This is a genomic window from Pedosphaera parvula Ellin514 (assembly GCF_000172555.1).
Taxonomy (GTDB): domain Bacteria; phylum Verrucomicrobiota; class Verrucomicrobiia; order Limisphaerales; family Pedosphaeraceae; genus Pedosphaera.
On sequence record NZ_ABOX02000011.1, the window covers coordinates 57672 to 114782 of the forward strand.

The 57111-nt window shown below is 51.8% G+C and carries 53 protein-coding genes (2 of these 53 running past the window's edge); 21 read left to right on the top strand and 32 right to left on the bottom strand.

The window, feature by feature from the left end:
- The 3 genes in view from rnr to ilvA are tightly spaced (at most 15 nt apart) and all read right to left on the bottom strand, a layout consistent with a single transcriptional unit that may run on beyond the window.
- Positions 1-911, bottom strand: partial view of a ribonuclease R gene (gene rnr, locus CFLAV_RS10800; RefSeq protein ID WP_007414748.1) — the 5' end (the start) only. It extends 1312 nt beyond the left edge of the window; the window shows 911 of its 2223 coding nt (coding positions 1-911); the start codon lies at positions 909-911; its stop codon lies beyond the left edge, outside the window.
- On the bottom strand, positions 901-1497 hold the full coding sequence (locus tag CFLAV_RS10805; RefSeq protein WP_007414749.1) for an HD domain-containing protein: 597 nt from the start codon (positions 1495-1497) through the stop codon (positions 901-903). Before CFLAV_RS10805 ends, rnr begins: the two co-directional genes overlap by 11 nt.
- A gap of 15 nt (positions 1498-1512) precedes the next feature.
- Complete coding sequence (gene ilvA, locus CFLAV_RS10810; protein ID WP_007414750.1) at positions 1513-2808, bottom strand: threonine ammonia-lyase; 1296 nt, start codon at positions 2806-2808, stop codon at positions 1513-1515.
- 621 nt (positions 2809-3429) lie between these two features.
- Here ilvA and CFLAV_RS10820 point away from each other — a divergent pair.
- Positions 3430-4188, top strand: a complete 759-nt coding sequence (locus CFLAV_RS10820) for a HEAT repeat domain-containing protein (protein WP_007414752.1) — start codon at positions 3430-3432, stop codon at positions 4186-4188.
- Positions 4189-4485: 297 nt separating this feature from the next.
- Here the strand turns inward: CFLAV_RS10820 and CFLAV_RS10825 are convergent, their stop codons facing one another.
- The 3 genes from CFLAV_RS10825 to CFLAV_RS10835 form a co-directional block, all read right to left on the bottom strand.
- The gene (locus CFLAV_RS10825) at positions 4486-6003 is read right to left on the bottom strand and encodes an alpha/beta fold hydrolase (RefSeq protein WP_007414753.1); all 1518 of its coding nucleotides are present in this window, start codon (positions 6001-6003) and stop codon (positions 4486-4488) included.
- A 236-nt stretch (positions 6004-6239) separates the two neighbouring features.
- A complete protein-coding gene (locus CFLAV_RS10830) occupies positions 6240-7160 on the bottom strand; it encodes a HEAT repeat domain-containing protein (RefSeq protein ID WP_007414754.1) in 921 nt (306 codons plus the stop codon).
- Between the two features lie 163 nt (positions 7161-7323).
- The gene (locus CFLAV_RS10835) at positions 7324-8694 is read right to left on the bottom strand and encodes a sigma-70 family RNA polymerase sigma factor (protein WP_007414755.1); all 1371 of its coding nucleotides are present in this window, start codon (positions 8692-8694) and stop codon (positions 7324-7326) included.
- 199 nt (positions 8695-8893) lie between these two features.
- On the opposite strand from CFLAV_RS10835, the gene CFLAV_RS10840 reads away from it, so the two are divergent.
- Together CFLAV_RS10840 and CFLAV_RS10845 are read left to right on the top strand one after the other, a co-directional pair.
- Positions 8894-9460 carry a phospholipase D family nuclease gene (locus tag CFLAV_RS10840; protein WP_007414756.1) on the top strand — a complete coding sequence of 189 codons (567 nt, stop codon included), beginning with the start codon at positions 8894-8896 and terminating at the stop codon, positions 9458-9460.
- Between the two features lie 16 nt (positions 9461-9476).
- Positions 9477-9704: a hypothetical protein gene (locus tag CFLAV_RS10845; RefSeq protein ID WP_007414757.1), complete on the top strand. Its 228-nt coding sequence runs from the start codon at positions 9477-9479 to the stop codon at positions 9702-9704.
- A 42-nt stretch (positions 9705-9746) separates the two neighbouring features.
- Here the strand turns inward: CFLAV_RS10845 and CFLAV_RS10850 are convergent, their stop codons facing one another.
- A complete protein-coding gene (locus CFLAV_RS10850) occupies positions 9747-9938 on the bottom strand; it encodes a hypothetical protein (protein ID WP_007414758.1) in 192 nt (63 codons plus the stop codon).
- Between the two features lie 449 nt (positions 9939-10387).
- On the opposite strand from CFLAV_RS10850, the gene CFLAV_RS10855 reads away from it, so the two are divergent.
- The 7 genes from CFLAV_RS10855 to CFLAV_RS37835 all read left to right on the top strand — a co-directional run bounded on the left by CFLAV_RS10855 (position 10388) and on the right by CFLAV_RS37835 (position 18291).
- On the top strand, positions 10388-11416 hold the full coding sequence (locus CFLAV_RS10855; protein WP_007414759.1) for a rod shape-determining protein: 1029 nt from the start codon (positions 10388-10390) through the stop codon (positions 11414-11416).
- Between the two features lie 39 nt (positions 11417-11455).
- A complete protein-coding gene (gene mreC / locus CFLAV_RS10860; protein ID WP_007414760.1) occupies positions 11456-12265 on the top strand; it encodes a rod shape-determining protein MreC in 810 nt (269 codons plus the stop codon).
- Positions 12262-12813: a rod shape-determining protein MreD gene (gene mreD / locus CFLAV_RS10865; protein WP_007414761.1), complete on the top strand. Its 552-nt coding sequence runs from the start codon at positions 12262-12264 to the stop codon at positions 12811-12813. The genes mreC and mreD overlap by 4 nt, the downstream gene beginning before the upstream one ends.
- A gap of 3 nt (positions 12814-12816) precedes the next feature.
- Complete coding sequence (locus CFLAV_RS10870) at positions 12817-14847, top strand: peptidoglycan D,D-transpeptidase FtsI family protein (protein ID WP_007414762.1); 2031 nt, start codon at positions 12817-12819, stop codon at positions 14845-14847.
- Positions 14844-16064: an FtsW/RodA/SpoVE family cell cycle protein gene (locus tag CFLAV_RS10875; RefSeq protein WP_007414763.1), complete on the top strand. Its 1221-nt coding sequence runs from the start codon at positions 14844-14846 to the stop codon at positions 16062-16064. Before CFLAV_RS10870 ends, CFLAV_RS10875 begins: the two co-directional genes overlap by 4 nt.
- A 3-nt stretch (positions 16065-16067) precedes the next feature.
- Entirely contained in the window at positions 16068-18029 is a 1962-nt protein-coding gene (locus CFLAV_RS10880; protein ID WP_237712391.1) for an Rne/Rng family ribonuclease, read from the top strand.
- Positions 18030-18153: 124 nt separating this feature from the next.
- Positions 18154-18291: a hypothetical protein gene (locus tag CFLAV_RS37835; protein ID WP_425500526.1), complete on the top strand. Its 138-nt coding sequence runs from the start codon at positions 18154-18156 to the stop codon at positions 18289-18291.
- Positions 18292-18676: 385 nt separating this feature from the next.
- Here CFLAV_RS37835 and CFLAV_RS10890 read toward each other — a convergent pair whose 3' ends face one another.
- The 7 genes from CFLAV_RS10890 to CFLAV_RS36895 all read right to left on the bottom strand — a co-directional run bounded on the left by CFLAV_RS10890 (position 18677) and on the right by CFLAV_RS36895 (position 23555).
- Positions 18677-19192 carry an anti-sigma factor family protein gene (locus CFLAV_RS10890; RefSeq protein WP_007414766.1) on the bottom strand — a complete coding sequence of 172 codons (516 nt, stop codon included), beginning with the start codon at positions 19190-19192 and terminating at the stop codon, positions 18677-18679.
- Positions 19189-19791, bottom strand: a complete 603-nt coding sequence (locus CFLAV_RS10895; RefSeq protein ID WP_007414767.1) for an RNA polymerase sigma factor — start codon at positions 19789-19791, stop codon at positions 19189-19191. The genes CFLAV_RS10890 and CFLAV_RS10895 overlap by 4 nt, the downstream gene beginning before the upstream one ends.
- Positions 19792-19831: 40 nt before the next feature.
- Positions 19832-20494, bottom strand: coding sequence for an imidazoleglycerol-phosphate dehydratase HisB (hisB, locus tag CFLAV_RS10900; protein ID WP_007414768.1), 663 nt, complete (start codon positions 20492-20494; stop codon positions 19832-19834).
- Between the two features lie 122 nt (positions 20495-20616).
- Complete coding sequence (locus CFLAV_RS10905) at positions 20617-21363, bottom strand: tetratricopeptide repeat protein (RefSeq protein WP_150107360.1); 747 nt, start codon at positions 21361-21363, stop codon at positions 20617-20619.
- Between the two features lie 117 nt (positions 21364-21480).
- Positions 21481-22257, bottom strand: a complete 777-nt coding sequence (locus CFLAV_RS10910; protein WP_007414770.1) for an ABC transporter permease — start codon at positions 22255-22257, stop codon at positions 21481-21483.
- Positions 22254-23009 (bottom strand): ABC transporter ATP-binding protein, encoded by a 756-nt coding sequence (locus tag CFLAV_RS10915; protein ID WP_007414771.1) that lies wholly within the window; start codon positions 23007-23009, stop codon positions 22254-22256. Before CFLAV_RS10915 ends, CFLAV_RS10910 begins: the two co-directional genes overlap by 4 nt.
- A gap of 162 nt (positions 23010-23171) precedes the next feature.
- The gene (locus tag CFLAV_RS36895) at positions 23172-23555 is read right to left on the bottom strand and encodes a type IV pilin protein (RefSeq protein ID WP_007414772.1); all 384 of its coding nucleotides are present in this window, start codon (positions 23553-23555) and stop codon (positions 23172-23174) included.
- Positions 23556-23915: 360 nt separating this feature from the next.
- Here CFLAV_RS36895 and CFLAV_RS10925 point away from each other — a divergent pair, with 360 nt between their 5' ends.
- Positions 23916-24860 (top strand): GDP-L-fucose synthase family protein, encoded by a 945-nt coding sequence (locus CFLAV_RS10925; protein ID WP_040548086.1) that lies wholly within the window; start codon positions 23916-23918, stop codon positions 24858-24860.
- Here CFLAV_RS10925 and gmd read toward each other — a convergent pair.
- Positions 24805-25890: a GDP-mannose 4,6-dehydratase gene (gene gmd, locus CFLAV_RS10930; protein ID WP_007414774.1), complete on the bottom strand. Its 1086-nt coding sequence runs from the start codon at positions 25888-25890 to the stop codon at positions 24805-24807. The two genes, CFLAV_RS10925 and gmd, sit on opposite strands and share 56 nt — an antisense overlap.
- Before the next feature lie 128 nt (positions 25891-26018).
- Positions 26019-27014, bottom strand: a complete 996-nt coding sequence (locus tag CFLAV_RS10935) for a glycoside hydrolase family 43 protein (protein WP_007414775.1) — start codon at positions 27012-27014, stop codon at positions 26019-26021.
- A 125-nt stretch (positions 27015-27139) separates the two neighbouring features.
- Between CFLAV_RS10935 and CFLAV_RS10940 the strand changes: the two genes are divergently transcribed.
- Positions 27140-27388: an ElaB/YgaM/YqjD family protein gene (locus CFLAV_RS10940; RefSeq protein WP_040548015.1), complete on the top strand. Its 249-nt coding sequence runs from the start codon at positions 27140-27142 to the stop codon at positions 27386-27388.
- A gap of 280 nt (positions 27389-27668) precedes the next feature.
- On the opposite strand, the gene CFLAV_RS10945 is transcribed toward CFLAV_RS10940, so the two are convergent.
- The 8 genes from CFLAV_RS10945 to CFLAV_RS10980 form a co-directional block, all read right to left on the bottom strand.
- Positions 27669-29039: a Gfo/Idh/MocA family oxidoreductase gene (locus CFLAV_RS10945; RefSeq protein ID WP_007414778.1), complete on the bottom strand. Its 1371-nt coding sequence runs from the start codon at positions 29037-29039 to the stop codon at positions 27669-27671.
- 232 nt (positions 29040-29271) lie between these two features.
- Positions 29272-32019 (bottom strand): MMPL family transporter, encoded by a 2748-nt coding sequence (locus CFLAV_RS10950; protein ID WP_007414779.1) that lies wholly within the window; start codon positions 32017-32019, stop codon positions 29272-29274.
- A 250-nt stretch (positions 32020-32269) separates the two neighbouring features.
- Positions 32270-32791, bottom strand: a complete 522-nt coding sequence (locus tag CFLAV_RS10955; RefSeq protein ID WP_007414780.1) for a hypothetical protein — start codon at positions 32789-32791, stop codon at positions 32270-32272.
- A 15-nt stretch (positions 32792-32806) separates the two neighbouring features.
- Positions 32807-33157, bottom strand: a complete 351-nt coding sequence (locus tag CFLAV_RS10960) for a hypothetical protein (protein ID WP_007414781.1) — start codon at positions 33155-33157, stop codon at positions 32807-32809.
- A 243-nt stretch (positions 33158-33400) separates the two neighbouring features.
- Complete coding sequence (locus tag CFLAV_RS10965; RefSeq protein ID WP_040548098.1) at positions 33401-33943, bottom strand: lipid-binding SYLF domain-containing protein; 543 nt, start codon at positions 33941-33943, stop codon at positions 33401-33403.
- A 143-nt stretch (positions 33944-34086) separates the two neighbouring features.
- Positions 34087-34479, bottom strand: coding sequence for a DUF1622 domain-containing protein (locus tag CFLAV_RS10970; protein WP_007414783.1), 393 nt, complete (start codon positions 34477-34479; stop codon positions 34087-34089).
- A 468-nt stretch (positions 34480-34947) separates the two neighbouring features.
- Positions 34948-37722 carry an MGH1-like glycoside hydrolase domain-containing protein gene (locus tag CFLAV_RS10975; protein WP_007414784.1) on the bottom strand — a complete coding sequence of 925 codons (2775 nt, stop codon included), beginning with the start codon at positions 37720-37722 and terminating at the stop codon, positions 34948-34950.
- A 296-nt stretch (positions 37723-38018) separates the two neighbouring features.
- The gene (locus CFLAV_RS10980) at positions 38019-39260 is read right to left on the bottom strand and encodes a DUF2252 domain-containing protein (RefSeq protein WP_007414786.1); all 1242 of its coding nucleotides are present in this window, start codon (positions 39258-39260) and stop codon (positions 38019-38021) included.
- A gap of 793 nt (positions 39261-40053) precedes the next feature.
- On the opposite strand from CFLAV_RS10980, the gene CFLAV_RS10990 reads away from it, so the two are divergent.
- Entirely contained in the window at positions 40054-40467 is a 414-nt protein-coding gene (locus CFLAV_RS10990; protein ID WP_007414788.1) for a TFIIB-type zinc ribbon-containing protein, read from the top strand.
- Positions 40468-40503: 36 nt separating this feature from the next.
- Positions 40504-41280, top strand: a complete 777-nt coding sequence (locus tag CFLAV_RS10995; RefSeq protein ID WP_007414789.1) for a bestrophin-like domain — start codon at positions 40504-40506, stop codon at positions 41278-41280.
- A 51-nt stretch (positions 41281-41331) separates the two neighbouring features.
- Here CFLAV_RS10995 and CFLAV_RS11000 read toward each other — a convergent pair whose 3' ends face one another.
- The 3 genes from CFLAV_RS11000 to CFLAV_RS11010 form a co-directional block, all read right to left on the bottom strand.
- Positions 41332-41730, bottom strand: coding sequence for a hypothetical protein (locus CFLAV_RS11000; RefSeq protein WP_007414790.1), 399 nt, complete (start codon positions 41728-41730; stop codon positions 41332-41334).
- Between the two features lie 108 nt (positions 41731-41838).
- Positions 41839-43074 (bottom strand): cation:proton antiporter, encoded by a 1236-nt coding sequence (locus CFLAV_RS11005; protein WP_007414791.1) that lies wholly within the window; start codon positions 43072-43074, stop codon positions 41839-41841.
- 56 nt (positions 43075-43130) lie between these two features.
- Positions 43131-43325, bottom strand: a complete 195-nt coding sequence (locus CFLAV_RS11010) for a hypothetical protein (RefSeq protein WP_007414792.1) — start codon at positions 43323-43325, stop codon at positions 43131-43133.
- Between the two features lie 602 nt (positions 43326-43927).
- Here CFLAV_RS11010 and CFLAV_RS11015 point away from each other — a divergent pair.
- Together CFLAV_RS11015 and CFLAV_RS11020 are read left to right on the top strand one after the other, a co-directional pair.
- Positions 43928-45472, top strand: coding sequence for an alpha-amylase family glycosyl hydrolase (locus CFLAV_RS11015; protein WP_202796881.1), 1545 nt, complete (start codon positions 43928-43930; stop codon positions 45470-45472).
- A 161-nt stretch (positions 45473-45633) separates the two neighbouring features.
- Positions 45634-47061 (top strand): aspartate aminotransferase family protein, encoded by a 1428-nt coding sequence (locus CFLAV_RS11020; protein WP_007414795.1) that lies wholly within the window; start codon positions 45634-45636, stop codon positions 47059-47061.
- Between the two features lie 45 nt (positions 47062-47106).
- Here the strand turns inward: CFLAV_RS11020 and CFLAV_RS11025 are convergent, their stop codons facing one another.
- Positions 47107-47973 carry a bile acid:sodium symporter family protein gene (locus CFLAV_RS11025; protein WP_007414796.1) on the bottom strand — a complete coding sequence of 289 codons (867 nt, stop codon included), beginning with the start codon at positions 47971-47973 and terminating at the stop codon, positions 47107-47109.
- 128 nt (positions 47974-48101) lie between these two features.
- On the opposite strand from CFLAV_RS11025, the gene CFLAV_RS11030 reads away from it, so the two are divergent.
- Positions 48102-49250 carry a sulfotransferase family protein gene (locus CFLAV_RS11030; RefSeq protein WP_202796882.1) on the top strand — a complete coding sequence of 383 codons (1149 nt, stop codon included), beginning with the start codon at positions 48102-48104 and terminating at the stop codon, positions 49248-49250.
- Between the two features lie 53 nt (positions 49251-49303).
- Here CFLAV_RS11030 and CFLAV_RS11035 read toward each other — a convergent pair whose 3' ends face one another.
- The 3 genes from CFLAV_RS11035 to CFLAV_RS11045 form a co-directional block, all read right to left on the bottom strand.
- Positions 49304-49702: a hypothetical protein gene (locus tag CFLAV_RS11035; protein ID WP_007414798.1), complete on the bottom strand. Its 399-nt coding sequence runs from the start codon at positions 49700-49702 to the stop codon at positions 49304-49306.
- A gap of 105 nt (positions 49703-49807) precedes the next feature.
- Complete coding sequence (locus tag CFLAV_RS11040) at positions 49808-50857, bottom strand: HAD family hydrolase (RefSeq protein WP_283950765.1); 1050 nt, start codon at positions 50855-50857, stop codon at positions 49808-49810.
- 459 nt (positions 50858-51316) lie between these two features.
- On the bottom strand, positions 51317-53566 hold the full coding sequence (locus CFLAV_RS11045) for a hypothetical protein (RefSeq protein WP_007414800.1): 2250 nt from the start codon (positions 53564-53566) through the stop codon (positions 51317-51319).
- 577 nt (positions 53567-54143) lie between these two features.
- On the opposite strand from CFLAV_RS11045, the gene CFLAV_RS34865 reads away from it, so the two are divergent.
- The 3 genes from CFLAV_RS34865 to aroC all read left to right on the top strand — a co-directional run bounded on the left by CFLAV_RS34865 (position 54144) and on the right by aroC (position 56350).
- Positions 54144-54563 (top strand): hypothetical protein, encoded by a 420-nt coding sequence (locus tag CFLAV_RS34865; protein ID WP_150107361.1) that lies wholly within the window; start codon positions 54144-54146, stop codon positions 54561-54563.
- Complete coding sequence (locus CFLAV_RS11055; protein WP_007414802.1) at positions 54490-55209, top strand: TIGR03067 domain-containing protein; 720 nt, start codon at positions 54490-54492, stop codon at positions 55207-55209. The genes CFLAV_RS34865 and CFLAV_RS11055 overlap by 74 nt, the downstream gene beginning before the upstream one ends.
- 61 nt (positions 55210-55270) lie before the next feature.
- Complete coding sequence (aroC, locus tag CFLAV_RS11060) at positions 55271-56350, top strand: chorismate synthase (protein WP_007414803.1); 1080 nt, start codon at positions 55271-55273, stop codon at positions 56348-56350.
- Positions 56351-56353: 3 nt separating this feature from the next.
- On the opposite strand, the gene CFLAV_RS32175 is transcribed toward aroC, so the two are convergent.
- A complete protein-coding gene (locus CFLAV_RS32175) occupies positions 56354-56626 on the bottom strand; it encodes a hypothetical protein (protein ID WP_150107362.1) in 273 nt (90 codons plus the stop codon).
- Between the two features lie 232 nt (positions 56627-56858).
- Between CFLAV_RS32175 and CFLAV_RS11065 the strand changes: the two genes are divergently transcribed.
- Positions 56859-57111: the beginning of a YcxB family protein gene (locus CFLAV_RS11065; protein WP_007414805.1), read on the top strand. 296 nt of this gene lie beyond the right edge of the window; 253 of the gene's 549 nt are visible here — the first part of the coding sequence; its start codon is at positions 56859-56861; its stop codon lies off the right edge, out of view.

Here is a 57111-nt window from a genome sequence, read left to right on the forward strand (position 1 = left end):
TCGTCCAAGGCACTCCCAACCTTCACATAATGGGAGACATCGGCAATGTGTACCCACAGCTTCCAATGCCCATTTGGCGCGGCCTCCAAACAAATTGCATCATCGAAATCTTTTGCATCGACCGGGTCGATGGTGACTACCGTATGCGCCCTGCAGTCTTCGCGTCCCGCAATATCGCGTTCGTCGATTTGATTTCCAATGGCATGCGCTTCTTGCAACACGGTCTTCGGAAAATGCAACGGCAGGTTGTACTGCCGCAATACCGAGAGCATGTCCACGCCTTCTTCATCCGGGGCTCCCAGCACCTCGATGATCTCCCCCTCGGGATTGAGCTCGCGCGACTCCCACAGCTTCAGTTCCACAACCACTTTGTCACCCAGATTTGGCCGACGTCCGACATCGCGAGGTTCGGTCACATAAATATCATGCGGAATCCGGGGATCGTCCGGGATGACATAAAGAAACCGATTGCTGCTTTGAAAGGTGCCGACGAGTTGCGTCCGCTCACGTTCCAGAATCCGAATCACTTTCCCTGTTTCTTCTTCTTGAAATATCCTGCTCCGCCCGCGGTATCGCACATCGCGACGCACTAAAACCCGATCGTTATTAAATGCCGTGCCGGTCGCATGTTCAGGTACAACAATCGTCGGCAATTTCGGATCATCCGCCTCTAAAAATCCTTTGCCCTGGCGATTGATTCGGATGCGTCCCGGAATTAAATCCGCCTCTTGAGGTAAAATAAATCGGTTCCCTTTGATACGTGCAATGCGCCCTTCGCGTTCCAATCGCGCAAGTCGCTTCTCCACCTCAGGCTTGTCGTTGGGGGCCAGCTTCAACCGCCGCATTAGCTGAGAAATATTGATCGGAGTGTAATCCGGCTGTCCGAACAATTTTAAAATCTTATCTTCCATGGTCTGATTCCAGCTTATCAGGTGACTTGCCGATGGCTACCTTATTTCTAATCATTCCAGCCATGTGTGGGTCCTGCTCTTGCAGCATGCAGAAGTTCATTTCCCATCCTGCCTGTGCACAATCTCGTAAAAACTTCCGGCCCTCGCCACTTCCTTGCCAAACGCCGTGCTCATATAATCCTCCTGTGGAATGATCCCCACCCTCCCCCAAATCCAACCGGTCCGCATCCCAACACGTTCCAATGGTCACATCATTTGTGAATTGTTGATTGGTGTGCCAGATGCATGCGTATTCCAACAACGCGAACGCTGCATCATCCAACTCATACTTCTCGCCTCGCAATGCTTTCGCAAAGGCAGACCCTCTCGCCCCGTGCCCAGGATCGTCATCGTCATTTACCCGTTTCGAATCATGAAACACGGCAAACAATTTCACGACCTCCACATTCGCCCCGGTTTTCTCGGCGAGAACCAGCCCATTCTTCTCCACCCGTTTCCAATGGCCCAAACCGTGCACCATCGAACTCGCCGCCACGGTCTGTTCAACAACGTGTTCCCACAATTCAATTAAATCATTTGATCCCATATCAAGTCCGCCCTGCTAATGTTTCGGAAAGGCAACTTCGAAACCTTCCTTCCTCAATCGTTCATGCAGCGTCTGAATATGCTTTGCATCGCGCGTTTCCACCACACACCGCACCACCACCGTGCTAATATCACCTGATGCGAACGCCCGGTCATGCTCAATATCCACAACGTTCGCGCCCTCTCCGGCAACCAACGCCGCAAACTGCGCCAACCCGCCCGGCCGATCGCTGATCGTCGCAGTGAACTGACACAACCTCCCGTCGGACGCCAATCCTCGCTCCAATACTCGTCCCAAAATCGTCGTGTCGATATTCCCGCCGCATAAAGGCAACACCACTTTCTTCCCTTTCAGTTCGGGCACCAAACCGGCCAGACACGCCGCCAGCGGAGCTGCCCCTGCCCCTTCCACGACCGCCTTTTCCAGCTCCACCAAACGCAGTACCGCGCGTGCGATATCCGCTTCCTTCACCACCACCACGTCATCCACGAACTTGCGCGCAATCTGGAACGAATTCTCTCCCACTTTCGATACTGCCAATCCATCCGCCAGAGTCGGTCGGACTTTGGTCAACACCGGCTTCCCCTCCTTTAACGCCGACATGTAAGCTAATGCATGATCGGCCTCGACCCCAATCACCCGCACCTCCGGCTTCCTCGATTTGATCGCCATCGCCACACCCGCAATCAAACCCGCCCCGCCAATCGGCACGATGATCGCATCCAAATCCGGCACCTGCTCCAGCACCTCCAGGCCCAGCGTCCCCTGCCCGGCAATCACCGCCCGGTCGTTAAAACCATGAATCAACGTCAACCCCTCTTGTTTCCCCAACTCCGTCGCCTCCTGACGCGCCTCCTCATAATTATTCCCATGCAAAATGACATGGGCCCCCATCTGCTGACAATTCACCACCTTCGTCAATGGCGCCGTCTGCGGCATCACCACCGTCACTGGTATCCCTTGCAGCATCGCATGATATGTCACCCCCAGCGCATGATTCCCCGCCGACGCCGCAATCACTCCCCGCTGCTTCTGCTCCGGGCTCAGCAACAAAAGCGCATTGCACGCCCCCCGCTCCTTGAAACTCCCCGTCCTCTGCAAATATTCCAGTTTGCAATAAACCGACATGCCAGCGGCTTGCGAAAGCGCTCCCGATGGTGGACACGGGGTAAAAACCACCCTCCCCTTGATCCGTTCCGCCGCCGCCGTGATATCCGCAAACTCAACACCCATTCCATACTTTCCATCCGCTGCGCGCCCTCTGTCAACCGCCGCGCTTTCATCTCCGCTTCCCAAAAATTCCGTTTTCATAAAATATCTATATCCCGTTAACTGCTGTTAGCTTGGGTTTACTAAGGTTAACTCAGGCTGGAGACTGCTCCACTTCGTAACTTCCATAACCACCCTGCACCGTGGAATCTCTTCCGCACCCCCAGAAGGGACCATTTTTCAGATGAAATCTCTTTTCCATTTTGTCTCCTAACTCATGGCTCATGAATTTCGGACTTCTCCCAGATTTTTTTAACCTTCCGATACCTTCCGATACCTTCCGATACCTTCCGATACCTTCCGATACCGACCGAACTGCACGACCCACAGCTCGCATAAAAACATCAGCTCGACAGCCTGTGAGCCAATCCACATTGTCTTGCTCGATAGTTTTTTTATGACTTTGATTCATTATGCCTCATTTCGAAAGAGCTTATAAAAACCCCAAACTCTGTCAATAAACAAATGCCATACACGAGTATAAATAACACATCAACGAATGCGGATGCAACGTTGCCTGACCTGACTGCCAAGCCGAACGCAATTTGGAATCCCACTCGTTGGTTTTGTCTAGCCTCCCATTAAGAACCCGCTATAAATCTCGCGTGCTGAAAAAGCTGATAATCATTGCCTGTGTCCTGCTTTCATTGGTTACCGGGAGTCGTGTTGTGGCCAACACTCCGCCCCCGCCCAAAAGAACCCGAATATCAGGGCAAAAAACTGCGAGCCTGGCTCGTTGATTACCAAAAGCAGTTTGATGAACACGGACTCTATCCTGAACACCCCGCCACGTCGACGCCGTCTCAGGACGCGATCCGAAAAATCGGGATAAACGCCATTCCTTACCTTCTTATGATGGCCGAAAGTCATGAAAACCGCATGAAGGCCATTCTCAAGCAAAAGATCTGTGAAACAATGCATGCTTCCAGCATGCCGTCGCCTGCCGAATTGGAGACTCAAATGCAGGCCGCTGACGGCTTTGAAGCTCTTGGCACCGCAGCAAAACCTGCGGTGCCTGCCTTGATTCAACTACTGGGAAATGGCAACGCGGATGTCCGATTCTCCGCTGCCTTGTCACTCAGCATGATTGGCCCTGCCGCGAAGGAAGCCGTCCCCGCTCTGCTCAAAAACATCAATGATCCATACCTGGACGTTCAGACACACTCGGCAGTGGCGTTGGGAGAGATTCATGCCGCCGCCTCCACTGCCGTGCCGGCGTTGACCAACTTGTTGGCGGTAAATAGCAGGCTCTGTGAATGCCACATCATCCGTGCTCTCGGCAATTTCGGAGCAGAGGCAAAAGCAGCCGTGCCAATCCTCACCCCCTACTTGAACGGGCCAAATTCCCTCAACCGGGAATACGCAACCAACGCCCTGAAACAAATCGACCCCGCAGCCGCCGCCAAGGCCGGAGTGAAATGAATAGCAGATGCCGCAACATCGTTCTTTATTGAAATACCCAGTCTCATTAAATCGTGAATAAAGGTAGGAATCTAATACCTACTAATTTTCAGGGCTGACGCATCAGAGGTTCTTATAATTTGAGGTTCTATCATTAACTCCGTGGCTTCAGCCCGGTGTTGCAAGGAACAGCGGGACTTGGAGCTGTTTCAACGTACCCGCCTCATGGACAATGGCTGGTGTTCGGGGCTGGATTATGAGATATGGCGCGTGAACAACTGAGTCCTGACGCTCTCGCCAGCAGCCAAACCAATCCCATCAATGTTTGACCTTCTTCCCCTCCATGTCCGGATACTCTTTCATCCGGGAGATTACCTCCGTGGCTTCTCCTTTGTCATTCTTAATGAAGGTCAATTGCGCACCATTGATCACGAAGAAATTCGTTTCCGATTCGGGATAAATCTCAAACACACCTTGAAAGATGCGCTTGCCAAGAGTTTGCCCCATTAACTGCTCTCCCTGTCGCCAAACCTTGAACTTGATTGGTTCCCAGTGGAGATTATTAGGCGCAAATTCGTACTCGCCGACGCATGCATCATACAATTTTGCATTGAGTTTGATGGCGGCACGCGCCGGGGATGGTTCGGGGGCCTTGATTCTTGGCGGCCGCCCCCATTGAAAGAGGGCGCAGCCCACGATGACGGCCAGGGCGACGTCGCCATCGAATCGTGATCCGTGACGCGCAGTAATCCGGCCCAGGAGTGTTCCTATGAGCAAAGCCGGTATGAAGACCACGCTTATAACCAGCGTGAAAACCGGCATGTGGGACATAAGAATGGAACGAATAGCTGGGATCGCAATCACGCAAAACCAGAGCGCAACGGCCAGCATGGTAACACCCCACCATGGAACTCGCAGCCTGCCGAGACCCAGTAACACCAGAAAGGTGATAACAATCGCCGCGCCTTGCGCGGGGAAATATCGCAGATGCGGCATCACATCACGCCACATTCCGGTGGTGAGGACAAAAGCGATGATGAAAATAGTCGCAACAAACAATCCACGCCCCCATGCCCAGGGTGGCGGGAACCTGGGCAAACAAAACGCCAGGCCGAGCACGCCCAGCATGGCGAGCACCACGCCAATGAGTCGCCAGCGCCAGCAAGTTGCAGCTGCGGGCGGCGGCTTGCCAACAGCAGTACATGCGACTTGGACGGCTGCATTAACGAGCAGACGATCCCAGGCCTCCAGCGCGTGTTCGGACCAGGGAGAGATCACGCAGCGCGCATCCGTCCGCGCCTTGAGCATCGACGGCTTGAAGATTTCCTCCTTCGCGCCCGCCAGAAGCAGCAGTGGCGGGCCGTGTTCCCCCAGGATGGGGAGGGAACCCAAGGCAATGAAAAGCTTTGGTTTCAGGCCGCCTTCGCGCACGGCCTCGCCTCCCGTGAAGCCACCCATCGAATGGCCGATGAAAACATCCACCGGCCCGACCGCATGTGCGACCGCCTCCAACGTCTGCACGGCCCCCATAAAGGAATACGATTGCGGCGACGCTCCGTGTCCGGGCTGTTCCACGGAATAGCACTCAAATCCGGCAGCGGCCAGCGCCTCACCATAGCAAACGAGGTTTTCTTTCGAGCCGCCGTAGCCGTGGGCGAGCAACGCAACGGGGTGTGGTCCCGGACCCGCTGGCAGGAATTGAAGTGCCGGAGTGTCCCCGGCGAGGGTCACGGTCTGGACACGGACACCGGACTCGACCAGACGTGAGCACGCCAGACCTGCGACCAGGCAGGCGCAGGTCACCATGAAAATGCACCAGTTAGCGCGTGAGCTCATGACGTTCGGCAGACGGTACCATTCGATCCCGTTCAGGCGAAGCGAAATATGCTTGAGCGACTACTTGCTCCCTCGCTCCAGCTTTGGCCCAAGCTCGCGGCGTGAACTGTGGGCTGCTGTGACCATGTCTGGCCAACGGGTAGAAGCCGTGGTGTTAACGAGAAAAGCGCCTATTTTAGATGTGTCAGCCCTATGGTAATTATTAGAAGTCAGCTTCTCAAATGCCTGGTTACAGCTTAGAACGGGCCGTTCGGCACCGTAAAGAAGTCCAAGCTATTGGATTGAGTCTGGCTGGCGTTGGTGACGACGCGGACATAGGTCTCAGGATCGATTTGCTGGAGGTCCTGTTCAACATGCCGACGGAAATCGGTCTGCCACAGGAGATGCGTTATGTTGGTCCGGCCTGATCCTATTAGGGTCACGTTGGTCCGGCCTGATCCTGTTAGGGTCACCTTCGCGCTTTTGAGGGCTTCCAGTAACGCGGGGACGGCTGGCTTGGCGTCTCCTCGAAACTTTCCAAGTGCAATCGCCGCAAACAACTGATCCTCCTGAGATGGATTGCTCAGCGCCCGTATCAATACCGGAACGACTTTATCCGGCTCGGCATGAATCTGGCCGAGAGCCCAAATGGCGTCGCTGTGATCCGATACATTGGTGCTCGTTGCTATCCGCAGAAGCAAAGGAACAGCCTCCTTCGCTTCCGGGCCAATGACTGCCAATGTCCTTGTGGTGTAAATTTTGGAACTCCCAGAGACATTTTGGTCCAGGAGTTTGATCAGTTTGGGAACGGCGCAGGCGGCGTCGGGACCGAGAGCCTGAAAACCCATGAACGCCTGTTCATTGAAGACGGATGGGTTCGTGTAACGAAACCCGAGGATACGGTGGCTTGAGGCCCAGGTGAGCAATTTGATTTTGAGCGGAGCATCGTACGCGTGAAGCATTCCCAAAAGTGTGGGGATGGCGTTGGTTCCGATTTGCCGCACGGCTGCATCTGCCTCTTGCCTCGCCTGGCGCGTGCCAGCGTAATTTTGCAACCAAACACGAAGACGTTTTCCCTGATAAACTGGCTCTGCTGGCGTACGTACCACCAGCCACGCAACGCCTACGATCACGGCAACGCCCAGCGTCGCCAGCAGGGTGCAGAACCTTTTCCTCATAAATGGATTTTGACAGGGTTCATGTCAAAAAACGAGAATTTTCCAAACACTCACCGGGGAGTAAATGAAACGAGCATGGAACTAGGCCATGCAGGGTTGCGCGGTCTTAATCAGGCTCCATGTTCCAACCCGCTTTTTGCTTTTACAATGATCCCATCCTCCCTTACTGAGGACTAACATTATGTAATTCTGTGATGGCACCACTATCGCCTATTCTGCCCAAAACCATCACCGATGGCCCTCCAGGCCCTGGAATCGGAACTCGAATGCGGAGAATGACCTTGTGGCCTTGCTGGTCCACCGCGCCGTCATTCACGAGCTCAAAATCCTCCAGTCCGACGTTGCCGACAAAGTTGGAGGTCCCAAGATCACCCGAAGCAGTAAGCTGATCAAGGCTTACGGGAACCTGCCCATTGTGATTCGCTGCGTAATCCTTAATCGCGTTGAGCACGGTGGTCATGGCGTCAACCACGTGCGTTTTTCGCAGTGTGAATTGGTCTTCCGCTGACACCTGATTGGTAGGCTCTGATTGTGCCACAACCTGTGAAAGCAGTCTCCGATTCTCCTCCCGGAATCTGCCAAGCTCATTGGTTTGCCGTCGAAGCATCCCGACTTCGCCGCGAAGCCGCAGTAATTCTTTGAACTGATCACCTGGCAATGACGCAGGTTTCTTCGCTTGGGCCGCAAGGCTTGAAAGGCTTTCATTGTCGGCCTTCAATTGGGCCATCTGTTCCCGGAAAGACTCATTTTCCTCGCGCAACTTTGCTTGTGAATGATGTTGCATCACCATAGTTGTCGCCACGCCGGCAACGACAAGAGTGGCGAGGCCGAGCTTGAGTTTGGTTTTTGCCATAAGTTTTAAGCTGGTCAGTGTTGTTCCGGTTCCCGCCGCAGTGGTGGCCGGGGCAATGCTTGAAATTTTGGCTGCCAGTCCGGCGGGCGCGGCGTGGACGACCTTGGCGCTCAGCACGACTCCCAGCGCTGTAATTGTCAAAGTGACACCGCGATGTTTCAGCAACGCATGCAATTTCTCCAACGCCCGGTTCACGCGCATGCGCGCGGCATTTTCATTGCTCCCCAGTGCTTCGCCCACCGACCGGAAATCGCGCTGCTCGAAAAAGCGGAGCAAGATCGCCATACGATCCTCGCTTCCCAGTTGGGTAATGGCTTCCTCAAGCATCGGCGCAACCTGTCGCAGGTTGGCCCCGGTGTCGCCTTGCAGCTCATTCATTTCCACGGCCTCGCGTTCGCGGGATTGACGGCGACGCTCAGCCCGTACCGCCTTGGTGGCCACATGATAAGTGTGCTGATGCAGCCATCCGCCCAACATCACATCAGTCGAAAACGTGCGTCCTTTGCTCGCCAGGCCGATAAAGACCATTTGGGTCACATCCTCAGCCAAATGTGCATCCCCGCCAACCAGGCGCACCGCCGTCGAATAAACAAAATTGATGTAGCGCGAAACCAGCTCTTGAAAGGCAGGTTCCGAGCCGGTCTGTGCGTATTCCGCCAGCAATCTTTGGCTATCTGTCATTCTGTTCACTTAGTAAAGCCCCACAGAAAGGCAAAACCGAACAAAAATTTCTAAAAAAGGATCGCCAATAAAACCAGTGCGAAACCGCGCTGAGTGTACAATTTCTCGCTCCGTTTCCGACATCATTTCGAATAACGTTACAAGCACGAAGTCCCGGTAAGCAGCTTGACTTCACGAAGCTTAGGAAGCTTATTTGAGCATGCGATCCTTGGTGCTGACGTTGGCGTTGATGTTGGGACTTACGGCTGTGTCCTGCAAAAAGTGGTCCCAACCGCAAGGCGTGGCGGTTTATTTTTCACCAACTGGTGGTTGCACGGAGGCAGTAGTGGACGCGTTGGATCATGCGACGAACACCGTTTATGTGCAGGCCTACTCGTTCACGAGCAAGCCAATCGCGCAGGCGTTGGTGGATGCGTCGCGACGGAAGGTGAAAGTAGAGGTGTTGCTGGACCGGAGTCAGCGGACGGAGAAATACTCCTCGGCGGACTTTTTGCGTGACTCAGGGATTCCGACGTATATCGACGCTCAACATGCGATCGCTCATAATAAGATCATGATTATTGATGAGGGGACAGTGCTGACTGGCTCATTCAATTTCACAAAGGCAGCGGAGGAAAATAATGCGGAGAATTTGCTCGTGATTCGGGATGCGGCACTGGCGAGGGAGTATTTGCGGAATTGGGAGGCGCATGCGGATCATTCGGAGGCCTACCAATCAAAGATGAAGTCGGCGATGGAACGTCCGCGGTCGCGCAAGAGGCGTTAGAGCCTGTTTTAAAATTATGGAGGGTGCTGTTTTCGCGCAAAAGGCTGTATGGCAAGGCGCGACGAAGGAGAATATCCCTGGTGGATCTTCGACTGAGGAGCAACGCAGCCAGACAGCCTTTGGCGCGAAAACCCTCAGGGCGGCGGTGCTTTTGGCCGCAACCGGCGGTAGCTCGGCCTTCACAGCCGCTACGGGGATGCTTGGTGCCCGTGCGGAAGCACCTCGCCGCCTTGGCCACAGTTAAAATCTCCAACCGCAGCGCCCTCCATAATTTTAAAACAGGCTCTTAGAGCCGACTCAGACTATTGAGGTAATAGAGGAGAAATCCGAACCCAACGCAGAAGATCATTCCAACCATGATGGCCCACCGAAGGACATGAAACTTGCGATGCACCGAGAACGGATTGGTTGCCGCAAGAAGATCCTTGGGAACGTTGTCATGCTTGTCTGCCATAATGTTTAGAGAATCGTCTGTCATGGCTTGTTCCACAATTTCTGCAACGCTCAAAAAAGTGTCTGTTTTTGTCCTACAGCCGGGTCGATTGCCAACAGTCTCCCATCATTAATTCCCAAGGTAGGTGGATTTCCACGAAGTATGGGGTGCACACCCTATTCAGCAGGACCAGGAAACTTTGCTATTAATTTGCCGCACCCTAAATTTTTTCCCGGGAACCAAGGAGTCCCGGGTTTTTTATTTTGCACGAGCAGTTTCTAGTTTGTAACATCCTACACATTAAACGTTTACATATTTTCACCAGCAGCATGCAGCAATGCTAATTCGAAAATTCAAGAGCATGGATAGTTCCTTTAAGTGATTACCTAGCAATAACTTACGGTTAAACAGGCAATGCACCATTCGGTCATGCTAATAGACTTGACCGAATGGGATAGACGCTCTTACTTTTGCGGCTTGTTAGGTAAAGATTCATGCTAGCGCAATTTAAAAGCCTGTTTTCCAACGACATTGGAATAGATTTAGGGACCGCAAACTCCCTCGTTTACGTACGTGACCGGGGTATAGTCTTACGCGAGCCCTCGGTTGTAGCGATTCAGGCGGGCACTACCAACGTACTGGCCGTAGGCGATGAGGCCAAAAGGATGTTGGGGCGCACCCCTGGAAATATTGTGGCCATTCGGCCCATGAAAGATGGCGTAATAGCCGACTTCGAAATCACCGAAGCGATGCTCCGCCATTTCATTCAAAAGGTTCATCATCGCAAGTTAATCGCACCCAGAGTCGTTGTGGCGGTTCCGTCTGGAATCACCGAAGTGGAAAAACGGGCGGTTAAAGATTCCGCAACTCATGCTGGCGCACGGGAAGTGTATTTGATCGAACAACCGATGGCATCGGCCATTGGAGTCGGTTTGCCGGTCCATGAGCCTGCAGGTAACATGATCGTGGATATTGGCGGGGGTACTTGCGAAATCGCAATCATCTCCCTCGCCGGAATTGTCTTCAGCCGCAGCCTGAGGGTGGGCGGGGACGAATTTGACGAGACGATCGTGGCGCACATGAAGCGAGCCTACAACTTAATGATTGGCGAACGCACCGCGGAAGAGATCAAGATCCGGATTGGATCAGCCTTCCCGCTGGAGCAGGAATTAACGATGGAAGTAAAAGGTCGCGATCTGAGCGCAGGGTTGCCAAAAACTCTGACTATTCGCTCGGAAGAGATTCGCGAGGCTTTGCAGGAGCCGCTTTCAAGTATTTTGGAGTCCGTCCGTATCACTCTCGAACGATGCCCGCCTGAATTATCCGCCGATTTGGTGGATAAAGGCCTGGTTATGGCCGGTGGTGGCGCATTATTAAGAGGAATTGACCGTCTGGTTGCAGAGGAAACCGGTCTGCCGGTTCATATTGCCGATGACCCCTTGTGCGCTGTGGCTGAGGGTACCGGTCGTGTTTTGCAGGAACTCCAATTCTTGAAGCAGGTTTCAGCTAATTCCAAGCTCTGATTATTTTCAGCGTTCGCCCGAAGATTGGTCGGGTGAAGAATGTTAAAAAGGCCGCATTATATAGCCTTGGGGCTGGTAGGATTGCTGACACTGATTGTTTTAAATTTACCGAGTCATTCGGTAAATCAAATCAAAATTGGTATCGGAAGCCTGTTCCTGCCAATGTTTGGACTTGCCAAATCTTCCCATCAGATCGTTGATCAGGCAACCACTGCCATCCTTCCACGCGGCGAACTCATCCGCCAGAACGAGCAGCTACGCTCTACCAACCAACAACTTCAGTTTCGCGCCATGCAAAGTGATGCCGTCATGCGTGAAAATGATCAACTGCGCCAGCTGCTTGGCTTGCAGAAACAGGCCCGTTGGAAACTCAAGCTTGCCAATCTCATTCTTCGAGACCCGGCAAACTGGTGGCAAACAGTGGAAATTGATGTTGGAACCCGTGATGGCATAAAGCCGGATATGCCTGTGCTTACCCCCACCGGCTCGCTGGTCGGCCGCATTGTGAATGTGAAGCTGACGCATTCCCAGGTGGCCCTGATTGGAAACCCCAATTGCCGGGTGGCGGCCATGATTGATAAAACTGGCGAAACAGGCGTGATTTCTGACGTGGCAAGTGTCCTGGATCATTCTTTGGTCACACTGAGCTATCTTTCAAATAACACCAATCTCAAACCGGGCCAGGGCGTCATCACCAGCGGCATGGGTGGATTCTTTCCCAAGGGAATTCCCATTGGCCAAATCGCAGAGGACTCAAAAACCGTTGAGTTTGGTTTATACACCGAAGCACGCGTCAAGCTCTCGGCAAATCTAAGCACATTGGAGGAGGTTTTTGTTCTGATACCATGAACTGGGTACATTCCATCCTAATCCTGGTGGCTGCTTTCATCGCTATCTTCCTGGAATCGGCCTTCGGTGGTTTCCGCCATTTTCTGGGAGCTCAGATTGATCTTCTTCCAGCATTAATGGTGTACGCGAGCCTGAGTTCCGGATTTGGCATGGTCATCCTCCTCGCCGTACTGGGAGGATTATGTTTCGATTCGATCTCGGCCAACCCCCTCGGAGTAAGCATCCTGCCGTTGCTGTTGGTAGGCTTCTTGATTTACATGAGACGCGGGTTGATTTTGAGGGAGCAGACTTTCGCCCAGTTCTGTTTGGGCTTGGGCGCCAGTGCCATCACTCCGATGTTAACCTTGCTTTTACTTCTAAGCACCCGCCAGACACCACTGATTGGTTGGGGATCGATTTGGCAATGGGTGGTGATGGCCGTGGGCGGTGCGGTATTCACCCCAATATGTTTTCGGATATTTGACGGTCTTAACCGTGCTTTATCCTACAGCCCCGTAACCGAAACCAGTTTCAGACCCGACCGGGAAATCCGGCGGAGTCGCAAGTGAGCCATGCTGATTTTCGACCAGCTTAAAAAAGATGACCCGCAATTGCGTTTCCTCGCAGTGCTGGTTCTCGCCGGGCTCCTCGTTTTATTGGGCGGGCTCTGGTGGATACAAGTCGTTTCCGTAAAGTTCTATCAGGAGAAACTTGAGACCCAGTCCATTCGCACAGTCCGAATTCCAGCCGTCCGCGGCAGGATTCTTGACCGCGAAGGCCGGCCCATTGCGGACAATCGGCCGAGTTACAACGTGAACATGTATTTGGAAGCTCTTAGCAGGAATTTTCAAACCAACTACGCAACGGCTCTGGCTCAGGCCCGTACCAATTTCAATTCCCGAATCAAGGCACAGGAAGCTGTATTGAAACGGAAACTAACGCCCCAGGAAAAGAAACTACTGGCTCAAAACGAGAAAAATCGCTCCACCATCCAACAGGAGACCCGCTACCAGGTCAGCAGCAGCATTGTGACCGAACTTGGCAACCGCCTCCAATGTGAAGTCTCTTTGGACCCCAAAGAATTTCAAAAGAGGTACGATAAAGCTCGCGCACTTCCCCTGCTCATTCGGCCAAACCTGACTCCGGAACAGGTGGCACGGTTTGAAGAGCAATCCATGTATACCCCCGGTATGTACCTCGATATTCAATCCGTTCGCTACTATCCAAATGGTAATTCTGCGGCGCACCTCCTCGGATACTTGCAACGCAACAGCGATTCTTCGGATGGCGAAGAAGCTGATTACGACTATCGCCTTGATGATTGGAAAGGGGTTGCCGGGATTGAGCGCGTCTTTAACACCGAATTGCGTGGAGTGGCTGGTTCAAAATCGGTGCTCGTGAATAATCTTGGTTACCGCCAGAACGAAACCATTTGGGCTCAGGCTGAACCGGGAAAGAATGTCGTGTTAACCATCGATATGGACATCCAAAAGGCGGCGGAAGCTGCCTTGCAATCCGCCGGTGCAGATCCGCGGGGAGCCGTGGTTGTAATGGACGCGCGTAATGGGGACATCTTAGCCATGGCATCGGCTCCCAATTATAATCCAAATTACTTTGTTCAGCACCCTGAACCCGCAGTCTATGAACGGGAAAAGCAACGTTGGATCGATGAGGAATTGCGCCCACAAGCCAATCGCGCGATGCAGGAGAATCTTGCTCCTGGTTCGATTTTCAAGATGGTCGTTGGATTGGCCGCTTTGGAACTAGGTGTTTTGAACCCCCGTGATCCTTTTCCCAGCCAAGGTTACTACATAGTCGGCAATCATACGTTTCACGACAAGGCGGGACCTGGACTATATGATTTTAGTAGAGCATTGGCGAGGTCTTCGAACCCCTACTTTATGCATCAAGGGCTTAAACCCGGCGTTCTCCCCAAAGTAGTAGCACTCGGTCAGAAGCTCCATCTTGGCGAAAAAACAGGACTGATCCCTGGGCAGGAAACAAGAGGTGTTTTCCCAACCCCAAAAGATATTTCCTCTGACTCATGGCATGATGGCGACACCGCAATTCTCAGCATTGGCCAGGGAATGATCAACATCACCCCGGTGCAGGCTGCTGTAATGATTGCGGCGATTGCCAATGGAGGAAAGGTGTTTTGGCCCCGGTTGGTTTCGCGGTTGGAAACGGCGGAGGGCGAAGTGGTTCAAACCTTTCCCGAAGGACGCTTGCGCGACAACCTCGGCGTGAGTCCACGCAATTTAAAGATAGTTCATGAAGCCATGATGGCAGACGTGGAATCCGTCGATGGAACTGGCCACAAAGCAGCCGTGCAAGGATGGCATATAGCTGGAAAAACGGGAACTGCCGAAGTGGAACGCCACGGAGGCAAGGACAGGAATGCGCAGCAAACCTGGTTCGCCTCTTTCGCACCAGTTGAATCCCCCCGCTATGTCGTGGTAGCTACCGTTGAAGGCGGTGCATCAGGTGGACTCACCTGCGCGCCAATAGCTCACAAAGTTTACCTGGCGCTGCAGCAACGCGAGCAACAGCCCCACGATAAAAGGAGTGCCACCAGGCCTGGAACTCTTGCGCAGATACAATGACGTATAATACTTTAAACAAAGAGCACCACTCGACGGTTGATGTAAGTCAACTGGTTGCCATCTTTTTGCTCATGGCTATCAGCGTGGCCTTTGTTTACAGCGCCACCATGGCCAATGAAGGCGTGGCCGCGCTCGCCTGGTATAAACAAAGCTGGTTTAGGCAGATTATTTGGTTCGGTTTGGGCATGGGTGCTGCCAGTGTTGTTTGCCTGGTTGACTACCACACTTTGACCAGGTGGGCGTTTGTCGCTTATTGGCTTACCATCCTCACCCTAATCGCGGTAATTATTCCCGGCATTGGCTCCATGAGATACGGTGCCAGACGGTGGATTGAAATTGGAGGCCAGCCATTTCAGCCTTCGGAATTCGCCAAGTTGGCATTTATTTTAGCTCAGGCACATTTCCTCAGTCGCCCGGTCGATGAATTAAGACAGCCTCGAATTTTTTGGAAATCCATCGCCATGTTGGGATTGCCTTTCCTGCTTATTCTGAAGGAACCAGATTTGGGCTCTGCCCTGGTGCTCGTGCCTACTGGATTTGCAATGCTGCTCGCGGCCGGCACTCCTAAAAGATACATCCTTCAACTTTTAGGCATAGGTGGAGTCCTGGCGGTTTTGTTTGTTGCAGATGTGCTCTATGCACCGCCAAAGTTTCGCCTGCCGATGCAGGACTACCAGAAAAAGAGACTGCTGGTTTACTTCGGCCGGGACTATGGCGATTACGCGGGTCCCGGCACTTCACAAGCAGAAAGACTGAAGTTAAGGGAACAACAATTTAATGATTCCCATAACGTGCGTCAGGCATTGATCGCCGTCGGTTCCGGTGGACTGACGGGGGAAGGCTGGCGCCAGGGTCAACAGAATTCATTGGGGTTCCTGCCGCAGGCCGGCAAGCACAATGATTTTATTTTCTCCGTCATCGCGGAGGAGAAGGGATTTGTCGGCAGCGTGATTGTGATCACGCTTTATGCCGTGATTCTATTCACCGGAATCAGAATCGCGGGTCAGGCGCGCGACCGCCTGGGCAAATTGTTGGCTGTGGGTGTAGTAACACTCATTTTCAGCCACGTCTTCATCAACATCGGAATGAACATTCGCATCATGCCCGTGACGGGCGTACCACTGCCGCTGCTTAGTTATGGCGGATCCTCAGTGCTCGGCTCGTTGATCGCCATGGGCATGCTGCAAAACGTATATATATATCGAAAGGCATACTAAGGTATGAGTGACAGAAATTTTTCACGACGACGACGCGGCGGCATGCGGTTTCGGCCCAGTCAGGGATTGAACCCGAACCCGCACAAGCACGATCGCGAAGCGCTTGAGGCCCGCGCTGAAGTTGTCGGAGACGCCTCCGCACAGGATAAGGTTTATGACCGGGGTCGGCATGCCAATGAAATCGAACGCGCAGAAAATCTTGCTGCCGGGCTGCCTGCGGAAGGCACACCCGCGGTAGAACAGACCAAAGCTGAAGTGGAACAAGGCGGATTTCGCGAGCCGAATTTGGAAACTCCGGCCGAGGTGCATGAAGAAAAGCCTTATGAACCAGTAACGATCCAACAAAAGCCGCAAGGCATTGTTGAGACCATCAAGGCAGCTGCTTCGAACGTCATCAAAAAGGTTCAGCGCCTGATCAGGCCAATAAAGAAGAGCCACAAGGAAGTCATCATCAACGCCGAATCGCTTGAGACCCGCGTGGCGGTGCTCGAAGAAGGCAAACTGGAAGAATTCACGATCGAGCGCACAACTGAAGAACGCCTGGTCGGCAGCATTTTCAAAGGCAAGGTTCGAAATCTTGAGGACGGTTTGAAAGCCGCGTTCGTTGACATCGGCTTTGAAAAGAACGCTTTTCTCCATTACTGGGATATCGTTCCCAGCAACTTTGACAGCGGAGTGGAAGTGGTGGAGCGCGAAACCAAGAAGCGGGACAAGCCTCGCATCACCCAGAAGGATATTCCACGCCTGTACCCTCCGGGCAGTGACATCATCGTCCAGGTAACCAAAGGTCCGATCGGCACCAAAGGCCCGCGCGTAACGACCAACCTCGTCCTGCCGGGACGCTATCTCGTGCTGCTTCCCAATTCCGACCAGAGCGGTATTTCACGCAAGATTGAAAATCAACAGGAACGCCAGCGGTTAAAAAAGATTCTTCGCACTCTTAATATCCCTGACGGAATGGGTGTGATTATCCGGACTGTGGGCGAAGGACAACAACTCCGATATTTCGTCCGCGACCTGGCACTGCTCATTGAGGAATGGAACCTGATTCAGGATAGAATCAAGAACCAACCATCTGCCACTTGCGTATTCCAGGAACCTGACTTGATTGAACGTACCGTTCGCGATTTTCTTACGGAAGATGTGGAGCGCATCGTGGTTGATAATCCCAAGGCTTACGATCGCATGCGCGAAATGATTTCAAAGATTTCCCGACGCTCGGCCAGCAAAGTAAAATTATACGGCGACTCTCAAGCGGTATTTGATCGCTTCAACATTTCCAAGCAATTGGAAAACGCCTTCTCACGCCAGGTACATCTCAAAAGTGGTGGTTACATCGTGGTGGACGAAACCGAGGCATTGGTCGCAATCGACGTCAACACCGGACGGCATAAGGGTGGCAAGGATCAGGAAACGGCCATTCTCAAGGTAAACATAGAGGCTGCGGATGAAATCAGCCGTCAACTTCGGCTGCGTAACATGGGTGGCCTGATTGTTTTGGACTTTATTGATATGAAGTCACGCCGGGACCAGCAATCGGTCTACCAGCGGATGAAAGACGGTTTACGCCGGGACAAAGCCAAAACCCATATTCTTCCGATTTCTCAACTTGGCCTGATGGAAATGACCCGCCAGCGGCATTCCGAAAGTGTGCATGCTGCAGTTTACGAAGAATGTCCGTACTGCAAGGGACGTGGAAAGGTGAAGAGTGCTTTGACCATGAGCGTGGAAATCCAACGCAAGCTTAGCGAGATTCTCAAACGCCGCTCCCGCGACGAATCTGACTTCCAATTGCGTATCGTGGTTCACCCGAGCGTGCTGGAACGTCTGCGCAATGAGGATGAGAAGCATCTTATCGAAATGGAGAAACGGTACTTCGGCAAACTTTCCTTCCGCGCCGAGCCTTCTTTACATGCCGAGTTGTTCAAAATCGTCAATGTGGCAAACGGCGAGGAGCTGACCTGATCGAAAATGTCCAGGAAGTAAAAGCAAACGCCCCGCACTGAGTGCGGGGCGTTTTGATTTCAAAGTAACTCGCAACTATTTGACTGGCTCTGTCTTGACTGGCTCTGTCTTGACTGGCTCTGTCTTGACTGGCTCTGTCTTGACTGGCTCTGTCTTGGCCGGCACAGGCTTGACATCAGCATCCTTTTTATCATCTTTGCGTTGGATGAGGATCATCCAACCCGTGTCATTCTTGGCGTTGCCACCAAGCGTCACGATTTGACCGGCTGGCAGAGGTTCGACATGCTTTGACACCGGCTTGCCTTCGCCATAAAGATTCACTTGAATCCGGCCATCGTTGGGGTTGGTCGCCTCAAGCAGGCAATGCTTGCTCATCTCAATCTTCCTCGTCTCTTTGGGATGCAAAACCACGTTGGTTTTATGCATCTCATAATAATGCTTCCACTTGTAAGGAGCACCACTTTGCAATTTCTTCTCCAACTGTGCGCTTAACTCTTTGTGCTTCTCGGGAGGTGCCTCATCATTTGTGGCCCATACCAGGATAAACTTGATATTGAGGTCTTCGGCATAAACTGTTCCTAAACCGAGAAGCCCCAGGCAAATCAATAAAGCGGTCTTGGAAAATAATCGAGTGATACAGCGCCTTTTCATTGGGTTTGGACACTATCAGCAGACTGCGAATCAGTAAACTCTGAATCGGATTTATCGTAAAGCCATACCATCGTCAATTTTTCCTGCTGATCACGATACGTTGCAACCCCCATGTCATTGGAGGAAAGCTCAATTTCTCCCGTTTGGTTTCCCGTTGGAGAAAACTGTAAAACCAGCAGGAGTGCCAGGCAGGCGACTGCTGCGCCGCTCACCGGGACCAAATGTCGCTGTATCCAGGCAACCAGGGAAAACGGCGCTCGGGAAACAGGAGCTTCGCTTTCACGTTTGATTTCACGCTCGATCTTGGACCAGAAGAACTCCCGTGATTCAGGCAGCTTTATGCCGGCTTCGTAGCCAGCCAAAGCGCCATTGGTGTTTTGCAACTCCGCCAGAAGCAACCGGGCTTGCTCATCCTTTGCGAGCCAGTCCTGCACTTCAGTCTTTTCCTTGGCGCTTAACTCGCCATCAAGGTAGGACTGCAATTTCAAAAATTGAGAATCGTGGTCGATCATTTTAATTCTTCGTTTTTTAAATTCGCTAACAACACTGCCATTTTCCTGCGAGCATAGAACAATCGAGACATTACAGTCCCAATTGAGCACCCCATGGTTTTGGCAATTTCTTTATATTCCATTTCTTCAAACTCATGCAAAACCAGCACGGTTCGATGCTCATGCGAGAGTTGGCTTAATGCTTGATCAATTCTCTTCCGGAGCTCAGCCCGCTCGAGTCTTTCAGTGGGATTAATGGTTACGGTTGGCATTTGTCGCTCAACCCCACCCGACTCCTCACTCATTTCCTCGATCGATTCCGTGCGCTGCCGTTTGCGCTTCCGCAGTTGATCCAGGCAAAGATTGATAACAATTCGAGTCATCCAGGTTCCAAAACTGGAGTCACCCTGAAATTGCTGCAATCGTTGCCAACTCTTAACCCACGCTTCCTGACAAAGATCCACGGCTTCTTCCTCATTCCGCATCATGCTAAACGCACGCGCGTATATCTTATCCCTATGCCGTGCAACCAATTCTTCAAATGCAGCCATTTCACCCTTCTTGGCTGCTCGAACCAGTTGCTCGTCACTGGCGGAAGAATAGTCACTTTCAATCTTCATCGGGTTCGACGGTGTAAAAGAGGCTGGTATTCAACCATGATTACAGTTTCCCCTTGGTACTCGGAACCTGTCCCGCAATTCGCGGATCTCGTTGACAAGCAATATCTACCGCTTTGGCGAATGCTTTAAAGAGGGCCTCGACGATATGGTGTGGTTCGTCCCCGTACAGAAGTTCCAAATGCAGGTTGCAACGCGCCTCATTCGTAAACCCTTGAAAAAATTCCCTGGCCAAACCAAACCTAAACGAACTCGACATATCTTGCGTCTTTTCCGCAGAGCTAATCTTTTTTAGTCCTTTTTCGTTCAATCCTCGCCAGACGAGATAGGGTCGCCCGCTGAAATCAACGACACATCTGGCAAGGCATTCATCCATCGGGACATATGCTTCCCCGACAAACGGGTTTTTAGGATCAAAGCCAGCTCCGTACCGTCGTATTCCCTTCTTATCACCCAATGCTTGAAGCAAGGCTTGACCGAGCGCGATGCCACAGTCTTCCACCGTATGATGCGCATCCACTTCCAGATCCCCAACGCAGTCCAAATGCAAATCCATCACGGCATGCTTGGCGAAAAGGGTCAGCATGTGGTCAAAAAATGGGATACCGGTCCGGATGGAGGACTTTCCTGAGCCATCAATCTTCAGCTTTATTGCAATGCGCGTCTCTTTTGTAGCGCGGTTAATTTCGGCACGCCGAATCTTCATGCCTACTTATTAAACAATATCGGCTCATAACACAAAGCCCAATTGTGGCCGGACTGCTGCTCCTGAATTGTTTCTGTGCTAACGGCAAAGGCGGTTCCAGCCTAACGCTGCGGTTGCCGGTGTTAAGAAGAAGTTTTCTTGGCGGCCATTTTCTTCTTGAGGTCATCAATCTGCTCCTGAACAACCTCGGGAAAGGGTGAAGCCTTTTTTTCAAGTTCACGGTAGTGCATCGCCTCTGGTAGATTCCCGAGTTGTTCTTCCACCGTCGCCAGATGAGTGGTAATTTCCTGATTTAAGAATATATCAGGGTGCCTGTCATTTTTCTCTTGTTCGTTCCAACGACGAAGCGCAAGTTCCCAAAGGTTGCACGCACGAACCGGGTCGTGATGATTTTCTGCATACAATTCACCCAATTCATACAGTATCTCGTAGCTATCAGGATTGGCTCGGAGTCCCTCGCGAAGAAAGTCCTCGGCTTCACTTACCTTCCCGATCTGGGAACGGAGCCAGTAAGCTGCTGTCGTATAGGTTTCCACTCGTTCAGGGTCCAATTCCGCGGAGATTTTCAGCCACGGCAATATTTCCCTGGCATCTTCCGGCTTTTCAAGATGCGAATGTGAGGAGGAGTAAAAATGCCGCCCAAAACGGTCGATCCAATCTTTTGGCTGCCCTAGGAAGTCCATCTCCTTTTCATGTTCATGCTCATCGTGCTCGTCATGCTCGCCCAACATTTGATGAGGTTTTGCCGGTTCCCTGTGGGCTTGATCGAAAATGGAAGGATAATAGCCGTTATGAAAATAAACGTCCGCTTTTACGAAAAAATGGCTGGCAATCATGCGTCGTCCATCTCCGAATAAAACCTTGATCATACTGCCAGCTTGCGCTCGATCCCCCCACGTCGATGTGCGGGTTTGCAAACACGTGGCTAATGTAAAGCAGACTGTCAGAAATAAGGATATAATCAGATATGGAGCCGGCATTGTCATTTAATTCAAAGCTTTCTGTCTAAAGCATAGCCAGGCTGAAAATAGAAAAAAACCCGTGTAAGCAGCGGCATACACGGTGGCAAATCCACAATCAACCCATGCAATCAACCCCTTACTATGAATCACAAGGTCGCGAACATCAAACCACTCAAGGTGAGGAATAATAAAATAAATGATAGATATGATTGTCCGGAATGGTTCAGGACGCTCTATTGCCACCTGGTGTAAGTGTCTTCCAATGAGCAGTATCCCAATGATAAAAACCAAACTTATTGTGGCATTGGACGATGGCGCCGCAAAAACGATGGACCCCCACAAAACGAACGAAATTACGATGGCCAAAAACATCCACTGCAACCATAGAGCCTGGAAGTATTCTAATATGGGCCAGGCATGATCTCGCGAAGCGCTCACTAGCAGCAGAAATAAGTAAAAGACAACCAACGCCATCCCGCAGGCCAACCAGCAGCCCAGGAACTTGCCTACAATTACATGCCAACGTGTGACCGGTTTTGCTAGCAGAGGAAAAATAGTGCGGTTCTCCCTTTCAGCAGGGATTTGCCGGGCTGCTGTTCCCACGGCCATGACCAGAGCGGAAACCCAGATCAACAACAGGCATATCTCCTTAAGATATCTTATGATTTTGTCATCGTGAAAAAGATTCGCCGAAGCCATCACGAGCGTGATGATGACGGTCATTATAAAAAGAACGTAAAAATCTTTTCTTCGATATAGTTCCTTGATGACGACATTGGAAAGGGCAAAAATAACGTTCATGAGTTGACTTGCTGTGGATACCCAATGATTTTAAGGAAAATCTGCTCCAGATTTGTCTGGTACTTCTGCAGCAGATCGTTTACTCGTCCCTCTACTTTTAATTCGCCTTGGTAGAGAATTGCTACCCGGTCACAGACGGTTTCCACCTCGCCCAATTCGTGGGAAGAAAAGAAAACCGTTTTCCCTTCATTCTTCAGTCGCTGTATGATTTCCCGCACTTTCATCCGTCCAATCGGATCCAAACCACTGGTTGGTTCATCTAAAATCAGCAAATCCGGGTTATTGATAAGCGCCTGCGCAAGTCCCACTCTCTGCTGCATGCCCTTGGAATAAGTTTTAATTGGCCGGTGCCGCGCATGTTCCAACTCAACAAGTTTTATCAGTTCATCAATTCTTCTATTAGTCTCGCTCCTCGGAATGCCGAAGATACGGGCATAAAAGCGCAGTAGTTCGTCAGCACTCAAAAACTTGTAGTAGTAGGTTAGCTCGGGAAGATAACCGATCCTTTGGCGGGCGATCGGTTCATTGACGTTGACACCAAAGAGATAAGCTGCCCCGGCAGTTGCATTTACGAAACCAAGAAGCACATTCATGGTCGTCGTCTTCCCTGCGCCGTTTGGCCCCAAAAAACCAAAAACCTCACCTTGCTTGACGCTCAGGTTGAGGCCTTTCAATGCAACTTTGGGAGCCTGGCCAATCGAGCGCGTGCGATATTCCACGCGTAAATCTTTGATTTCCAATATCCCGTTCATGCTTTGATTGATTCAAATTTCAAGTTCAGATTGTATTTTAGCATCTGATTCAGACAACACTAATTTATGTCTCTTCCTGAATGTCATGATTCATCCGATATCCCGCCAAATGCAAAGGCTTGGGTGGATTACCCAAGCCTTTGCAAACTTCTTTAATGGTCTCTAGTTTAAATTTAGAACATGATTAGTCGTGTTGATGAGACAAGTCGGTGGGTTTTGGAGGTCATGTATAGCGTAACTCGACGCAAAGGCTGCAGCTGAATCAGCAGGACAAATTGGAGGATTACCGTTTGTTCCCCGTCCCAGATAAGACTGAATATCTGATAATTGCGGAGATGCGGTCGCTGCCGCCTTGGTTTCCAAGGCCCATTGTTGTTTGGCCCCATCGATGTGCCGGAGGTTATTGATACAACCACTCTGTTGTGCGTTCGTGCGAGCGTGCACATAGTTGGGAATCGCGACAGCAGCCAACAGCCCGATGATGGCCACTACTATCATGATTTCCACCAGCGTGAACCCCGCTTTCTTTAACTGGGTGAGTTTCATAGTCGTTCTCTTTCTGTTTCGGTTTGAACAGAGCAACAGGCGGTTTATAGTATAATTACAGTTTGTTCAATATAGCCTGCTGCCAACCGCAAACCCTTATTAGCAAGCCCAGTGCCAAAAATACATGCATCGAATCTGGCCATCTGTCCTAAATTCTATTCCCTAATACAAAATCTTTGCGCAGAGTTTTCCGCTCTAAGTCGCTGTTATTTTGATCCAGCTTGGAAAAAATTTCATCTGTGTCCCAAAATCATTGACACTGCCCACAAAATAGACACCCACCATCTTTGCAAAAATCTTGATTTTACTTAGCCGCTTGTCATTAAGAGCTTAAGTGACTTAGGCTTCCAGCGTATGAAAATCGCACGGGATGCGCGTATCTATGTTGCTGGCCACGGTGGCCTGGTGGGTAGCGCCATTTTTAGGAAACTACAGGAATTGGGCTTCACCAATCTTATCGGCAAAACCCGCGCAGAATTGAATCTGCTGGATGTTAACGCTACCCGTCAGTTTTATCGACAGGAAAAGCCGGAATATGTTTTCGTTGCCGCGGCCAAAGTCGGTGGCATTCTCGCCAACAGTCAACAACCAGTAGCCTTTTTGCACGATAATCTGGTGATTCAGGATAACCTGATTTACGGTGCATATGAACAGGGCGTTAAAAAACTGCTCTTCCTTGGCAGTTCCTGCATTTATCCCAAATTGGCACCACAGCCGCTAAAGGAGGATTATCTGCTATCAGGCCCGTTGGAACCCACGAACCAGTGGTACGCCATAGCCAAGATTGCCGGTATCAAGCTTTGTGAGGCCTTGCGGCGCCAGCATGGTTGTGACTTCATCTCGGCCATGCCTACCAACATGTATGGACCTAATGATAATTACGATTTACAAAATTCCCACGTACTCCCTGCTTTGATTCGCAAATTCCACGAAGCAAAAATTGCCAACTCGGCCACAGTAACTTGTTGGGGCACCGGCACGCCGTTGCGTGAATTTCTTTATGCGGATGACCTCGCTGCAGCCTGCTTCTTTTTGATGGAAAACTATAGCGAGGAACAATTCATAAACATCGGTTACGGCAATGATATTTCCATCAAGGAACTTGCCGAACTGGTGAAGAAAATCATTGATTACCGCGGAGAGATAGTCTGGGATACCTCAAAACCCGACGGCACCCCTCGAAAACTGATGGACAGCTCGAAACTTTTTGCGCTGGGTTGGACACCCAAGGTGAGCCTTGAGATCGGTATCAAATCCGCCTACAAAGACTTCCTTCAAAAGTTTCATCGGCCGCTTGCGCCGTAGAAATTCTCAGAAAGGTCAACCGACAACCCGGGATTTCACCTTTTTGGTGTTTTCTTAAAAGTTCCACGTCCGCATCAACCATCAGTTTGACCAGATCCGCAAATCTTGTTTTCGGTTCCCAACCCAGCACTCGCCTGGCCTTGCTGAAATCCCCAATTAACAGGTCAACTTCGGCAGGCCTGTAATATCGAGGATCAATCTCCACGTGGTTTTTCCAGTCCAGCTTAACGCAGTCAAAAGCCACTTCCAGGAACTCGCGAACCGAATGGGTTTCGTTGGTGGCAATGACATAATCGTCGGCCTTTTCCTGTTGCAACATTAGCCACATTGCCTCGACGTATTCTTTTGCGTAGCCCCAATCCCGTTTGGCATCAAGGTTGCCCAGGAATAACTTGTTCTGAAGCCCGGCTTTGATATGAGCCACCGCACGCGTAATCTTGCGCGTGACAAAAGTCTCTCCGCGCCGTGGTGATTCGTGATTGAATAAAATGCCGTTGCTTGCATGGAGCCCGTAGGACTCACGATAATTCACAGTGACCCAATAGGAGTAAACCTTGGCGCAACCATAGGGACTTCGCGGATAGAACGGTGTTTTCTCCGTCTGCGGAACCTCCTGGACCAGTCCATACATTTCGCTGGAGGAAGCCTGGTAAAATCGAGGCTTGATCCCGGTTTCCCGGATAGCCTCCAGCAAGCGCACGGTTCCCGTGGCTGTAATATCCGTCGTGTACTCCGGACTGTCGAAACTGACTCTTACGTGGCTTTGCGCTGCGAGATTGTAGATTTCCTCAGGTTGAATTTTACCTATCAATCGTGCCAGGGCGCTCGCGTCACTCAAATCTCCATAATGCAGGAAAAGCCTGCCATTGCCAGAATGAGGGTCCGCGTAAATGGATTCCAACCGACCGGTGTTGAATGTGCTGGCACGGCGGATAATGCCGTTTACTTCGTAGCCTTTGGAGAGAAGCAGCTCAGCAAGGTAGGAGCCATCTTGTCCAGTGATGCCGGTAATCAACGCTTTTTTTGCCATAGTAAGTTGTCCTGCTGAAAGATTCGGCAAGTTCAAGCTTCAAGGCAAGCCCAGAAACAACAGGCATCCAAAGACAGTCCAATGAAAATACGGTACGGGCAGATTTCGCAAAGGGATGACGCGGTCAATCAAATGGGTGAACCGTCAGTATTGGATTGATAAGTCGGCCCTTCGCAGCGCGGTCCTTCATCAGTCCAAAAGAGTCGGTCGATGCACATCCGGCGAGCCTTCATTTCTTTGTCCCAGGCATGATAAACAACGTACTCCGTTTCGTCGTCAGGACCGAGCGCAATCGAATTATGACCTGGTCCCAGCACGCGCCCCGGAACTGTTCTCAAAACACGCGGACCGTTTTCATTGCCAGATTCCGAATAAGGCCCCATCACGTTGTCTGAGACACAATAGTCAACTCCATAGTTTTCTGTTTCCCATCGTCCTCCGCTGTAAAAACAGTAATAACGTCCATTGTGCTTTCGAACGAAAGGTCCTTCGAGGGTATGCCAATCCCATGTCTGACCATACATTGAACGCTCCTTTTGAAATCTTTGCCAATCATGGCGCGCGCGCATTACCACGCTTCCTTCACCGACAATCTCGGTCATTCGCTCCAGTTTCGTTACCATCAGCGCCGTACCAGCACGGCCTTCCGCAGTCTCCAGGAAATCACGCGCATAGAACAGATACCATTGTCCGTCGTCATCCAGGAAAGGGTGTGGATCAATGGCAAATGAACATTTCCTTGGATCAATCAGCGTGATGCCCATATCGCGATATGGGCCTTGCGGGCTTTCACTTTCAGCAACGCGTAACTGATGATTTTTATCTTCGTGCCCCACCGAGTAGTACAAGTAAAACCGGCCTCCGTGGGAAGCCACTTCCGGAGCCCAAAAATTATTCCCCAAACTCGGGTCGGGATGCAACAAGGCATTGGCAGCAAATTGCCAATCGAAAAAATCGACAGACTGTAGCACTGAAAATGCCTTTCCCACCACTTTACCTTCTGCATCTGAAGCCCCTGTGCCAATTGCGTAGTAATTACCCTTAAACCTCCATACAAACGGGTCGGCAAAATATCCTGCATAGACTGGGTTCTTATGAGTCTTGGCTGATGACAGAATCGCCATTTCTCAATTTGATCCAGGATTGAACTGCCTGCCACTGGGTGAATCTCCCTAGATCGAAATAAGGCACCGTACGAAGTGATTCATAAATCCAGTTGTGCTCCCAAAACCTCGTCGTATATTCATAAATGAATACAAATTTAAAGGATACTGCTGAGGACATCAAATCGAAGGCGTCCGATAGATATCAAAACCTCCAGCGAAAGGCGTCAGAGAAATTCCAAAATGTACAAAAAAAGGTTACTGATACTGCCAAAAATGTAAGTGGTGTAACTGATACCTACGTACATGATAATCCTTGGAAATCTGTCGCAATGGTCGCATTGGCTGCCTGTATCTTCGGCTTCCTGATAGGCAATGCGCGCCATTCTGACTGATAATTCCAAAGCAGTTAAACCCGCATGAAAGGGCGGCACAATTGTATTTGAGCTGCCCTCTCCGATTTTCCTTAGAGGGATCTTGTGACGCTCGGTCCTCTGATCAAGTTTTGAACTTGATTCCTTTTAGTAGTTTATAGTCCCGTATTGATATCTCGCTTACAGGACAAATCATTTACCCCGGATCAACCCGTCTTTGGGCACAATCATTGGATTAGGCCGCAAATAAAAAAGCGGCGGCCGGTGAGGGCCGCCGCACATGTCTGAACCTGGCTAAAATTTAGTACTCACGATCCTTCTTGATACCGGGCATCGGAATCGGATATCTGCCATCCTTGTCCGCTTGCAGCGGTGCAGGTGAATTCATCGCTAATTGATCAACCGTCGGCGCAAATTCATGGCCGCTATTTAGAATTTCATCAAAAGTAACCACCTGGCCTGTGTGCGCTGCCATGCGTCCCATGCTGGTAACAAGACTGGCTTCCACACCGCGTTTGACTTCGTTGTAGGGTTTGTCGTTTCGAATCGCATCCACCAGGTCTTCCCATTCGACCTGATACGGATTAGGTTCTTTTCCGGGATAGGTCCAGGTTGGTTTGGAACCTTTCAAGTCATAACCCTTGTAAATACGCGAGCGAGCTGGTGTGTGTGATTGAGTGGAAATGATGGCTGAACCTTTGGTGCCGAGTGCATGACTGGCGAATTCTTCATGGCAACCTTCCATGGCGCGACCATTTAGAAACAACTTGGTTCCATCTCCAAAGGTGTACTCCACGGAGTATACATCGAAGTTCTGATCCACGTCGCCACCACGGTAGTTGCGCCCACCCAGCGCCTGGGCTTTGACCGGCCACGCATCCTTCATCCAGCAGCACTCGTCAATGTTGTGGATATAGAAATCGCTGTAAAGACCGCCGCTGGCCCATAGGAAACTATGAAAATCCCGTATCTGATAGAGCAGTTCGCTGATGTCACCAGGCTTGGGAGGGGTGAAGCAGGCAGCGACTGGCGCATGCATGCGGTAGGCTTGTAACGTGACGATATCACCAATCTCACCGCCCTTGATGCGGTCGAAAAGTTCCTGTCGAACTTTGCAATGGCGACACATCAAGCCAACTCCCACTTTAAGGTTTTTCTTCTTCGCTTCCTCAGCGAGCTGAAGCATTTTCTTGGAGGTTGGCCCATCAACTGTCACCGGCTTCTCCATGAAAACATTCAGGCCCTTTTGGATCGCATAGGTAAAATGCACCCAACGAAAAGCCGGGGGCGTGGTGAATATGACGATATCACCTGGCTTAAGACAATCCATTGCCTTTTTGTATCCATCGAAACCCACAAATCTACGATCTTCCGGCACATCTACTTTTTCGCCGTGTTGTTTCGAGAGGGTTTCGTAGCTGCCCTTGAGTTTGCCATCAAACACATCCGCCATGGCCACCAATTTGAGAGGCCCGTTTTTGACACTGAGCGCGTTATCAGCAGCGCCGGTGCCGCGTCCCCCGCAACCGACCAGGGCCACTTGAATGGTATTGTTTTCAGCCGCATGAACATGAGGTATGACGAGTCCCGCCAAGGCTGAAACCGCAGCTACTTTACCGGTTGTTTTGATAAAATCACGACGTGAGGAGAAATTACTTTCGTTGTGGTTCATGACGCATTTTATAAATTTTAAGGGATTTTGCAATCCAGAACTCTACTTGCGTCGAATTATTTTTCTATCCGCACTCAACTGTTCCATCAGGTCCTCAACAAATCCCGTCTGAACCTGGATTCTCCCGCATCCACCTTGGTTTGATCATCTGCCCCACCCCGCTTTTGTGCCTCATTGTTTTTACTGGTTGCACATATCCGCCGCCCTTTTGAATTCTTCCTCGTGCAGACTTTCAATGTCTGTGCCACCGGAGCCAATGCCATCCTTCACTAACAGTAGCTCGCTGCGGCGCAGATCCGACCGCCCACCCTCGTCGGCTCAGGAGGCGCAACAGCGCGGGCAGAAAGGTCAGGCTGACAATCATGCAGGTGGCGATGCCCACAGGCATGATTTCACCCAGGCTCTTGATTCCCTGATGCTTCGCCAAAAGCAGGGTGCCGAAGCCGGTAATCGCCGTCAGGCCGGAAACGAGCACCGCTTTACCAGTGCTTTTGGCGAGGACTTCGGGCTCCTGCTCTTCAGCCACACGATTTAAAATTTGAATACCATTAGTGACACCGATGCCAACCAATAGCGGCAGGATCATGATATTCGCCGGATTAAAGGGAATGCCAACCGACCCCATGAGTCCCACCAACCAGACGGAACCAATTCCAACCGGAAGCAAAGCCAGAATCACACATCCCGGCGAACGAAAATGGAGGAAGAGCATGATGGCTATGGCGCAAAGTGAATACCAGGCCGCTTGCTGGTAACTAACTTTAAGAAGGGTGGTGTCCCGGTAAATCTGGGTCGGCATGCCAGTCACATTATCAGGTGGAATTACGGCCTCCAACTGCTGGATGAATTCGTGTTGGTTTTCATGATGCCAGATGTCTTTTTTGGGATAGACTTGCACCAGGTATTTACCCGTCACGCCAATGAAGCGGTCGCGTAAAACCGCCGGCAGGTCTGATGGACGCAGAGGACCGCTGGCATCTTGAGATTTTAACGCTTCGACTGTGTGATGAAACTCCATGAACAGAGCTTCCTGGTACCTGCAGAGCTGCTCTGGAACTTGAGGCTGGCCGCCGAGTATCGATTTGCGGAAATCGATGATGCGCTCTCGGAATGAGCGCAATTTAGCGGCCTGGTCCGGTTTGGATTTCTGCACTTCCATCAAGGCCTGTCCAAGATATCCCTGCAAATACCACAGCGTGGCACTGAGTTTATCAATTTGCACTGGTTGCCGGTCCACCGGGGCGAACTGCATGTCGGCCATCTCGCTTTTGAGGGAACGGACCAACTCTAATTTTTTGCCCTGGTCTTCAGTCAAATATCCCGCCACCGATTCGGTACCCGAGACCGATGGCAGTGATTTAACCTTCTCCTCATATTGACGGGCTTGCTCCGGAGAATCGGCGATGATGGCGGCGAACATCACGGACCGGCCAGCCGAATGAAGCAATTTGTTTTCATAACGAACTGAATCCAAATTCCTGCTCTGCATGCCGAGCAGATTGTAGTCAAAATAGACACGCCCAAGCTGCCGTGCGGCAATGGCAAACAATACGAACGTGACTGCCACCACCACTACCGGATGTCGGAGCCACATCTTTTCGATCTGCAGACGCGTCCGGCCGCTGATGCCGGTTTCCTGATTGCGCAGATTTTCTCGGCCGCGCATCAGCAAGGCGGGCAGTGTTGTCATCATTGGAATCAGGCATAGGAGCAGCCCTCCACCGCAGATGATGCCCATCTCCCGGATCCCTTTGAAATGCGTCAACCCCATCGCGAGAAAAGCCGCCGCAGTAGTCAGGCCGCCGACGACGATTCCTTGGCCCGTGAAGACAGTTGCTTTTGTGATGGCCTCGCGAACCGTACGGCGGTTGCGCATCTCCTCTTCATAACGAGTAATGAACTGGACCCCGAAATCAATCGCCAATCCGATCAACATCGGCGCGAACGTGATGCTTAAGATATTCAGGTGGCCAATAACCAGCGTCGTAAATCCCAGCGTGTAGCCGAAGCCGATGAGGAGACAAAGCGCGGCCTTCAGGGGTCGGCTTACTTCATGATACGCGGTTATAAAAATTACCGAGCAGATGATGAGGGCAGCCACGCTCGCGACGATCGAGTCCCGTTCAGACTGGCGCATTTCGTCGTAATTCAAGACCGCCCCGCCAGTCAGACCGGCATTTACCCCGGGAACCTCGCTTTCCGTCTCCCCAATCAAGTACCGCAGGCGCTTTATAACCTGTGGTGCCAAATCCTTGCTCCTCGGGCGGAGCGTCAGCATAAATATTCGGCCTTTGTCAAAGGTCAAATAAAGATGCTGTTCCGCCCTCGTTGCGCCAAAGAGGGCCTCCATGCCCGGTCCAGGTGGGCGGCCCGGGTGGGATAAGCTTTGATTTGCCTCGACCAGGATGCCTTCGAGAAACGGAATGGATTTCATCAAGTTCTCTCCCTGCTCTGCCGTCCCGCGTCCAGCGGTACGGAACTCCGAATTCACCATGGCGAAGAGCGAATCGAGATTGGTTGCCTGGGTGAAGCCCTTGAGGAAGGGCAAATATTCGCTTACAGACTTTTGCATTCGCTCCAAGTCCGCAGTTGGGACCAACAAAAGTGCTTTCGGGCCAAGGGTGGCCAAATCACCTTTGTAGAAGACCCCGGTGATCAGGTTGGTTTCCAGTTTGAGTCGTGCGGCAAGCCGCTCAGTGAACTGACGGTTGTGTTCCCAGTCGCCGCCTTCCACCAACACCACCTGATCCTCGCCTGGGAATTCCTTCCGGAAATTCAGGTAGGTTTCGTGGTAATTGACGCCTGGCCCAACCAGATTGTCCCGGTTCATATCCCGTTTTAAGCCATGGACGGTGTAAACCACGCAAAGGGCAGAGAGAATGATTTGCGGATAAATGAACCAGCCGGGATAATTGCAAACTGCCTCTGCCACTTTGCTGAGGCCCCTTGCAAGAATCGAGTTGGAAAACGACTTTATCATACTTTTTTAATGCCCCCGCAAATGCCCGAATATCCGTCTCTGAATGACGAGGCTGTGAAAAGCCGCTGGCGTTGTCGATTGCAGTACTCCATAAAATGAAGCGGCACGATGGGGACAAACCCGAAATGAATACCAGACACCACCTGCCTTCATGTGGGAAATCGGAAAGCACCGCGACAAGATTCACCCAAAGTGGCAACCAAGGTGATTTTGAAGATTCATCAACTTATTTTCTGACAAGTAATGGCTTCTATGCGTGACTTCTTTTAAAAAATAATTCGCCAATCTTGCCTGCGCCCATTACTCGACCTATCTCCTGAAAACCGAAAAACGGTATGAATGCAAAGAACGTTATAAGACACCGCGCAAGCAACTCATCACGGCCAGTATCCATAAACTCTTTCAGTCCTCCCACCAGCCCATTCCCATGGAGCCACCCTTCTATTGCGTGCTCGATGACACCAAAAACGGCTACAAAAATAGTAAAAACAACTGCCTTGTAGATGGTTGAATAAATCAGTCTTTTATTCTCGAGCTCCCGCCCCAGGTGCAATGCATTTCCCACCAAAATGACTTTGGCCAAAATCAATGCTTCGACTATGGCGAACCCGTAATGTAAGTAGCTAATATGGTACTCCATCAGGATCAATCTTCGGTACCAGGCAATGGCACCAAGGAAAAATGCCAGGTATAAGAAAGTGAAACAATATTCAGTCATTTCGTTGACGACTTTCTGCTTTCTGCCAATGGTCTTTTTGCCTGGGTCGTTCATACATTCACTTGATTTTTACACCGCCAATTTAACCGCATCTCGATCATCGCTGATGGTCGCAACGATTAAGGTTTGGCCAGGATAGAGCCGTTGAAACACAATGATTTCGTATATAAGGTCAACGATTACCGCTGCGACGGACAACTTGGCTGCGTCTTTCCAACTTTCGTGAAGTAATTTGAGTTTCTGGGATGAGTCGGTGGCGATGACCCAACCGTGGGAGGAGTACCCTTCTCGAGCGTCTTTCAATCCGGCGAGGATCGCAAGGCTGACCGCCACCAAAGGCTGGATGATAAGCCGAAACGCCAATGGTCCACGCACGCAGCCAAATGGATGGTCGAAAATTTCCTGAATCACTGCTTCCATAAATCGGCCCTCGCAAAAACTTAATTCATCATTGCAACTTTGTCTTTAAAGCAGCGATACAAATTTATGTGGCTACCTCCTTGGATGTCCCTTGAACTATTGTGGTTTGCGTAATTTGATAAACGACGAGGAAGGACTTGCGACAACTAAGATGCTGCTGTCTGCCCACCTCAGTCCGATCCTCGAGATGCGGTGCGCTCAAGGTCGAGGCTCACTCAACTCACGGCCATGCCCGGCCTGGATCTACTGTTGCGTCAGCGGCCTAAATTTGAATCTCTGTCCACCAACAGCGGCCTGTCCCATCAGCCCGGTCTTGGGAAGCACGAACACCTCCACTCCATTCTGGAATTTGGCGCTTTTCTCCACTCCTTCGGCAGCGACGACACCATTGATTGTTGCATCCATTGTGAACTTGCCGGTCTTGAAATCCTCAAGCACCGCCGGGGTTTCGAAAAAGATGACTTCTGAAAAGACTTGCCCGCCAACCTGCGCGCCAATGCTCGCTTCGGTTAACGTCACTTCGCCCACTGCCTTGCCCTTCTCAAAGACCAGTCCTTTGCCATGTGCTCCACCGATGACCAACCCACCCTTGCCCACGCTTGGAAACACCGCATAGCCTGCCGATGTCTGGAAGAGCGTGCTAATGCCTGGATCCGCCTCCTTGAACCTGGCGATGGCATTGTTTACCTCTGTTTTGAGATCTGCCTCGTCTGCGGCGCGTGCGGTCAAAGTCACTGCCATCATCACAAAAGCAGCCAATGTTATATTTGCGAGTTTGTATTTCATATTTAGTTTGCTTGCTGTCGGGTAATTAACTGCCAGTTTGACGATGCGATTAAACCTCGTCACCATTTGGCAGGCGGTTCTTTTGAACGATTGAGACTTTTGAATCTTCCTGCATGCGCATCTACTTCCTTGCTTTTAGGTTTTTAAGTCAGGCTTTCGCTCCCTTTCCCTTCTTTGGCTTCCCAAGGCCAGCGGCCTTCGATTTCAACTACAAGCGACCAGCTTAAAAATGTTCGAATCAAAACCAGCAAACCCAATGTCAAAACATTATTCATCGTTAGTTCCAAGGCTACAGTCTTCACCAAATCGCTGGCCACCAACAAATCCAATCCCAATAGCAAAGGCTTTCCTAACTGGTGCTTGTAGGCCTCGTAGGCACCGGGTCTGCCGATTTGAAGGACGTAACGCACAGTGCCGCGCGAACAGGTAACCACGATTATAGCGGTCACAATTACCATTACCGCCAGAATCTCGATTCCCATGGCGGTACATTCAATTACCACCCGGATGAATTCGACGATTTCGTGACCTGCCATGTGATTTGCTCCTCTTTCTCGGTTGCAATGGCCCGCCCTGGATGGAGGCGGGATACCGGATGTTCATTATTTCTGTCTTACACGCTTCCTCTTGGATTGTAACCCCATGTTCGAGATTGCCCGGCCTGTCACCACAACCTGCCCGGCCCGTCAAAATTCAAAAAGAACGTCCGGATTACAGTATTTCCCAATCTCCCTTGTCATTTACACTAATCCTGTTGGACTCGCTGTCAAACAGCAGGATCGTTTATGCTTCATATGCCCCACGCATGGTTGAACTTCCATGAATTCAAGTCGCCCGCGGGAACTTCGAATCACGGCTTTCATCATTCAACGGGTTCAGAAGATCAATTAGCGCCTCTTGGCTCACCCTAAGCAACCCGTTCTTCGCCTTTGTTCCAGCCACCACCTTGCACTTATCGCACACGCCTGCCCGAAGTAACCACAATCATCTTCCCACGCCGAATCTCAAGTTAGGGTGAGAGCGGCTGGTTCCTCCCTTTGAATGGATTCTTTCGATTTTCTGTACTGCACTCCCTTCTCCTTGCCTCCTTCAAGGACTGACTTCGCGTCCAGGTGTCCATACATCTGAATCAATCCCGCGATCAAACCCGTCCACCCCGTTTGATGGCTTGCGCCGAGACCTGCGCCATTATCGCCATGAAAGTATTCGTGGAACAGAATGTTGTCGCGCCAATACGGATCAGTTTGGAATTTTTCAATGCCGCCATACACCGGCCGCCGGCCCTGCTCATCGCGCAGGAAATTACTGGTCAGACGGTTGGCCAGTTCCCGGCTGACTTCAAACAAATTCATCCGCCTGCCAGAGCCGGTCGGGCATTCCACCTTAAAATTGTCTCCGTAATACATATAGTATTGCAGCAGCGCGCGGATAAGCAGCGCGTTAACCGGCAACCAAACCGGCCCGCGCCAGTTGGAGTTGCCGCCGAACATGCCGCTGTTGGATTCCGCTGGCAGATAATCCACGCGGTACTCCTGGCCGTGGACCCAGAAGGAATAGGGATGTTCGGCGTGATAACGCGAGAGTGCCCGTATGCCGTGCGGCCCCAGGAATTCATTTTCATCCAGCATGCGCGTCAGAATACGCCGCAGCCGATCCTCATTGACAATGGCCAGTATGCCGCGTTTAGCTACTCCAAAATAACCTGGTCCGGTTGCGTGGATACTGGCCGCCAGTTCTGGCATCCTGGCAAGGCGCTGGTAAATATGCTCCACCAGCCCCGGTACCTGCTCTCGTTGATACTGCTCCACGACGGTCGTCGCGCAAAGCGGAAGCAACCCGACCATTGAACGCACCTTGAGCCTGGTGGATTGACCATCAGGCAGCCTGAGCAGGTCATAGTAAAAACCGTCCTCCTCATCCCACAGCCCGTCCTCACCTGTCCGGTTCAACGCTGCGCCAATCCAAAGGAAGTGTTCAGCAAATTTAAACGCCAGTTCTTCGTAGGCGGAATCGTGAGTGGCCAATTCGACGCCAATCTCCAGCATATTTTGACAAAACAGCGCCATCCAGGCTGTGCCGTCGGCCTGCTCGAGGTGACCACCCGTTGGCAATGGAGCTGAGCGATCGAACACGCCGATATTGTCGAGGCCGAGAAAGCCTCCTTCAAAGACGTTCTTGCCGAAACGATCCTTCCGGTTCACCCACCAGGTAAAGTTCAGCGTCAGTTTGTTGAACAAACGTTTGAGAAACTCCACATCGCCCTGTCCGCGCGCTTGCTTCTCCGAATTGTATAAAAACAGCGTGGCCCAGGCGTGCACGGGCGGATTGACATCACCAAAATTCCACTCATAAGCCGGAACCTGACCGCTCGGGTGTAAATAAACTTCCCGGAGCACGAGGCTAAGTTGTGTCTTGGAGAAATCCAGATCCACTATCGATAACGCCATGGTATGAAACGCCAAATCCCACGCGGCATACCAAGGGTATTCCCACTTATCAGGCATGGAGATAATATCGTCATTGATCATGTGGAACCACTCCTTGTTCCTCGTCTCGCGGCTCCGCGATGCCATGGGATCCACTCCATGCTCCTTCAGCCACTTTTGTAAATCGAAGAAGTAGTACTGCTTCGACCACAGCATCCCGGCCAGTGCCTGCCGCATTATCCGCGCTGCATCTTCGCTGACTGAAGGTGGGGTGATGGAAGCGTAGAATTCATCTGCTTCTTCCCTTCTTGCTGCCAAAACCTCAGTAAAGTGATTCCCCAATGCACCTGCTCCACGCCCCTTGCCAGGCGATTTCAATGCCTGCCCGGTTAAACGCAAACGGATCACCTGGGTTTCGCCGGGCCGCACGCTTAACTGGTAATGCGCAGCGGCTTTGGTGCCGGATTTGCCCGGATTCACAGCTTCCTGACGACCATTCACGATATACTCGTTGATCGCATCCTTGACATGCGGTTTGTGGTTTGGTGTGCCTTCAATTCGCGCAGGGTTTGTTTCATTCTCGGTGAATAAGAGCGGCGGTTCTCCTTCGCAGTACAGAAATCGTTCACCAAGTTCCTTGTGTACGGCGCGCATCACGCTGAGTCCTTTGCCCGCTTCCGCCTCGTCCAGGAGCGGTTTCGGTTCGCCTGGCCACCAGGACCAGGTGTTGCGAAACCAAAGTGTTGGCAATACATGGAGGGTGGCTGCATCCGGTCCGCGATTCGCGACACTGATTTGTATCAGGATGTCTTCAGGTCCCTCCTTGGCGTATTCGACGAACACATCGAAATATCGATTCTCATTGAACACTCCTGTATCCAGCAGTTCATACTCGAATTGCTCACGACTGCGCTCCCGGTTGGTCTTGACGAGATCGAAATAGGGAAAAGCGGCCTGCGGATACTTATAGAGATACTTCATGTAGGAATGGGTCGGCGTACTATCCAGGTAGAAATAATATTCCTTAACATCCTCGCCATGGTTTCCTTCGCTGTTGGTCAGGCCAAAAAGGCGTTCCTTAAGGATTGGGTCATTGCCATTCCAGAGCGCCAGGGCAAAGCAGAGCCTTTGCTTGTCGTCAGAAAAGCCAGCCAAACCGTCTTCACCCCAATGGTAGGCGCGGGAGCGGGAGTTTTCGTGCGTGAAATAATTCCAGGCATCTCCTGAAGCACTGTAATCTTCGCGCACTGTGCCCCATTGTCGCTCACTCAGATAAGGCCCCCATTTTCTCCATGGAACATTTTGTTCCCGCGCTTCTTGAAGTCTTGTGTGCTCTGTTGTGTTCATAGGCATGCCAATCAAATTGACTCACACGTTTGAAGTGTAAGCGTGCTCGCGCAGTGGTGGACGAATAACTCCTGACTGAGCACAATAAGGGCCCGCTCCTTGAAATCCATGGGGTGTTTACCGCGCTTTTCATCGGCGGAAAACCGTAATTGGAAAGCGTCCGAGTGTGGAAGCGAGGAGCTGCGGCCCAAATGCATTTCCGGTGCAGTTTGCAACCTTCGCGTCCTCCTTCAATGCCATGGGCACGTGATTCAATTACAGACGGGAACGACCCGGGAAATAACGGTTCGGCTCACAAATGGTTATTCCCGTTCAACCTCAATCTTCAGCCGTCCCTTCTGCACGGCCTTCAGAAGAAGCTTATGATCACGCTCGCATTGATCCGCGTACGCAACCGAGAAGTCCGCGATCGCCTGGTCAAACTTATCGCTTTTGCCGAGGTAGCCGCTGATTACTGCGGGCTGACCAGAACGCGCATGCGCCAGTGCCAGCGCCCAACCGCATAACTTCGCATACTCCAACATCACACCCCGGCCGAATAACTCGACGAGGATCTTGATCTTCATGTCATTGAGTTGGCGGATATAAAAATGCCTGCCTTCCCGCCCTGACGTCCAGCCAAGGAAAAGGTCACTCGCAGATTGCATTAAGCGGCAGCCATTCACCACCCGCTGGCCATGATTGGAGTAGCGACTCTTCCCGGCAAAACCCTCAAGCACCGATGGGCCCGCCTCTTTTACCTGGAGAAAAAGTGGATCGTGTTCACTGGCCGTGAGCAGGACGATACCGCACCGGGTGCCAACGCTGCCGACCCCAACCACTTTGATGGCGAGGTCTTGCAATTCATAACGATCCAGCAACACCCGTCGATCATCTTCAAGCGTGTCACGATACTTCCGGAACGCCGCCTCCACGGCCGTGAAAAACGAATTATGATCGCGCTCCCGCCAATGATAAATGAGTGGCGGGTTATCCTTGATCACTGGCAATTGACCAACCACTTCGGTGAGCTTTGGAAAATCATGCTCCATCACCCCGCGTTTGCGTGCTGTTGCCACTCGTTTCTGAATCCGCTTGCGGGCCTGTTCATCCTTGATCATCGGAATCATCTCCTCCGCGTCCAGGCTGGAATACCACACCTCCAGCGCCCTCATCTCGCTGAATTCCCTCATGCGGTGCCGGTAGGAGCGGACGCAGGAGAGCACCGCTTCTTGAGCCGCAGCTTCACTGAAACCATTGCTGCGACACGCCAGCACGAAACTGGCGGCCAGGCGCTTCACGTCCCATTCCCACGGTGCCGGCAACGTTTCATCCAGATCATTGATATCAAAGATCACTCGTCGCTCCGGCGTGGCGAAAGCGCCAAAGTTCAGCAAATGACAATCGCCGCACGCCTGTACGCGCAAACCCGTCGAAGGAGTGTGGGCGAGATCGACTGCCATGTTCAACGCTGCGCCGCGATAAAATGTAAACGGCGACTGCAACATGCGACCGTAACGTATCGGTATCAGCTGGGGAATGCGTCCCTTGCTCGATTCTTTCATCAGAGCAACCGGATCAGGGCGATTTGCCGACACCTTCCAAACCGCGTGGGACTGACGTGGGCACTGGTCCCGCAATCTCTTCCCTTGCTTATAAAGTTCATTCCGCGATGGATGGGCAACGGACGAGCGTTTCGCAACCAGTGCAGTTCGTCCAGGCACTTTCCAGGATAATCTTGGAGATGAAACCCTGTTGTGATGGCGCTTGATCATATTATGCTCCATTCTTCACCATTGCAGAAGTCACGAACCCGCGTCCTCCTGGGCATCGTCCGGCATCCATTCCGACACTGAAGAGCGGTGCGAAACGTCAGGAAAGGTCAAAGTCTGCTTCTACATCCAAACTCTACCAACGGCCACGTCTCGAGCTTGGTCCGCAAGCCTATGGGCATTGCCTCTGGCCCTTGAAGTAGGTGAATACCTCACGCCAGCCACAATTACACCCACCGCGGGGATCGCGATACCCATCACCATCCACTCGATCGGCGTTCTGATGCATTCGGCGAATTCGTGCCTTTGCATGTAATCAAGGTCCTCTGGTTTTCATTAGCCGTTTACAGTGAAGCAAGCGTGCTTAAACCAAAAGCGCACGGGTACCACCCTGGCTCGTTGAAGTGGGTGATTCTCCCCTACTGTGGTCGCCGCCCCAGTTACTGCTGCGTTGCGGGTTTGACCCCATAAGCTTTCTTTTGCCTGGCTCGCGCAAGTGTGTAGTTTTTAAGAATACGGGAGCGGCTGTGAAATCCCAACACCAAAACTCGCGCTGGCCTCATGGAAGGGGGCCTATAAAATCCATATGAAATGTCCTGCTTGCAAAGAGCCCCTGCGCGAAAAAAGCGCGGGAGGCATGACCCTCGATGTCTGTTACGGCGGCTGTGGTGGAATCTGGTTCGACGCGACTGAACTGGATCGTGTCGATGGCCGCGCTGCCGCTTCGCTGCACACAGTGTGGCAGGACCCGAACAGACAAGTCGCATCCACTGAACCTCGAATCTGTCCGCGTTGTGTGGACCAGATTCTCGACCGCCGCTGGTTCTCAGAAATGAAGCAGGTGGAGATAGACCAATGTCAAAAATGTGGCGGCATCTGGCTGGATGCCGGGGAATTTAGTCGCATCCACGAGGAGATTGGTGGCGCCAAGGTGTCCTCACCAGCCTGGGCAACCGCCATGGCGGAAGCATCCACCCTGGTTATGCAAAAAATATCTTGATCGGCGAAGTCACCGGGACAGAGGGTTGCTCTCAAAATGCTCTTCGATCTCCCGTCGTACATCAGCGGACCGGCGATCATCCTATCGTTGTGCTTCTTCGCGCTCGGAGGATTGTCCCTCGTTCGCCGCCTTGTGCTGCCGCGCCTTCTAATTCAAAATCACGATTCCGAGTTCAGCGGTGCCATGTTACAAAGCGTGATGGTGTTCTACGGTCTGGCAGTGGCATTGATTGCAGTGAGTGTCTGGCAGACCTATTCCGATGTATCGAAAATCAGATCGCAGGAAGCAACCGCCCTGGCAGCGCTTTATCGCGACATGAGTGGCTATCCTGAACCTGTCCGCTCGCAATTCCAGAAGGAATTGCGCGATTACGTCGATTACACAATCCACAAAGCGTGGCCTTTGCAACAGCATGGCCAGGTTCCTGTCGATGGAGTGGAGATGCTGAACCACCTCCAAACAATACTGGTGACATTTGAGCCAGCGACCGAGGGACAGAAGCTGCTACATGGCGAAACGCTTAGAGCTTACAACGGCATGATCCAAGCCCGTCGCCTGCGCCTTGATGCGGTGGGGACGGCATTGGCTCCAGTAATGTGGGTCGTGATCGTCGTCGGCGCGATGATTGCGTTGAGCGCCTCCTTCTTTTTCAAAGTGGAGGACATACGACTTCACGGGATTCAGGTATTGCTCCTGGCCAGCTTCATTGGGTTGGTCATTTTTATGATCTTCGCCCTGGATCGCCCGTTCAGGGGCGACTTGGGACTTGGACCTGCCCCCTATCAACTCATTTACGACCACCTGATGAAATAGTGGGCTGCAATAAGTGCGGCGGCTTTTCGCATGTTCCGGTTTGAGGACTTCCTACCATCTGCCCATTGGCCCCCAGGCACCCCAGCTCATCGCCGCATTTTGATTCATCTCAGCCGCTTCCATCTGTTCGTTTGTCATCGACTGCTGTAGACCAAGCTGCTTGTAACGTTGGTACTCGTTCTCGCTGCCTAAGTAGACAACTCCTGCTTTCTTGTCCGCATAGGCATACATCGTTTTTCCATTTTGGTCGAACCGCTGGACCTTATAGGGCGGCATGGAGTCATAGATCGCGCGTTGTTGCGCCGTGGTGGGCGTCAACGTGCGAAATCCGGCGGCTGAAAGCAGCGATTCCTTGTTGTGCTCCCTCTCACTCGCGCAACCGGAAATGAAAAGTGCAGCGGTGACGGCCAACAAGCCGAGATAAACTGCGAGGTTTTTGCTCTGTTTCATATGTATTATTGGGGTTGATGTGGAACTGGTGCTTGTGAGTTACAGGAGGTTCAAATCATCCGGCGGTTAAAAGGAGCGGTGCCCCTATCATTGCTGTGTCTGTAATGTTCACCCGCTGGGAGGCTTCTCCTTTGCCTCCGCAACAAGTCGCGGCGCAAAATGCTCCGTGAGCACTGGACCAAGAATCGAAGTGGTCAACACCAATACAAGAACCACGTTGAGCATCTGGTCGTCCAGCAGGCGTTCATGTTGCGGGTTGAAAGTCTTGTAGGCAGCGAGTGTGGCCGCAAGAGTCGCTGCCACCTGCGGCAGCGTTAGTGCCCACATGGTCTTACGCGCGATGGAAGAATAATGGAACATTCGCCCGACCGATTCCGCCGCGATCCATTTACCCACAAGCAGAGCGCCAATGACCGCCATTGCCAGCGCGAATCTATCGACCAACGTCTGCAGAAACACGCTGGGATCGATCAAAAAACCGGTTACCAAAAAGAACATCGGCACGAAGAGTGTGTTGCCAATGAATTCAAGTTTCTCCTTGGCGGGATGTTCATGGACAGCAGTGTTCACCGCCAGTCCGGCAAGAAAAGCGCCGACAATGCCGGGCAAATTGATAAGATCCGCAAAATAACCTGCGAGCCCAACTATTGCCAACATCAGGATAAAATAAGCATCTTCGTCCTTTTCCACCTTTTTCAAAAGGTAGGCGCCCCCGCGCCCCAAACCGATTAGAACGACCGGAACAAAAATGGCGATCTCGAGGAGTTGCTGCAGAAGACCAGACATGGAAAAGCCGCGTTGATAAGTTGAAACACATACAGCGAACACGATCAGCGAAAGCGTGTCCGACATCACGGTGGCACCCGTGGTCACAACAATTGGTTCCAGCCTGTTAGCCTTCAGCCGGATGAGAATGGACATGGCAATCAAGGTGTGCGACGCAAGCAATGAGCCCAGCACAATAGCCGGGATTGTGTGATACCCAAATAGCAGTCCAACCCCGGTTCCCAGCACCAATGGCAGGCTGGTGGTGAAAACACCAAAAGTCATGGTCTTGTTACGGGCTTTGCGAAATAATTCCAGGTCGGTTTCCAATCCGGCGAAGAACATCAATAAAAGTTTTCCGATGTCGGCAAAGAAGTCGGCCACCGGGGCGTGCTCTGCAAACAGGTCCAGACCATGTGGCCCGACCACAACACCGCAAAGCAACATTCCCACCACGACCGGCAACCGCACCCGTTTGGAGAGCCGCGGCACACAGACGATAAGCGCCATGACGAGTGCGAATTTCGCCAGCATCGGCATTGTCCGGGCGTGTTCGCGTAAAAAATCAAGAACGGTCATGATACGAAGTGCAAACGCGGATAAAGGCCTTCCGAGAGCTATCCGCAGGTCTGAAATTAGTTATTGGGTTTGCCTCGCTGTCCTTGAGCCTTCCCGGTTGGTTGCAAATGAACTGTCCTTTGCAGTACTCCAAATGGGTTCCACGGGCCATCGAGGACCGACGGGACATTCTCTTCCGGCCAGTACATGCGCATCATCAAATCAAAATAACCATAAGCGTAGGCATCGACGCCGTCTGCGTCTCGTTGCATTCATTGTCTCCTAGAGCGTGTTCTTGACTTTTCAGTGGCTCGTTCAAGATAAGGCACTTGCGCAAATTACAATCTCTGGAAATGCGAAATTCAGATCAAAGCAAGCTCCACAACAGTAGCGGGATGCAACAGCGCGTTTTAAAGTTAAGTACACCCTCTAGGGTTGCGATCTGTTCCTGTCCTTGCCTGGATGCGATCAGTCTTGCCTCTCCATTTTCGGGAACAGGAACTGAGCTTGTGCACACAGTTGCCACCTGGCTCCAAGTCGTGTCGTCTTCCTTCAGTTATGGGTACAAGGGCTGGTTGAGGCGTTACTTCCTGTTCCAAACTTTTGCGTGCTACGATTCATGCCCTTGGCGGGGTGAGATTGCATTGACGAACAACATACTACTTGGAACGACTAGTGATCCCCCCCTAACTGCGCAACTGCAGTATATGTGATGACTCCCCGAATACCATGGGGTTTTCCCCTCATTATAACGTGCTGGCATAACACCGTGAAAACCGGCTTTGGATGGATTGACTTCGATTGGCATGATGCGATTTTTTTGCTAAACAATTGCTCGGCCATGTCGTGTCAGTTGAAATCAAAAGAGAAATTTGTGAAACATCCATCACTTTACCAGATCAACACCCGCATTCTGCTTCAGGAGCGCGGTGCGAAGATCGGCCGCGCGGCGACCCTTGATGACATAACAGATGACTTTCTCGACGACTTTGTAGCCAAGGGTTTTGAGTGGGTCTGGTTCCTCGGTGTCTGGCAAACGGGTCAACGGGGTCGTGAAATCTCCCGCACCCGGCCGGAGCTTCTGGCTGCCTGTCGCGAATCACTGCCTGACTTGAGGGTAGAGGACATCTGCGGTTCTCCTTTCGCGATCACCTCCTATAATGTCCATAAGGATTTCGGAGGCAACCCGGCTCTGGCTCGATTGCGGGAACGACTCGCCAAGCGCGGACTGCGGCTCCTGCTCGACTTCGTTCCCAATCACGTCGCTCTCGATCACCCATGGGTGGAAAGTCACCCTGAGTTCTTTATCCGCGGCACCGAAGAGCAGCTCAATCGAGAACCGCAGAACTACGTCCGCCTGTCTACCTCTCGTGGCGAGACGATATTCGCCCATGGTCGCGATCCTTACTTTTCGGGTTGGCCGGACACGCTTCAACTCAACTACCGACATCCGTCCGCTCGCCAGGCCATGATCGGGGAACTTGAACGTATTGCCGGGCAATGTGATGGCGTCCGTTGTGACATGGCGATGCTGGAACAACCTGATGTCTTCCTGCGCACTTGGGGCGACCGCGCAATTCCTGCCGATGGCACGCCGCCCATCGATCAACCCTTTTGGCCCGAGGCTATTCGGCAACTTCATCAAAAGCACCTAGGTTTTGTTTTCATAGCTGAAGTTTATTGGAATTTGGAATGGCAGTTACAACAGGCTGGTTTCGACTTCACTTATGATAAGCGACTCTACGATCGGCTCCATGCAGGAGTGGCCCGACCAGTGCGCGAACATCTGATGGCGCAACCAGATTTTCAGAATCATTCAACTCGCTTCCTCGAAAACCACGATGAACCACGCGCAGCCGCCAAGTTCGGCCCCATGCATCGGGCCGCGGCGGTCATCACGTTCTTCGTTCCCGGCATGCGCTTCTTCCATGAAGGCCAGCTGGAAGGACGCAAGGTTCATGTCTCCATGCATGTGGGACGTAGACCATTCGAACCCGTTGATTCCCACCTGCAAGCCTTTTATAAGCGTCTGCTTGAATGCTTGCAGCGACCTGAGGTTCATGGGGGTGATTGGCACCTGTGGGATTGCCGCCCAGCTTGGACTGGCAATGGCACTTGGGATCAGTTCATTGTCTTCTCATGGGAGCAGGATGACCGACGACTCATCGCAGCGGTTAACTACGGGCCAACACAGGGTCAATGTTATGTAACGCTGGGATTGGTCGGAATTAAAGGAAAACAATTCTTGCTCGTTGACCTGCTCGGCGAGGCACGTTACGACCGGGATGGTGACGGTCTCGCGGGTAGCGGCCTTTATCTCGATCTACCGGCATGGGGGTTCAACCTTTTCGAAATGAGGGAACAAACACCTGGCAAGCGACCAATCACTCAGCAAACCAGGCTGGAGGCATTGGTCTAGCGAAAACACTTCGAGCGAATACGACAGAGAAGTGCGCGGTAGATTTAGGGTAAAGCCCCATTGCGAGAAATGCTTCCTTCCTGCATGTCTTTATAGTCTATGTGTTTGCTCTCATCAAGAGAGCGCATAGTTAAAGTTTTGAAACGAGGTTCCGTCAAACTATGCAAACTGATTCTGAGGTTTTGCCACAACGATCAGGCGGATTGGATATTTGTGCGTTAATTGAGCAGCACGAGGGCCGAAATTATGAGCTGCATGCCGAGCACATCAACCCGGCCAATGTTCGGACCCTACAGACCATCGGATTTGATCGCTGCTATGTACGCGGTGAGGGGCCTTATCTCTGGGACATTGAAGGGACGAAGTATCTCGATTTTCTTTCCGGCTATGGCGTCTTCGGTTTGGGCCGCAACCATCCGGATGTGCGCCGGGTTTTAATCGATTTTCTTAATACGGATTATCCCAGCCTGGTTAAAATGGAGGCGCCAATGCTGTCCGGGTTGTTGGCTCAGGAGTTAAAGAAGCGCATGCCGAACCAGCTTGACATGGTTTTCTTCGGAAACTCTGGGGCGGATGGGGTCGAAACGGCCATCAAATATGCCAAATGTGCCACTGGCAAGCCGGGTATCATATACTGTGAGAAAGCGTTTCACGGCTTGACCTCCGGCGCGCTCTCGCTCAATGGAGATGAGAATTTTCGCAGCGGTTTTGCTCCGTTCATGCCGGACTGCCGTGCCATTCCTTTCAATGATCTGGAAGCACTGGAGGCTGAGTTGCTTAAAGGCGATGTGGCTGGCTTCATAGTGGAACCGGTCCAGGGCAAAGGGGTTAATATCCCCTCGCCCGGCTATTTGTATGAGGCCGCGGCGCTCTGCCACAAACATGGTGCCCTATTCATAGATGATGAGGTACAGACCGGCATGGGACGCGCGGGCCGCTTCCTGGCCATCGAACATGAAGGCGAGATCGATCCAGACATCGTTATTTTGTCCAAAGCGCTTTCCGGTGGTTACATCCCCATAAGTGCGGTGCTCTGTAAAAAGTGGATTCACGACAAAGTCTTTTCCAGCATGCAACGCTCAGTGGTGCATTCTTCAACTTTCAGCCAAGGCAACTTTGCCATGGCCGCGGGTTTGGCAGCACTCGATGTGATTGATCGTTACGATCTGATTGCCAAAGCCGAAAAGCTTGGAGATTTCCTGGGCCACGCACTGCAGGCGATGATACCGCGCTTCGAGTTTCTGCACGAAGTCCGTTGGCGCGGGTTAATGATGGGCATTGAGTTTGGACCGCCCCATTCGCTTGGTCTGAAGACTGCGTGGAAACTCATCCACACCATGGATAAAAGTCTTTTTCCACAGGCGGCCATCATTCCGTTGTTGGACAAGCACCACATCATCACACAAATAGCCGGTCACCACATCGATGTCATCAAGCTCCTGCCCCCGCTGGTCATCAGCGAGGACGATGTTCAATGGTTTTTGGGAGCCTTTGAAGATGTGCTGATCCAGATGCACAGATTTCCAGGGCCGGCGTGGGATGTCCTGACTGATATCGGTCGCATGGCGCTTACCCACCGCGCACGGTAACGTCGTGTCAGATTGAGCCACCTCAATCGCTACCGCGTACACAAATCAAGCGCGATGGCCAGTTGACGTGCAAAAGCGCCAGAAACCTACATGCAGCAAGCCGAGAAAAATCAACACCAGACCGTTGGCCACCACGGCGGCCACAATGGAAGTGTTTGGAAAACTTTGAATGGCTATCAACAGAGCGAGAGCAATGTTGCGGTTGCTGGTTCCCAAAGCCACCACCCGACGAGCCTCGATGGAAGGACCACTCGAATTATAACCAACCAGGAGCGAAAGTTCACTCACCAGCACCATGGCCAACAAGGGCTTCCAACCAGTAGACAGGATGGTTTCGAACTCGACTACCGTAACAAAAGTCAGGGAAACAGCCCCGGTGGCTTCGGAAATAATTTCCAGAGGACGCAGCAGCTTCCGTCCCATGGCTGGGAAGTAATGGCTAAAAACCACCCCGGCAGTCAGCGGCAGAGTAATCGTGGAGAGCAGCACAATGAGGATGGTCAGGATATTGAACTTGAGCGATGCGGCTCCCAACCATGGCCTGAGACTCCATTCACAAACGAGCGGCGTGAGGAAAGCCGAGAAGAAAGGAAACAATGCCGTCAATGTACCTGCGAGTGCCATGTTGCCTTTAGCCATTCTTACGAAGATCGGAACCACAGGAGCAAAGGGAGCCGCCGCCAGCAACAACATCCCAACCGCGATATTGGTTGGAATTCGAAGTCCGAATGTCACTGCGAGGGTCAGCGCCGGCACCAGCAGAAAGTTGATCAACAAAATCCATCCGAGGCGACTTCCCTTCATCGAATGGACCACCAGCTTCCAATTCAGTCGCAACCCCACCGCAAAAAGAAGACCTCCGAGGGAGGCCATCGTCAACAGACGAATCGTATTCGTGGTATTAAATGTCATGTGGGTAAGGCTGTTGGATGGAGCATACGCAACCTGTGATTAAAGGTCGATAACGCATCGCTGGAATTGGATTCACAGACATCCAATGTAAATGGAGTGGGAAAGCAAACATGTATTTCAACCATAAAATGTTTTGGCGAGCTGAGTACCTGGCTTTGATTCGCAGTCCCTTTCGACTGCGCCGATGGTGTTACGTTCTAGTATTTAGCGGGTTATTCGTGCTGTTCCTGCTCATCGTGCTCATCGGCCGCGGCTTGGACCAGTTGCTCTTTGGCCGTTTCCGCCGTCAAGCCGTTAACAACCCGGTCTTTATCATCGCACCACCGCGCAGTGGCACAACGCTTCTCCAAAAGCTACTCAGCCTGGACGAGCAGCGATTCGTGCATTTGAAAATGTATCAAACCATCTTCCCGGCGGTCTGCTATCAACGTCTCTGTAGTCTCCTGGTATGGCTCGACGGGAGACTGGGCAGCCCGTGTCACAAGCTCCTTGGTTGGTGCGAGAAGAAATGGTTCGGTGGTTGGGATGATTTGCATAAAATGCGTCTGAATCAACCGGAGGAGGATGATGCTTTGTTTCTTTACGCCTTTCCAATCGGAGGCCATTTATCTGTTGTTTCCTTCATCAATGAGCTGTGGGAGGCTGGCTTTCCAGATTCACTTCAACTTTCTAAGCGTCGCAGGCTGATGCGTTATTATCGAAGTTGCCTGCAACGGCATCTTTACGCTAATGGCCCCAACAAAACATTGCTTTCCAAGGCGACGCAATCATCGGGTTCCGTCGAAGGATTGTTGGAGGAATTCCCGGATGCCACGTTCATCACGATCGTTCGCGATCCTTATCGTTCAGTGGCTTCTCACGTGAGCCTCTTTGTGCCGGTCTGGCAGGCCCATTCGCCAGACATTGTCAGAAACGGTCCGGTGGCGAAGGCCTACGCCCGTCTGGCTGTGGAATGGTACAAACACCTCTTCGCCTTCCGCAATCAGGTTAATCCTCAGCGCTACTATTGCATTGATTACCGCAACCTCGCACGAAATCCGCGTGAAACCATTGAGAGACTTTATCACCACCTTGGCTGGTCAATAACTGACGGTTACCGCGCCAAACTGGAAGCCGCCACGCAGCGCCAGCGTGAGTTCAAGAGCAAACATGAATACACGCTCGAAGAGTTTGGACTCTCCAGAGAATGGATCCGACAGGAGCTTGCGGAAGTGATTGACGCTTATAAACTGGATTCGGAAATCCGCCATCAAAGCAAAAGTCCAGCTCTTAAGTAAAAGTAACAGGCTCCGTTAAACCATCCATCGAGTCATTGGTCGATTTACTATTGTTACCACATGCCGGGAGGCCCCCAAACGCCCCAGTTCATTGCAGCGTTCTGATTCATTTCAGCCGCCTCCAACTGTTCATTTGCTATTTGTTGCTGCTGGCCAAGTTGCCTGTAACGTTGATACTCATTTTCCCCGCCCACATAAAGAACTCCCGCCTTCTTGTCAGCAAATGCATAGGTTACTCTCCCGTTGAAGTCATGACGCTGAACCTTGTACGGCGGCATTGAGGCGTAGAGCGACTGTTGTTGCGGCGTGGACGGCGTGATAGCGCGAAATCCGGCCGCTGACAGCAAAGATTCCTTGTTGTGCGCCCGTTGGCTGGCACATCCGAAAAAACCGAGTACAGCGGTCGTAACAAGAAGTGTAAGATAGATTGAGATGGTTTTACTCTGTTTCATAGGCATTTTGTTTTTGTTGAATTGCTACTTGCAAGTTGTGGTGACTGGAATCATTGATTTCCACGACAGTATTTGTTGAGTTGCACGCGTTTGATTTGATTGGCTTTAATTTTTCCCGGGAACGGAGTTTGTGGTTAATCCTTGCCACGACGAACCGGGCCTGTCTGAAACTGAACCAGTCGGCCTCAGCACTTCACCTTGTGAACCAAAAGACTCTCCGAAAACTCGCTTCCAATCCCTCTTCATATCCACCACAACCCATCCCCTTTCCCGTGCCTCATCGAGGGCCTTATCCAGCCTGCCGATGGAGGAATTGCGATCGTAAGCGTATTCCCGCTCGGCGTCGGTATGATGTACCAATCCCTCGAATCTCGCGCCATCGCCGGCAGCCGTCCATTGCAGCATTTCCAGGTCTCCATCCGAGTTGCCGAAGGCGAAAATGGGGCGCCGGCCGATGAACTTGTTGATCGCGACCGGCTTGCCCGCTTTATCATCGATAAAATCAACTTCAGGCAACCGCATCAACGCGGGCTTGTCATCGCGCAGCTCGAACTTCGTTTTGACAGTGCTGCCAATCACTTGTTCCGGTGGAACGCCATAGACATTTTCGGTCCAGGGTCTCATAAATTCCACGCCACCGCCGGATACAATATATGTCTTGAAATCGTTCGCACGCAGGTACGCCAGCAACTCCAACATTGGTTGGTAGGCCAGCTCGGTGTAAGGTCGCTTAAACCTGGGATGTTGTGCCTTGGCCAGCCAATCTCGCACTAAACTCTCAAACTCTGCCGTGGTCATTCCCGCATGGCTCGCCATAATCAATTCCACCAGCCCTTTTTCTCCCGTCGCCATCAGGGCCTTCCTGTCTCCCTTGAGAATCGAGGCGAAAGGCTCGTTGGTTTTCCACTCAGGATGCTGTGGAGCGAGGGTCTTCACCCGGTCCAGCGCGAAGACAAACTGTGTATACATCGGCTGCTCAACCCAGAGCGTGCCATCATTATCGAATGTCGCAATACGCTCAGCAGCAGGAACGAACTTCCTCCCACCTGCCGTGGTGACATCAGTGACAAATTGAATGATGGCCTGCTTGGCTGCGCCATCATTCCACGACGGCAGCGCATCAGCGGCCCGGCTTCGCGTCAACGGAATCGACATCAAAACAAGCAGCACGGCAGTTATGATTGGATTCCCAGTCATGGAACTATTTTAATAGAGCAAGTTCATTAATCCTTCATCGCACTGTGGTGCTGATTTATGGAAACAACTACCAGCCTCCCAATACCATCTTGGTCATGATCCAGGAGAAGAGCCGACGTTTCAACTCCCCGCCTCAGCTTTAAAAAAGCCTCGTTTAATAAAGCTTGAGACTGGTCATACCTCCAACCTGATTCACCTGGTCAACTATCTTCGAGCAACCTGGCCGTCAGCGGATGAATACCAAAAGATATCCCCGCATTCGGAAACATTAAAAGTTCACATTACTTCTTGAAATGGGGGCAACACCCCAATATTGGCAACTCTCGTTCGGCACGAATTTAATTTCGATACGCCTCAATCAGGCCGATCTCTTCCAGATAAATTTCCAGCCAGCACTCTAAGCTGATGAACAACCGTCTATTTGGTCAACGACACCGGGGGCAGGTTTGATCCTGCATTTCCGGATAATTTTTTGTCGGCAGCTCCAACAGCGTTCGTTCCCGGCTCCAAGGTTTTAACCTCTGCAGGACGACTGTACTTCCAGGCAAAGTAACCGGCGGTTCCCAATGCAGCCAAAATCAAAATAACCAGCAGCCATTTCTGAGCTGTTTTCTTATCTGCAAACGGATCTATCAAGTCACGCTGTGCTCCCAACGGTGTGGAGGCGACCTGGGTGAGCGAACGTCCGAAAGGCACATTGATTTTCGCCCGGGCATTGACGGCCCAGCCATTGGCATCCAGGATCGGCCCAAGGTTACGCCGACGCAGTTTCAAATAAGCCATCACCACCGAAGGCAGCGAAATAGCCAGAATGAGCGACAGAAAGGCCAAAGGTATTTGCCACCATGGAAGACCAAAAATTGTGCCAAAAATTCCGCCCAACGCGCCGAATATGCCAGTCAACACAATGCTTACCGCCGCCAGTGTTCCTGCATCAATTTTTTGCGCCGCTGGCAAAGTCGCTGGTTTTGCAATCTCAACCGGTTTAGGCTTGTCCACCTCAACCGTCTGTTGCGCAATTTTCGAAAGCTCGGCATTCACCGCCGCATCTGCAGTTGCCGCACGCTTGGCCACCTGCTCCTCAATCAATCGCACGAGCTTTTTGTAGGGTGCCCAGAATGCCTGGCGAATGCTGATCGGATTATCAATGATCTTGGTAATGGTCGCATCCCAATCATTGCCTTTGCGATCATAAAAAATTCCATTGCGCCCCACCATCAGGTTGTCCGAATCCCCATCCGTAAACGCAGCGACAATCTGTTTCTTCTCGCCCGTCGCCTTGCGCACGAGATCACAGTAAGCGAGATACGTGCCGGCCAATCCCGCCATCAATGCGTGTTTGCCAGGATCTTCCACTGTCAGGCAAAGATCGCAACTGCGCTGATCCAAATAAAGTCTGCCTGCCTGAAAAACCGCCCGCTCATTCCGGTGATAAAAATCTCGGAATGATACAAAGTTGTTCAAGAGTTTGAACAAATCGCGATGATAGCGCACCAGCTTGTCCACAGCGGCAATGGCATTGGACTCCGGTTCAAGCGCCTTGTCCTTTGCTATCAATGCAGAAATATCCTCTTTACCCTTCGTTCCAAGAATTTGTCGCACACGCTTCAACCCAAGCTTCTCGACACCAACCCCAGCCTTGGTACTGAACCAGGTTTCATAGGCGGCCAGTTTTCCGGTAATCACCGCCCAGTCCGCTTCAGTGATGGAGGTCTGATCTCCAATGATGGGCTTGACGGCATCCGATTGAAATTTGCCCAGCAGAGTCGCCCACGCTGGATTCACCGCTTCACTCAAGGCCAGAGGCTTGCCTGCCTCGATACGAGCCAACGGAAAGTTGGCAACCTCGGAAGCCGTGATGGTCAGGTCCTTCGCTGCGATCGCGAGATATTCCTTTTCCTCACGATTCAATGCTGCAATCGCGCGAGCGTCGAAAGCCGCAAGCCGGCAACGAGCAAAATAATCATCCACCTTCACTTTTACCACTCTCATCGCCGCTGCAGCGGCCGTGGTGGCCTCCCCAAGCGATGCGATCGCCGGTTCGGTTTCCGAGACCTGCCACCAATCAGAATAAGCCTGCGCTTCCGCAAAAAACTGGTCCACTTTCACCTGGTTCACACCGGGCTTGCCACTGCGATCGTTTTCCGCTCCGAAACAAGTGATGATGTCACTAATGACTCCTTTGACAATCGGATCCTCAGCGGCATCAGCCGGAATGATTCCATCCCCATTGAATTGTGTTTGAGCGAAGATTTTTACGGTGTCGGCCGTATCTTCGACGGTAATCCCCTCACTCTCTTTCTTCCCAAGGTTCGTGAGAATCTGTTTCGCCGAAGAGAGCAACTGGCTGCCTTCCAGGTTGGCATCGTTGATGGCATTCAAAGGAAGTGATGCCGAAGCACTTAACAAATCACCCGGGTTCTTAAGCAGAGAACAGGTCCACTTGACCGCCGCGATGATTTCCGGGACCCGAATGCGCCCGTCTTTGTCCGTATCTATCAATGTCAGCGTCTTGGAATCAAACTCCAGCCCCTGCGTCGGACAGGCCAATGCCACCCACAGCTTCTGATCCAACTTGTCCAGCGCCGTAAGATCAGCCCCGGTATCCAGGCGAACCTGATCAAATCCACCGGCACGAAAAAATTTCCAATCGTAGTTGTTTTCCATACGCAATCTGTTGCTCACGAACGCCAATAATTGACCCCAGTTAAGCCCGCCATTATCTCACGGGTCAATTCTGGAGCCAAACGAAAAATATTTTGCAATTGCTTTTATGCTGGATGGCACCACAACTGAGTCACATCAGCCTAATAAATACTGACTTTGTCAAGATTTAACCTCATTGTATTTGCACTTATTTAGACACCCACCCAAACTAGACCAACTTTTAAAACAACCGCTATTTTTGGCTATAGGCCATGCAGAAATTCGTGAACCAAAACCGGCGAGCGACGCAATCCTGGTGTTCAGATGGAAAAACGAACAGGACCACAGAACCCAGAAATGGAGTCGAAAAGGCTTTTGGCCACTTCCATTCGTGACAATTACTGTTCATTCGTGGTTGCCCCACCAACGCTCCTACAACCCACTTGCCATGATCATCTCCACAAGTATAGTCATATTCGGCTGGAAGAGAGCCACCGGATCCGCGGAAAGGGTTTAACCCGACTTCATAACAACAAAAAACCATTGCACGTTAATCACGCTGCTTGTTTGCGGATCCAAGCCAACCGAGAAACGAACTATGAAAACGACTCTTCCGGCTCGCCCAAATCTTGACCACCTCCGGCGCCAGGCCAAGGCGCTCCTTTCAGCACTTGAAAGCCGCGAAAAAGAAGCTGTTGTAACCATATTGAAACATCTGCCCGCGGCCAAAGGGATGACCGAAGCAAAAGTCATGGAAACACGTTTCCTGCTGGCGGATGCGCAATCAGCAATTGCGCGTCAAAATGGATTCGCCGGATGGCCCCACCTCGCCCGGCATGTGGATCAGCTTCGCTCTCTGGAAGGAACCTGGTCCTTCTGCCGGCTTGAAATAGACGGCATCGTCATGCCCACCGGCGTTTCAGAGGCTTCCCGTATTCTCATAGATGGAGACCGATTTAGGACAGAATCTCCCGAGGCCACTTACGAAAGGCATTTTCAACATCAATGTCGAGGCTAATCCCCATGAAATTGATATTGAGTTCGTCGAAGGACCCGAAGCCGGAAACACAAACTTTGGTATCTTCCGTCTGGAAAAAGACAGTCTTGAAATCTGCCTCGACCTCAACGGAAATCCGCGACCGAAGGCTTTTTCAACCTCCCCGGGCAGCGGTCATGCATATGAATTCTTGAGAAGGAGTTCCAATGCGCGTCCTGAAGATGTCCAAGGCGGCACCGCGCCACCAGCCAAAGCTCATTCATTTGCCGCGAACATCGCCGAATTTGCATTCGTTGATTCCCCCATGCTAAACCGCCTACAGGGAACATGGACCGCCGTTAAAATTGTTCGCGACGGCCAGGAATTGCCCGCGATGATGCTTCGCGCCGGCCTTCGCGTCGCCACCAAAAACGAGATCAGAATTTCCTTCGGTGGCCAGACGATGATTCACGCATTAGTCAGACTCGATGAATCCACGAACCCCGTTCAAGTGGACTACCTGAACATCGGTGGCGCCTGCAACGGAACCGTTCAACATGGCCTTTTAAAATGGGTTGGCAACGAACCCTGCTTTTGCATGGCCGCCCCCGGCCAGTCCCGCCCTTACGATTTCACCTGCACCCGCGGCAGCGAACGCACACTCAGCCAATGGCGCCTGAAAAAGTAGGAGCCACCCCAAAAACACCCATTTGACCAAACCCCTTTTTTTCCTCACTCTGTAGCTAGATATGGCAAATACGTTTGGTCAGTTGTTTCGAATCACAACCTGGGGCGAATCTCACGGTGGCGGGGTCGGTGTTGTTGTCGATGGTTGTCCGCCGAAATTAAAACTCACCGAAGCTGATATCCAACCTGACCTCGATCGCCGCCGTCCTGGCCAGTCGAAAATCGTCACTCCTCGCAAAGAGTCGGACACCGTCCAAATCCTCTCTGGAACTTTCGAAGGTCAGACACTCGGCACTCCCATCAGCATGTGGGTGAAGAACGAAGACATCCGCCCCGAGGCTTACTCCGAGATGGCGACCAAGTTCCGCCCATCCCATGCCGACTACACCTACATCGCCAAATACGGCATTCGCAATTGGCAAGGCGGCGGTCGAACCAGCGCCCGCGAAACCATCGGCCGCGTCGCCGCCGGTGCCATCGCCAAAAAGATTTTACGCGAACGCTTCGGTGTCGAAGTGCTCTCCTATGTGAAGCAAGTGCAGCGCATTGAAGCCGAAGTGGATTATCAAACCGTAAAGGTGAAGGATATCGAATCCAACATCGTCCGCTGCCCCGACGCTAAAGCAGCTGACAAAATGATTCGCCTGATCGAGAAGATGCGCAAAGCCGGTGACAGCGTCGGCGGCATCGTCGAAGGTGTGGCTCGTAACGTCCCCGCTGGCTGGGGCGAACCCGTGTTCGACCGACTCGAAGCCGACCTCGCCAAAGCCATGCTCAGCCTGCCCGCCTCCAAAGGCTTCGACATCGGCTCCGGTTTCGACAGCATTTTACTCACCGGCACACAGCACAACGACCTCTTCCGCATGAAAGGCGGCAAGGTGCGCACACTGACCAACCGTTCCGGCGGCATCCAAGGCGGCATCTCCAACGGCGAATCCATTTACTTCCGCGTCGCCTTCAAACCCGTCGCCACCGTCATGCACGAGCAGGACACCGTCGATTCCCAATATCGCAACACCACCCTCAAAGGCCGCGGCCGCCACGACCCCTGCGTCCTGCCCCGCGCCGTCCCCATGGTCGAAGCCATGACCGCCCTCGTCCTCGTCGACCATGCACTCCGCCAAAAAGCCCAATGCGGATAAGGCTCACTGAGTGACATTCGGAAGTTGTTGGTAAATCGGACCGAGAGAAATATCGCACAGCGACAACATGACCATCGAGAGCATATGACGCTTCCATTCCTTGGTATTGTGAGTTTGGTCGAGGTCGGTATCTATTCGATCATTGCTTTTATATTCTTTGCCATACTTGGAGCGCTGATTGTCGCTACGCTTGCCTGGTGCTTTCTTGTTATTTTTCGTGAGATTAGGAAAATCCGACGTCGCAAGCACGGTCGCTGAGTTTAGCGCCAAAGCCACACCGACCATCTCCTAAGGCCCGTATGGGCCGGCCGGTTTATAGTTTCTATCGCAAATAAATCCCCGCTTCGGCCCACGATTGCAGACAACTCACACAACGCATCCGAAGCGGAACATACGACCACAATCCTCCGCACATCCACATTTGCTTATCGCGATTTTACTCCGCACAAATCACCTCCCATTGGACTGGTAATTGAGACATCCCTTCGCATATAAATCGTCAACCTGAATGACACCTCCACCCATACCGCCGATCATTAATGCCTCGCAACGCATGTCACTCAAGTATTCCCTCACTCGCTGGGACATTCTGCGCTGGCACATTTATGTTCTCCTGAGTAACCGCATACTCATGGCTCTCTTCCTTGTTACCAGCCTCTTTCTCGTCTGGAGCGACTTGCGCAGGCCTGAACTTGCTGCTCGCACGGTCGGTTTCAAAATTTTCTATGTCATCTTTTTCACGCTCATCATGTTTTGCATTA

What these genes read in the sequence shown, in the direction of transcription:
- gmd (WP_007414774.1), bottom strand. Translation starts at nt 25,890, where the DNA reads ATGGCAAAAAAAGCGTTGATTACCGGCATCACTGGACAAGATGGCTCC.
- CFLAV_RS10955 (WP_007414780.1), bottom strand. Translation starts at nt 32,791, where the DNA reads ATGAACGACCCAGGCAAAAAGACCATTGGCAGAAAGCAGAAAGTCGTC.
- CFLAV_RS10870 (WP_007414762.1), top strand. Translation starts at nt 12,817, where the DNA reads ATGCTGATTTTCGACCAGCTTAAAAAAGATGACCCGCAATTGCGTTTC.
- CFLAV_RS11030 (WP_202796882.1), top strand. Translation starts at nt 48,102, where the DNA reads ATGTTTTGGCGAGCTGAGTACCTGGCTTTGATTCGCAGTCCCTTTCGA.
- CFLAV_RS10855 (WP_007414759.1), top strand. Translation starts at nt 10,388, where the DNA reads ATGCTAGCGCAATTTAAAAGCCTGTTTTCCAACGACATTGGAATAGAT.
- CFLAV_RS10830 (WP_007414754.1), bottom strand. Translation starts at nt 7,160, where the DNA reads ATGAGGAAAAGGTTCTGCACCCTGCTGGCGACGCTGGGCGTTGCCGTG.
- CFLAV_RS11010 (WP_007414792.1), bottom strand. Translation starts at nt 43,325, where the DNA reads ATGCAACGAGACGCAGACGGCGTCGATGCCTACGCTTATGGTTATTTT.
- CFLAV_RS10905 (WP_150107360.1), bottom strand. Translation starts at nt 21,363, where the DNA reads ATGATCAAGGTTTTATTCGGAGATGGACGACGCATGATTGCCAGCCAT.
- ilvA (WP_007414750.1), bottom strand. Translation starts at nt 2,808, where the DNA reads ATGAAAACGGAATTTTTGGGAAGCGGAGATGAAAGCGCGGCGGTTGAC.
- CFLAV_RS11035 (WP_007414798.1), bottom strand. Translation starts at nt 49,702, where the DNA reads ATGAAACAGAGTAAAACCATCTCAATCTATCTTACACTTCTTGTTACG.
- CFLAV_RS11040 (WP_283950765.1), bottom strand. Translation starts at nt 50,857, where the DNA reads ATGTCGATTCCGTTGACGCGAAGCCGGGCCGCTGATGCGCTGCCGTCG.
- CFLAV_RS11000 (WP_007414790.1), bottom strand. Translation starts at nt 41,730, where the DNA reads ATGAAACAGAGCAAAAACCTCGCAGTTTATCTCGGCTTGTTGGCCGTC.
- CFLAV_RS10940 (WP_040548015.1), top strand. Translation starts at nt 27,140, where the DNA reads ATGAATACAAATTTAAAGGATACTGCTGAGGACATCAAATCGAAGGCG.
- CFLAV_RS36895 (WP_007414772.1), bottom strand. Translation starts at nt 23,555, where the DNA reads ATGAAACTCACCCAGTTAAAGAAAGCGGGGTTCACGCTGGTGGAAATC.
- CFLAV_RS11055 (WP_007414802.1), top strand. Translation starts at nt 54,490, where the DNA reads ATGGAGACCGATTTAGGACAGAATCTCCCGAGGCCACTTACGAAAGGC.
- CFLAV_RS10840 (WP_007414756.1), top strand. Translation starts at nt 8,894, where the DNA reads ATGCGATCCTTGGTGCTGACGTTGGCGTTGATGTTGGGACTTACGGCT.
- CFLAV_RS10845 (WP_007414757.1), top strand. Translation starts at nt 9,477, where the DNA reads ATGGAGGGTGCTGTTTTCGCGCAAAAGGCTGTATGGCAAGGCGCGACG.
- CFLAV_RS11045 (WP_007414800.1), bottom strand. Translation starts at nt 53,566, where the DNA reads ATGGAAAACAACTACGATTGGAAATTTTTTCGTGCCGGTGGATTTGAT.
- CFLAV_RS10850 (WP_007414758.1), bottom strand. Translation starts at nt 9,938, where the DNA reads ATGACAGACGATTCTCTAAACATTATGGCAGACAAGCATGACAACGTT.
- mreD (WP_007414761.1), top strand. Translation starts at nt 12,262, where the DNA reads ATGAACTGGGTACATTCCATCCTAATCCTGGTGGCTGCTTTCATCGCT.
- CFLAV_RS10960 (WP_007414781.1), bottom strand. Translation starts at nt 33,157, where the DNA reads ATGGAAGCAGTGATTCAGGAAATTTTCGACCATCCATTTGGCTGCGTG.
- CFLAV_RS10990 (WP_007414788.1), top strand. Translation starts at nt 40,054, where the DNA reads ATGAAATGTCCTGCTTGCAAAGAGCCCCTGCGCGAAAAAAGCGCGGGA.
- CFLAV_RS10915 (WP_007414771.1), bottom strand. Translation starts at nt 23,009, where the DNA reads ATGAACGGGATATTGGAAATCAAAGATTTACGCGTGGAATATCGCACG.
- CFLAV_RS11020 (WP_007414795.1), top strand. Translation starts at nt 45,634, where the DNA reads ATGCAAACTGATTCTGAGGTTTTGCCACAACGATCAGGCGGATTGGAT.
- CFLAV_RS10965 (WP_040548098.1), bottom strand. Translation starts at nt 33,943, where the DNA reads ATGAAATACAAACTCGCAAATATAACATTGGCTGCTTTTGTGATGATG.
- CFLAV_RS10805 (WP_007414749.1), bottom strand. Translation starts at nt 1,497, where the DNA reads ATGGGATCAAATGATTTAATTGAATTGTGGGAACACGTTGTTGAACAG.
- CFLAV_RS10945 (WP_007414778.1), bottom strand. Translation starts at nt 29,039, where the DNA reads ATGAACCACAACGAAAGTAATTTCTCCTCACGTCGTGATTTTATCAAA.
- CFLAV_RS10835 (WP_007414755.1), bottom strand. Translation starts at nt 8,694, where the DNA reads ATGACAGATAGCCAAAGATTGCTGGCGGAATACGCACAGACCGGCTCG.
- CFLAV_RS10910 (WP_007414770.1), bottom strand. Translation starts at nt 22,257, where the DNA reads ATGAACGTTATTTTTGCCCTTTCCAATGTCGTCATCAAGGAACTATAT.
- CFLAV_RS10890 (WP_007414766.1), bottom strand. Translation starts at nt 19,192, where the DNA reads ATGATCGACCACGATTCTCAATTTTTGAAATTGCAGTCCTACCTTGAT.
- CFLAV_RS11025 (WP_007414796.1), bottom strand. Translation starts at nt 47,973, where the DNA reads ATGACATTTAATACCACGAATACGATTCGTCTGTTGACGATGGCCTCC.
- CFLAV_RS10880 (WP_237712391.1), top strand. Translation starts at nt 16,068, where the DNA reads ATGAGTGACAGAAATTTTTCACGACGACGACGCGGCGGCATGCGGTTT.
- CFLAV_RS10895 (WP_007414767.1), bottom strand. Translation starts at nt 19,791, where the DNA reads ATGAAGATTGAAAGTGACTATTCTTCCGCCAGTGACGAGCAACTGGTT.
- CFLAV_RS10950 (WP_007414779.1), bottom strand. Translation starts at nt 32,019, where the DNA reads ATGATAAAGTCGTTTTCCAACTCGATTCTTGCAAGGGGCCTCAGCAAA.
- CFLAV_RS34865 (WP_150107361.1), top strand. Translation starts at nt 54,144, where the DNA reads ATGAAAACGACTCTTCCGGCTCGCCCAAATCTTGACCACCTCCGGCGC.
- CFLAV_RS11005 (WP_007414791.1), bottom strand. Translation starts at nt 43,074, where the DNA reads ATGACCGTTCTTGATTTTTTACGCGAACACGCCCGGACAATGCCGATG.
- hisB (WP_007414768.1), bottom strand. Translation starts at nt 20,494, where the DNA reads ATGAAGATTCGGCGTGCCGAAATTAACCGCGCTACAAAAGAGACGCGC.
- CFLAV_RS10825 (WP_007414753.1), bottom strand. Translation starts at nt 6,003, where the DNA reads ATGAGCTCACGCGCTAACTGGTGCATTTTCATGGTGACCTGCGCCTGC.
- aroC (WP_007414803.1), top strand. Translation starts at nt 55,271, where the DNA reads ATGGCAAATACGTTTGGTCAGTTGTTTCGAATCACAACCTGGGGCGAA.
- CFLAV_RS10975 (WP_007414784.1), bottom strand. Translation starts at nt 37,722, where the DNA reads ATGCCTATGAACACAACAGAGCACACAAGACTTCAAGAAGCGCGGGAA.
- CFLAV_RS10970 (WP_007414783.1), bottom strand. Translation starts at nt 34,479, where the DNA reads ATGGCAGGTCACGAAATCGTCGAATTCATCCGGGTGGTAATTGAATGT.
- CFLAV_RS10875 (WP_007414763.1), top strand. Translation starts at nt 14,844, where the DNA reads ATGACGTATAATACTTTAAACAAAGAGCACCACTCGACGGTTGATGTA.
- CFLAV_RS10935 (WP_007414775.1), bottom strand. Translation starts at nt 27,014, where the DNA reads ATGGCGATTCTGTCATCAGCCAAGACTCATAAGAACCCAGTCTATGCA.
- CFLAV_RS10980 (WP_007414786.1), bottom strand. Translation starts at nt 39,260, where the DNA reads ATGAAAGAATCGAGCAAGGGACGCATTCCCCAGCTGATACCGATACGT.
- mreC (WP_007414760.1), top strand. Translation starts at nt 11,456, where the DNA reads ATGTTAAAAAGGCCGCATTATATAGCCTTGGGGCTGGTAGGATTGCTG.
- CFLAV_RS10995 (WP_007414789.1), top strand. Translation starts at nt 40,504, where the DNA reads ATGCTCTTCGATCTCCCGTCGTACATCAGCGGACCGGCGATCATCCTA.